The sequence below is a fragment of the uncultured Planococcus sp. genome (genome assembly GCF_947501725.1).
Taxonomy (GTDB): Bacteria; Bacillota; Bacilli; order Bacillales_A; family Planococcaceae; genus Planococcus; species Planococcus donghaensis_C.
On sequence record NZ_CANMXD010000002.1, the window covers coordinates 1 to 57,671 of the forward strand.

The 57,671-nt window shown below is 47.2% G+C and carries 52 protein-coding genes, 1 tRNA gene, 1 rRNA gene and 3 riboswitches (1 of these 57 running past the window's edge); of the genes, 44 read left to right on the forward strand and 10 right to left on the reverse strand.

Annotated elements, in window-relative coordinates:
• Positions 1 to 151: 151 nt before the first annotated feature.
• The 6 genes from rrf (at position 152) to tsaD (ending at position 3,108) form a co-directional block, all read left to right on the forward strand.
• A 5S ribosomal RNA gene (gene rrf, locus Q0785_RS02375) occupies positions 152 to 267 on the forward strand.
• Between the two features lie 18 nt (positions 268 to 285).
• Positions 286 to 358, forward strand: a tRNA-Asp gene (locus tag Q0785_RS02380).
• A gap of 141 nt (positions 359 to 499) precedes the next feature.
• Positions 500 to 952 (forward strand): tRNA (adenosine(37)-N6)-threonylcarbamoyltransferase complex ATPase subunit type 1 TsaE, encoded by a 453-nt coding sequence (gene tsaE / locus Q0785_RS02385; protein ID WP_298824815.1) that lies wholly within the window; start codon positions 500 to 502, stop codon positions 950 to 952.
• Positions 949 to 1,644, forward strand: coding sequence for a tRNA (adenosine(37)-N6)-threonylcarbamoyltransferase complex dimerization subunit type 1 TsaB (gene tsaB / locus Q0785_RS02390; RefSeq protein WP_298824818.1), 696 nt, complete (start codon positions 949 to 951; stop codon positions 1,642 to 1,644). Before tsaE ends, tsaB begins: the two co-directional genes overlap by 4 nt.
• Entirely contained in the window at positions 1,641 to 2,096 is a 456-nt protein-coding gene (rimI, locus tag Q0785_RS02395) for a ribosomal protein S18-alanine N-acetyltransferase (protein WP_298824821.1), read from the forward strand. Before tsaB ends, rimI begins: the two co-directional genes overlap by 4 nt.
• A complete protein-coding gene (tsaD, locus tag Q0785_RS02400) occupies positions 2,089 to 3,108 on the forward strand; it encodes a tRNA (adenosine(37)-N6)-threonylcarbamoyltransferase complex transferase subunit TsaD (RefSeq protein ID WP_298824824.1) in 1,020 nt (339 codons plus the stop codon). Before rimI ends, tsaD begins: the two co-directional genes overlap by 8 nt.
• 380 nt (positions 3,109 to 3,488) lie before the next feature.
• Here tsaD and Q0785_RS02405 read toward each other — a convergent pair whose 3' ends face one another.
• Positions 3,489 to 5,423 (reverse strand): ABC-F family ATP-binding cassette domain-containing protein, encoded by a 1,935-nt coding sequence (locus Q0785_RS02405; protein ID WP_298824826.1) that lies wholly within the window; start codon positions 5,421 to 5,423, stop codon positions 3,489 to 3,491.
• Between the two features lie 132 nt (positions 5,424 to 5,555).
• On the opposite strand from Q0785_RS02405, the gene Q0785_RS02410 reads away from it, so the two are divergent.
• The 3 genes from Q0785_RS02410 to tatC all read left to right on the forward strand — a co-directional run bounded on the left by Q0785_RS02410 (position 5,556) and on the right by tatC (position 7,271).
• Complete coding sequence (locus tag Q0785_RS02410) at positions 5,556 to 6,188, forward strand: redox-sensing transcriptional repressor Rex (protein ID WP_298824827.1); 633 nt, start codon at positions 5,556 to 5,558, stop codon at positions 6,186 to 6,188.
• Between the two features lie 90 nt (positions 6,189 to 6,278).
• Complete coding sequence (locus Q0785_RS02415; protein ID WP_146558198.1) at positions 6,279 to 6,473, forward strand: twin-arginine translocase TatA/TatE family subunit; 195 nt, start codon at positions 6,279 to 6,281, stop codon at positions 6,471 to 6,473.
• Positions 6,474 to 6,485: 12 nt separating this feature from the next.
• Positions 6,486 to 7,271 (forward strand): twin-arginine translocase subunit TatC, encoded by a 786-nt coding sequence (gene tatC / locus Q0785_RS02420; RefSeq protein ID WP_298824840.1) that lies wholly within the window; start codon positions 6,486 to 6,488, stop codon positions 7,269 to 7,271.
• 97 nt (positions 7,272 to 7,368) lie between these two features.
• Here tatC and Q0785_RS02425 read toward each other — a convergent pair whose 3' ends face one another.
• The gene (locus tag Q0785_RS02425) at positions 7,369 to 8,292 is read right to left on the reverse strand and encodes a type II CAAX endopeptidase family protein (protein ID WP_298824843.1); all 924 of its coding nucleotides are present in this window, start codon (positions 8,290 to 8,292) and stop codon (positions 7,369 to 7,371) included.
• A 115-nt stretch (positions 8,293 to 8,407) separates the two neighbouring features.
• Here Q0785_RS02425 and groES point away from each other — a divergent pair, with 115 nt between their 5' ends.
• Both groES and groL read left to right on the forward strand, forming a co-directional pair.
• Positions 8,408 to 8,692 carry a co-chaperone GroES gene (gene groES / locus Q0785_RS02430; protein WP_006831533.1) on the forward strand — a complete coding sequence of 95 codons (285 nt, stop codon included), beginning with the start codon at positions 8,408 to 8,410 and terminating at the stop codon, positions 8,690 to 8,692.
• 31 nt (positions 8,693 to 8,723) lie between these two features.
• Complete coding sequence (gene groL, locus Q0785_RS02435) at positions 8,724 to 10,358, forward strand: chaperonin GroEL (protein WP_298824882.1); 1,635 nt, start codon at positions 8,724 to 8,726, stop codon at positions 10,356 to 10,358.
• Positions 10,359 to 10,627: 269 nt separating this feature from the next.
• On the opposite strand, the gene Q0785_RS02440 is transcribed toward groL, so the two are convergent.
• Positions 10,628 to 11,392, reverse strand: coding sequence for an SDR family NAD(P)-dependent oxidoreductase (locus Q0785_RS02440; RefSeq protein WP_298824885.1), 765 nt, complete (start codon positions 11,390 to 11,392; stop codon positions 10,628 to 10,630).
• 280 nt (positions 11,393 to 11,672) lie between these two features.
• Here Q0785_RS02440 and Q0785_RS02445 point away from each other — a divergent pair, with 280 nt between their 5' ends.
• The 3 genes from Q0785_RS02445 to Q0785_RS02455 all read left to right on the forward strand — a co-directional run bounded on the left by Q0785_RS02445 (position 11,673) and on the right by Q0785_RS02455 (position 14,875).
• Positions 11,673 to 12,518 carry a DegV family protein gene (locus Q0785_RS02445; RefSeq protein WP_298824890.1) on the forward strand — a complete coding sequence of 282 codons (846 nt, stop codon included), beginning with the start codon at positions 11,673 to 11,675 and terminating at the stop codon, positions 12,516 to 12,518.
• A gap of 266 nt (positions 12,519 to 12,784) precedes the next feature.
• Positions 12,785 to 13,786, forward strand: a complete 1,002-nt coding sequence (locus Q0785_RS02450; protein ID WP_298824893.1) for a tRNA-dihydrouridine synthase — start codon at positions 12,785 to 12,787, stop codon at positions 13,784 to 13,786.
• Positions 13,787 to 14,128: 342 nt separating this feature from the next.
• Positions 14,129 to 14,875, forward strand: coding sequence for an aquaporin (locus tag Q0785_RS02455; RefSeq protein ID WP_298824896.1), 747 nt, complete (start codon positions 14,129 to 14,131; stop codon positions 14,873 to 14,875).
• A 66-nt stretch (positions 14,876 to 14,941) separates the two neighbouring features.
• Here Q0785_RS02455 and Q0785_RS02460 read toward each other — a convergent pair whose 3' ends face one another.
• On the reverse strand, positions 14,942 to 15,529 hold the full coding sequence (locus tag Q0785_RS02460; RefSeq protein ID WP_298824899.1) for a TetR/AcrR family transcriptional regulator: 588 nt from the start codon (positions 15,527 to 15,529) through the stop codon (positions 14,942 to 14,944).
• A 127-nt stretch (positions 15,530 to 15,656) separates the two neighbouring features.
• Here Q0785_RS02460 and Q0785_RS02465 point away from each other — a divergent pair, with 127 nt between their 5' ends.
• From Q0785_RS02465 to Q0785_RS02480, 4 genes are all read left to right on the forward strand, one after another.
• On the forward strand, positions 15,657 to 16,043 hold the full coding sequence (locus tag Q0785_RS02465) for an MFS transporter permease (protein ID WP_298824901.1): 387 nt from the start codon (positions 15,657 to 15,659) through the stop codon (positions 16,041 to 16,043).
• A gap of 269 nt (positions 16,044 to 16,312) precedes the next feature.
• Entirely contained in the window at positions 16,313 to 16,765 is a 453-nt protein-coding gene (locus Q0785_RS02470; RefSeq protein WP_298824904.1) for a PTS sugar transporter subunit IIA, read from the forward strand.
• A gap of 72 nt (positions 16,766 to 16,837) precedes the next feature.
• Entirely contained in the window at positions 16,838 to 18,202 is a 1,365-nt protein-coding gene (locus Q0785_RS02475) for a PTS transporter subunit IIC (protein WP_298824907.1), read from the forward strand.
• Positions 18,199 to 18,486 carry a PTS sugar transporter subunit IIB gene (locus Q0785_RS02480; protein WP_298824910.1) on the forward strand — a complete coding sequence of 96 codons (288 nt, stop codon included), beginning with the start codon at positions 18,199 to 18,201 and terminating at the stop codon, positions 18,484 to 18,486. The genes Q0785_RS02475 and Q0785_RS02480 overlap by 4 nt, the downstream gene beginning before the upstream one ends.
• Before the next feature lie 84 nt (positions 18,487 to 18,570).
• On the opposite strand, the gene Q0785_RS02485 is transcribed toward Q0785_RS02480, so the two are convergent.
• Entirely contained in the window at positions 18,571 to 19,980 is a 1,410-nt protein-coding gene (locus tag Q0785_RS02485; RefSeq protein WP_298826111.1) for a GH1 family beta-glucosidase, read from the reverse strand.
• A gap of 176 nt (positions 19,981 to 20,156) precedes the next feature.
• Between Q0785_RS02485 and Q0785_RS02490 the strand changes: the two genes are divergently transcribed.
• On the forward strand, positions 20,157 to 20,621 hold the full coding sequence (locus Q0785_RS02490) for a winged helix DNA-binding protein (protein ID WP_298824913.1): 465 nt from the start codon (positions 20,157 to 20,159) through the stop codon (positions 20,619 to 20,621).
• Between the two features lie 84 nt (positions 20,622 to 20,705).
• Here the strand turns inward: Q0785_RS02490 and Q0785_RS02495 are convergent, their stop codons facing one another.
• Positions 20,706 to 21,221: a CarD family transcriptional regulator gene (locus Q0785_RS02495; protein ID WP_223634957.1), complete on the reverse strand. Its 516-nt coding sequence runs from the start codon at positions 21,219 to 21,221 to the stop codon at positions 20,706 to 20,708.
• A gap of 196 nt (positions 21,222 to 21,417) precedes the next feature.
• Here Q0785_RS02495 and Q0785_RS02500 point away from each other — a divergent pair, with 196 nt between their 5' ends.
• Both Q0785_RS02500 and Q0785_RS02505 read left to right on the forward strand, forming a co-directional pair.
• Positions 21,418 to 21,630, forward strand: coding sequence for a hypothetical protein (locus tag Q0785_RS02500; RefSeq protein ID WP_298824923.1), 213 nt, complete (start codon positions 21,418 to 21,420; stop codon positions 21,628 to 21,630).
• A 118-nt stretch (positions 21,631 to 21,748) separates the two neighbouring features.
• Positions 21,749 to 22,267, forward strand: coding sequence for a DUF1456 family protein (locus tag Q0785_RS02505; RefSeq protein ID WP_298824925.1), 519 nt, complete (start codon positions 21,749 to 21,751; stop codon positions 22,265 to 22,267).
• Between the two features lie 49 nt (positions 22,268 to 22,316).
• Here Q0785_RS02505 and Q0785_RS02510 read toward each other — a convergent pair whose 3' ends face one another.
• Complete coding sequence (locus Q0785_RS02510; RefSeq protein WP_298824927.1) at positions 22,317 to 22,949, reverse strand: NAD(P)-binding protein; 633 nt, start codon at positions 22,947 to 22,949, stop codon at positions 22,317 to 22,319.
• A 233-nt stretch (positions 22,950 to 23,182) separates the two neighbouring features.
• A riboswitch (SAM riboswitch) is annotated at positions 23,183 to 23,288 on the forward strand.
• Positions 23,289 to 23,423: 135 nt separating this feature from the next.
• Between Q0785_RS02510 and sat the strand changes: the two genes are divergently transcribed.
• From sat to metH, 16 genes are all read left to right on the forward strand, one after another.
• Positions 23,424 to 24,587, forward strand: a complete 1,164-nt coding sequence (sat, locus tag Q0785_RS02515) for a sulfate adenylyltransferase (protein ID WP_298824930.1) — start codon at positions 23,424 to 23,426, stop codon at positions 24,585 to 24,587.
• 18 nt (positions 24,588 to 24,605) lie between these two features.
• Entirely contained in the window at positions 24,606 to 26,384 is a 1,779-nt protein-coding gene (locus tag Q0785_RS02520; RefSeq protein WP_298824933.1) for an SLC13 family permease, read from the forward strand.
• An 11-nt stretch (positions 26,385 to 26,395) separates the two neighbouring features.
• Entirely contained in the window at positions 26,396 to 26,998 is a 603-nt protein-coding gene (cysC, locus tag Q0785_RS02525) for an adenylyl-sulfate kinase (protein WP_298824935.1), read from the forward strand.
• Complete coding sequence (gene cysQ, locus Q0785_RS02530) at positions 26,998 to 27,813, forward strand: 3'(2'),5'-bisphosphate nucleotidase CysQ (RefSeq protein ID WP_298824938.1); 816 nt, start codon at positions 26,998 to 27,000, stop codon at positions 27,811 to 27,813. Before cysC ends, cysQ begins: the two co-directional genes overlap by 1 nt.
• Positions 27,814 to 27,948: 135 nt before the next feature.
• A riboswitch (SAM riboswitch) is annotated at positions 27,949 to 28,065 on the forward strand.
• Positions 28,066 to 28,263: 198 nt separating this feature from the next.
• Positions 28,264 to 28,977 carry a phosphoadenylyl-sulfate reductase gene (locus Q0785_RS02535; protein ID WP_298824943.1) on the forward strand — a complete coding sequence of 238 codons (714 nt, stop codon included), beginning with the start codon at positions 28,264 to 28,266 and terminating at the stop codon, positions 28,975 to 28,977.
• An 86-nt stretch (positions 28,978 to 29,063) separates the two neighbouring features.
• Positions 29,064 to 29,840: a uroporphyrinogen-III C-methyltransferase gene (cobA, locus tag Q0785_RS02540; protein ID WP_298824946.1), complete on the forward strand. Its 777-nt coding sequence runs from the start codon at positions 29,064 to 29,066 to the stop codon at positions 29,838 to 29,840.
• A 12-nt stretch (positions 29,841 to 29,852) separates the two neighbouring features.
• Positions 29,853 to 30,605 carry a sirohydrochlorin chelatase gene (locus Q0785_RS02545; protein WP_298824949.1) on the forward strand — a complete coding sequence of 251 codons (753 nt, stop codon included), beginning with the start codon at positions 29,853 to 29,855 and terminating at the stop codon, positions 30,603 to 30,605.
• Positions 30,606 to 30,627: 22 nt separating this feature from the next.
• Positions 30,628 to 31,437, forward strand: a complete 810-nt coding sequence (locus Q0785_RS02550; protein ID WP_298824952.1) for a uroporphyrinogen-III synthase — start codon at positions 30,628 to 30,630, stop codon at positions 31,435 to 31,437.
• A 279-nt stretch (positions 31,438 to 31,716) separates the two neighbouring features.
• Positions 31,717 to 33,558, forward strand: a complete 1,842-nt coding sequence (locus Q0785_RS02555) for an assimilatory sulfite reductase (NADPH) flavoprotein subunit (protein WP_298824955.1) — start codon at positions 31,717 to 31,719, stop codon at positions 33,556 to 33,558.
• Positions 33,559 to 33,590: 32 nt separating this feature from the next.
• Positions 33,591 to 35,306 (forward strand): assimilatory sulfite reductase (NADPH) hemoprotein subunit, encoded by a 1,716-nt coding sequence (gene cysI / locus Q0785_RS02560; RefSeq protein WP_298824958.1) that lies wholly within the window; start codon positions 33,591 to 33,593, stop codon positions 35,304 to 35,306.
• Between the two features lie 84 nt (positions 35,307 to 35,390).
• Entirely contained in the window at positions 35,391 to 36,620 is a 1,230-nt protein-coding gene (locus Q0785_RS02565) for a threonine synthase (RefSeq protein WP_298824961.1), read from the forward strand.
• A 205-nt stretch (positions 36,621 to 36,825) separates the two neighbouring features.
• The gene (locus Q0785_RS02570; RefSeq protein WP_298824964.1) at positions 36,826 to 38,028 is read left to right on the forward strand and encodes an MFS transporter; all 1,203 of its coding nucleotides are present in this window, start codon (positions 36,826 to 36,828) and stop codon (positions 38,026 to 38,028) included.
• An 89-nt stretch (positions 38,029 to 38,117) separates the two neighbouring features.
• Entirely contained in the window at positions 38,118 to 38,705 is a 588-nt protein-coding gene (locus tag Q0785_RS02575) for a hypothetical protein (RefSeq protein ID WP_298824968.1), read from the forward strand.
• A gap of 182 nt (positions 38,706 to 38,887) precedes the next feature.
• Complete coding sequence (locus Q0785_RS02580; protein ID WP_298824971.1) at positions 38,888 to 39,637, forward strand: DUF6544 family protein; 750 nt, start codon at positions 38,888 to 38,890, stop codon at positions 39,635 to 39,637.
• A gap of 266 nt (positions 39,638 to 39,903) precedes the next feature.
• Positions 39,904 to 40,008: riboswitch (SAM riboswitch) on the forward strand.
• 72 nt (positions 40,009 to 40,080) lie between these two features.
• On the forward strand, positions 40,081 to 41,940 hold the full coding sequence (locus Q0785_RS02585) for a bifunctional homocysteine S-methyltransferase/methylenetetrahydrofolate reductase (RefSeq protein ID WP_298824974.1): 1,860 nt from the start codon (positions 40,081 to 40,083) through the stop codon (positions 41,938 to 41,940).
• Positions 41,921 to 45,358 (forward strand): methionine synthase, encoded by a 3,438-nt coding sequence (metH, locus tag Q0785_RS02590; RefSeq protein WP_298824977.1) that lies wholly within the window; start codon positions 41,921 to 41,923, stop codon positions 45,356 to 45,358. The genes Q0785_RS02585 and metH overlap by 20 nt, the downstream gene beginning before the upstream one ends.
• Before the next feature lie 606 nt (positions 45,359 to 45,964).
• Here metH and msrB read toward each other — a convergent pair.
• Complete coding sequence (msrB, locus tag Q0785_RS02595) at positions 45,965 to 47,101, reverse strand: peptide-methionine (R)-S-oxide reductase MsrB (RefSeq protein ID WP_298824980.1); 1,137 nt, start codon at positions 47,099 to 47,101, stop codon at positions 45,965 to 45,967.
• Positions 47,102 to 47,614: 513 nt separating this feature from the next.
• Between msrB and katG the strand changes: the two genes are divergently transcribed.
• The 3 genes from katG to Q0785_RS02610 all read left to right on the forward strand — a co-directional run bounded on the left by katG (position 47,615) and on the right by Q0785_RS02610 (position 51,193).
• The gene (gene katG / locus Q0785_RS02600; RefSeq protein ID WP_298824983.1) at positions 47,615 to 49,864 is read left to right on the forward strand and encodes a catalase/peroxidase HPI; all 2,250 of its coding nucleotides are present in this window, start codon (positions 47,615 to 47,617) and stop codon (positions 49,862 to 49,864) included.
• Between the two features lie 128 nt (positions 49,865 to 49,992).
• A complete protein-coding gene (locus Q0785_RS02605) occupies positions 49,993 to 51,000 on the forward strand; it encodes an LLM class flavin-dependent oxidoreductase (RefSeq protein WP_298824987.1) in 1,008 nt (335 codons plus the stop codon).
• Between the two features lie 58 nt (positions 51,001 to 51,058).
• Positions 51,059 to 51,193, forward strand: coding sequence for a hypothetical protein (locus Q0785_RS02610; RefSeq protein WP_298824989.1), 135 nt, complete (start codon positions 51,059 to 51,061; stop codon positions 51,191 to 51,193).
• A 208-nt stretch (positions 51,194 to 51,401) separates the two neighbouring features.
• Here Q0785_RS02610 and Q0785_RS02615 read toward each other — a convergent pair whose 3' ends face one another.
• On the reverse strand, positions 51,402 to 52,430 hold the full coding sequence (locus Q0785_RS02615; protein WP_298824992.1) for an NADP-dependent oxidoreductase: 1,029 nt from the start codon (positions 52,428 to 52,430) through the stop codon (positions 51,402 to 51,404).
• A 181-nt stretch (positions 52,431 to 52,611) separates the two neighbouring features.
• On the opposite strand from Q0785_RS02615, the gene Q0785_RS02620 reads away from it, so the two are divergent.
• The 3 genes from Q0785_RS02620 to Q0785_RS02630 all read left to right on the forward strand — a co-directional run bounded on the left by Q0785_RS02620 (position 52,612) and on the right by Q0785_RS02630 (position 55,582).
• Positions 52,612 to 53,736 (forward strand): NADH-dependent flavin oxidoreductase, encoded by a 1,125-nt coding sequence (locus tag Q0785_RS02620; protein ID WP_298824996.1) that lies wholly within the window; start codon positions 52,612 to 52,614, stop codon positions 53,734 to 53,736.
• Between the two features lie 247 nt (positions 53,737 to 53,983).
• On the forward strand, positions 53,984 to 54,940 hold the full coding sequence (locus tag Q0785_RS02625) for a sugar kinase (protein WP_298824999.1): 957 nt from the start codon (positions 53,984 to 53,986) through the stop codon (positions 54,938 to 54,940).
• 21 nt (positions 54,941 to 54,961) lie between these two features.
• The gene (locus Q0785_RS02630) at positions 54,962 to 55,582 is read left to right on the forward strand and encodes a bifunctional 2-keto-4-hydroxyglutarate aldolase/2-keto-3-deoxy-6-phosphogluconate aldolase (RefSeq protein ID WP_298825001.1); all 621 of its coding nucleotides are present in this window, start codon (positions 54,962 to 54,964) and stop codon (positions 55,580 to 55,582) included.
• A gap of 49 nt (positions 55,583 to 55,631) precedes the next feature.
• Here the strand turns inward: Q0785_RS02630 and Q0785_RS02635 are convergent, their stop codons facing one another.
• Complete coding sequence (locus tag Q0785_RS02635; RefSeq protein WP_298825003.1) at positions 55,632 to 56,960, reverse strand: TrkH family potassium uptake protein; 1,329 nt, start codon at positions 56,958 to 56,960, stop codon at positions 55,632 to 55,634.
• Between the two features lie 231 nt (positions 56,961 to 57,191).
• Here Q0785_RS02635 and Q0785_RS02640 point away from each other — a divergent pair, with 231 nt between their 5' ends.
• Positions 57,192 to 57,671: the 5' end (the start) of a TAXI family TRAP transporter solute-binding subunit gene (locus Q0785_RS02640; RefSeq protein ID WP_298825005.1), read on the forward strand. It continues 510 nt past the right edge of the window; 480 of the gene's 990 nt are visible here — the first part of the coding sequence; the start codon lies at positions 57,192 to 57,194; its stop codon lies off the right edge, out of view.

Genomic DNA, 57,671 nt, shown 5'->3' on the forward strand with positions numbered 1-57,671 from the left:
AGGTAGATAGGTTCGAGGTGGAAGCGTGGCGACACGTGCAGCTGACGAATACTAATCGATCGAGGACTTAACCAAATTTAGTATACGGAATCCTTGCATGTTCCGGTGTCGTGTATCCAGTTTTGAGCGAACAAGCTCAAAGTAAAAACAGTCCAGTGATGATGGCAAAGAGGCCACACCCGTTCCCATCCCGAACACGGCAGTTAAGCTCTTTTGCGCTGATGGTAGTTGGGGGTCTCCCCCTGTGAGAGTAAGACGTCGCTGGTCTGTTTTTTTTTGTTTTTTGGTCCCGTGGTGTAGCGGTTAACATGCCTGCCTGTCACGCAGGAGATCGCCGGTTCGATCCCGGTCGGGACCGTAATTTTAATGATGAACACAGCGATCCTGCTGTGTTTATTTTTTTTGTTTTCATTAAAAAATACCGGCAAAACGATATATTTTGATTTACCGAAGTAATTTCGCTAAACTATGTAAAGACTCAATAGAGGTGACATGACAAATGACGTATACAATTATATTGAATTCGCCCGAAGAAACCGAGGCATTTGCCGCCACTTTGGCTGATTTATTGGAGCCCGGAGATCTGCTGACGCTGGAAGGCGATTTAGGCGCCGGAAAAACCACATTCACTAAAGGTTTGGCAAGGGGTCTTGAGATTCAACGGATGGTCAATAGTCCGACTTTCACCATCCTAAAGCAATATTCCGGCCGATTGGAACTGAATCATTTCGATGTTTATCGTCTTGAGAATAGTGACGAAGACATTGGATTTGATGAATTTTTCAGCAGTGAAGCGGTATCTGTGGTTGAATGGGCAAGATTTATAGAAGAATATTTACCAAAAGAACGTCTGGAAATAACCATTAATCGACAGTCAGAGCAAGGGCGCAAGCTGACCCTGCATCCGATTGGCAGACGGTATGAAAAAATTTGCAGGGAGCTAAACCTATGATCTATCTTGGAATCGATACCTCGAACTCACCATTGGCGATCGCGCTAATTGAGGATGGAACGGTCTTAATAGAAGAAATATCAAATTTAAAAATCAATCACTCGTTGACGGCAATGCCGGCAATTGAGGAAATGATGAAAAAAGCCAAGGTGCTACCTGCCGATCTGACTCATATTGCAGTAGCCGAAGGACCTGGTTCATACACTGGGGTCCGTATTGGATTAACCATTGCGAAAACCTTGGCATGGTCCTTAAAAATACCGCTGCTTACTGTTTCCAGCCTGAAGGTGCTTGCTGCAAACGGGATTGGATTTGATGGGCTCGTTTGCCCGGTAATGGATGCTCGCCGCGGAACGGCCTTTATTGGCTTGTATGAAGGTATAGGTTTGGAGCCGGTTTTGGCCGATCAGCATAGTGATGTGAAGGAATTTCTGACGAAGGTCAAAGAATTGGGCCGTCCTGTGCTGTTCACTGGGGTCGATGCGGTTCTCCATGAAGCAGTAATCATTGAAGTGCTTGGTGAAACAGCTCAGTTCAGTGGAGTTCAGAACCGTTTGCCGCGGGCATCAAATTTGATTATGCTGGCGCAGGAATCTGCAGAAATAGATGTTCATCATGCTGTTCCTGAATATCGCCGTATCACGGAAGCTGAAGCAAATTATAACAAAGCGCAAGAAGGACAAACCCTATGAACGATTCAGTCAGATTCAGAAAAATGACGATTGCAGACATCGAACAGGTCTATGAGATAGAAACGCTGTCTTTTACTTTGCCTTGGACCAAAGATGCTTTCTTTCATGAAATGATCGGCAATGAGCATGCCTATTACGTAATTGCTGAAACCGATGAAGGCATTGTCGGATACTGCGGAATGTGGCTGGTGATGGATGAAGCGCATGTCACGAACATCGCTATTCATCCCGACCAGCGCGGTAAAAAAATGGGTGAGGGTTTGATGCAGGCAGCCATTGATACAGCGAAAGCGCATGGCGCTGTCCTCATGACACTGGAAGCCCGGGTCAGCAATACAGTAGCACAAAATCTTTACCGGAAATTAGGCTTTAAAAATGGTGGCATCCGTAAGCGGTACTATACGGACAATTACGAAGATGCCATAGTGATGTGGGTGAATTTTGATGAATAAAGACATTTATATATTGGGAATTGAAACGAGCTGTGATGAAACGGCAGCTTCTGTTGTGAAAAATGGTACGGAAATCATCTCCAATATTGTGGCTTCACAAATTGAGAGCCATAAACGTTTTGGTGGTGTAGTGCCGGAAATCGCTTCGAGGCATCATGTGGAGCAAATCACTTTGGTTATTGAAGAAGCTTTGCAATTGGCAGGCATGGAACCGCATCAACTAGATGCAGTAGCGGTTACGGAAGGACCAGGACTGGTTGGTGCTTTATTGATTGGCGTCAATGCTGCGAAAGCTTTTGCTTTTGCCCACCAGTTGCCTCTTGTAGGAGTCCATCACATTGCTGGCCACATTTACGCAAACCGGTTAGAGCAGGAAATGGAATTTCCACTTCTTGCACTGGTCATTTCAGGCGGACATACGGAATTGATCTACATGAAGGAGCATGGAGATTTTACGGTAATCGGGGAAACGCGGGATGATGCAGCGGGGGAAGCCTACGACAAAGTCGCCCGGACCTTGAATTTGCCATATCCAGGCGGCCCGCATATTGACCGTTTGGCACATGCGGCTGATAAGGCGGTTACATTTCCGCGAATTTGGCTGGAGGAAGGCTCTTATGACTTCAGCTTCAGTGGATTAAAATCATCCGTATTGAATTATATGCACAATGCAGCGCAGCGCGGGGAAGAGGTTGCTCCAGAACATGTGGCGGCTGGATTCCAGAACAGTGTAGTGGAAGTAGTAACTGGAAAAACTATGCGTGCAGCTGAGGAATATAAGGTTCGTCAAGTGATTGCAGCAGGTGGAGTTGCAGCGAATAAAGGATTGCGGAATTCGCTGGAAGCGGCATTCAAAGAAAAAGGAGTTCCATTTTATATACCTTCTTTACCTTTGTGTACCGATAATGCAGCAATGATTGCAGCAGCAGGAACCATCATGTATGAAAAAGGACTTTATGGCACGATGGCTATGAACGGCCGGCCGGGCATGCCTTTAATATCATGGATTTAGTAAAAGCAAGTAATTTCATCATTTCAGCCGATCTGAAATGTGTGAAATTACTTGCTTTTTTTTACCATAAAATTCAGACTTTCACGTTGCAAATCATAATTGTTCTGTCAATAGAGAACATTTGTACTTATGCACAATTTGTGAATAAACTGTTACTAACTAGGGGGTAAAAGGTGGTTATCCTATATATTGTGTGCTTTGGAGTGGAAAACTATGTGTATAACATTTACATAACCTGTGGATAATGTGGAAAAGCCTGTTGACAGTTGATTAGACAAGCGAAGTATTGTGGAGAAATCTGTGGAAATAAATATTTCACGATATCCTATTGACCTATATATAGTAACAAAAAAACCGGCTAATTTAATAGCCGGTTAAAATTAAATATTTTCAATTTTTTCCTGAAGTTCAAGCCATTGGGTCATCGTTTCTTCGTGAGCTGCTTTCAGCTCTTCCAATTGATTTTGAAGGGGCAAAACCCGTTCATGGTCCTGGAAGATTTCAGGTTCGCACAATTGTTCTTCGATGTCCGTGATTTGCAGATCCAATTTTTCCATAGCCTGTTCGACTTCTTCGGATTGGCGGACCAGTTGGCGTTCCAGTTTTTTCGCTTCCTTATCGATTTGTGAAGTGGAAGCGGTAGCCGCAACTTTTACTTCGGTTACTGAACCGGCTTCATCAAGAGCCTTCAGTTCGGCAACTTCCAGTTTTTTCTCCACGTAATAATCGTAATCACCCAAGTATTCGGTTGTTCCGTCCTGTGTGAGTTCGATGACTTTTGTAGCGATCCGGTTCATGAAGTAGCGGTCATGCGATACAAAGAGCAAAGTGCCCGGATAATCCAATAAAGCATTCTCAAGCACTTCTTTGCTGTCGAGGTCTAAATGGTTGGTCGGCTCATCAAGCAGCAGGACATTGGCTTTTTGCATCATCAGTTTGGCAAGGGCCACTCGTGCCTTCTCGCCGCCGGATAGGGTGGAGACCGGTTTCAGTACATCGTCGCCTGTAAATAGGAAACGTCCTAGGATGCCGCGTATGTCTTTTTCGTTGATGAGGGGATAATCATCCCATAATTCATTAAGGACCAATTTATTGCCCTTTAAATTGGCCTGCTCCTGATCATAATACCCAAATTGAATGCCGGTGCCGTAATGGATGTCCCCATCGAGCGGCTTCAGTTCTTTCATGATGGTTTTCAGTAAAGTTGATTTACCGACACCGTTTGGACCGACCAGCGCTAGACTTTCCTGCCGGTAAAGCTTCAGTGAGATATTTTCGGAAACCGGCTTGCTGCTGTAGCCGATTTTCAGCGACTGGACATTCAAGACATCGTTGCCGCTTTGCTTGTCGATGGTGAAGCCGAAGCGGGCTGATTTTTCGTTGCCATCGGGTGCATCCATCCATTCGGTTTTCTGCAGGGTTTTCCTGCGGCTTTGCGCCATTTTGGTGGTTGAAGCCCTAGCCAGGTTGCGTTGGACATAATCCTCCAGCTTCGCTTTTTCGCCTTGCTGCTTCTCGAATTGCTTTTGGTCCAGTTCGTATTGCTTCGCTTTTTCGTCCAGGTACCGGCTGTAGTTGCCGGTATACTTTTTGACGCGGTGGCGGGATACTTCATAGACCAGCGTCACCACTTGATCAAGGAAATACCGGTCATGGGAAACAATCAGCAAAGCGCCCGGGTAATTCTTCAGGTAGTTCTCCAGCCAGCTCAAGGTCTCGATGTCCAGATGGTTGGTCGGCTCATCGAGAATAAGCAGCTGTGGCTTGCTGAGCAGGTGCTTCGCCAGCATTAAGCGCGTTTTCTGGCCGCCGGATAGCGACACCACTTTCTTGTCGTAATCCTCCGGATAGAATTTCATGCCATGCAGAATAGCCCGTGTATCTGATTCGTATTGATAGCCGCCTGCATCTTTGAAATCAGTTTGAAGCAGGTCATATTCCTTCATGACCTTGTCGTTTTCTTCCGGGTTATTGTATATGTCAGGCTCGGCCATCTGTGCTTCCAGTCGGCGAAGTTTTGCTTCCTGTTCACGGAAATGATGGAAAATCGTCATCATTTCATCCCAGACGGTAGCATCCGATTCGAGATTCGTCTGCTGTTCCAAATAGCCGATCGTCAAATCTTTCGGCATGCTGATATCACCGCTGTCGTGGGACATTTCACCGGCGATGATTTTCAGTAATGTGGACTTCCCCGCACCGTTGCGGCCTACCAATGCTACGCGGTCCCGGTGCTGTACTTCCAATTTGACGCCTGAAAGAATCTCCTCCGCGCCAAATGATTTATGGACTTGATTTACTTGCAAAACAATCATGTAGGTCACCTCTATTCTTCTTAAGTGTAGCTGATGGGGCGTTTGTTCGCAATTGCACAAGCCTTTACATATCAAGGTTCCTAATGTAAGATGAAAGCGATTTGACAACACCTCAGGAGGATGCGAAAGCGTATGTTACATGAGACATCTAAAATTCCGCAAGCCACGACCAAAAGGCTGCCGCTATACTACCGTTTCCTTCAAAACTTCGCGAATGCAGGACAAAAAAGGATTTCTTCACAGGAATTGAGCGAAGCGATGAAAATCGATTCTGCTACCATCCGACGTGATTTTTCACATCTGGGTGCGCTTGGCAAAAAAGGCTATGGTTACGACGTTCAGGAGCTGCTGCTCTTTTTCCGTAAGACACTGGATCAGGATGAAGCCACCAATGTAGCATTAATAGGAGTTGGGGGACTTGGCAGTGCATTTTTGAAATATAATTTCCATCGCAACCACAATACGAAGATCATTGTCGCATTCGATTCGAACAGCCCCCTCGAAGGCGAAAAGATCAGCGATATCGATACCTACCATCCCGATAAAATTGAAGAGAAAATCAAAGAATACGGGGTGGAACTGGTTATTTTGACTGTGCCGTCACGATCAGCACAGGAAGTGACAGACCGTTTGGCGAAGACCGATATCAAAGGGATTTTAAATTTTACGCCGGTGCGAATTTCGGTGCCCGACCATATCCGTGTACAGACCATCGATCTGTCAGTTGAACTGCAGTCATTGATTTACCAGATCAAGCAGCAATGACTTAAAACCTTCACATTTACTAGCCCTTTGCAAATAGCCAAAACGGCTCTAATGATGTAAAATAGAGCCATAATACAGGAGGTGCCACGTATGCCAGGTCCAATGAGTATCATTATTATCGGTGTTGTTGCCTTGCTAGTTTTCGGTCCCAAAAAGCTTCCGGAACTTGGAAAAGCATTCGGTTCGTCTTTGCGTGAATTCAAAAACGCTACAAAAGGACTTGTAGACGATGACGACGATAAAGTAGATTTGAAAAAGAAAGACGAGCAAAAGGAAATACGATAGGATGTTTGTCTGATGACAGAAAAAGATATGACGTTAGTTGAACATATAGTTGAACTCAGAAAACGGCTGACCATTGTAGTCGTTTTCTTTGTATTAGCGATTATTGTCAGCTTTTTTCTTGCGCAGCCGCTGATCCAGTATCTGCAGTATACGGAAGAAGCGAAAGACCTTACCCTGAATGCGTTCAAAATTACAGATCCGTTGAAGATCTTCATGCAGGTAACAATGATTTTAGCATTGATCATCACGTCTCCTTTGATCATGTATCAGTTTTGGGCATTTATCAGTCCGGGACTTCTCGATAAAGAGCGGAGAGCGACGTTAAGTTATATTCCGTTTTCCCTGCTGCTGTTTTTGGGAGGGATCGCGTTTTCCTATTTGATCCTGTTTCCTTACGTCATCGGATTTATGTTGAATATCTCCGACAATATGGATATACAGGAAACCATCGGCATCAATGAGTACTTCCAGTTCCTGTTCCAGATCACTTTGCCCTTCGGCTTGATCTTCCAGCTGCCGGTACTGATGCTGTTCCTGACAAGGCTCGGTATCATCACACCGATGCTGATGACGAAATACCGCAAGTATTCCTATCTTGGGTTGGTGGTCATCGCGGCGTTCATCACCCCGCCGGACATTGTCTCCCATATGATAGTGACTTTGCCGCTGATCATCCTATATGAGTTCAGTGTCATCATCGCCAAAATCGGTTACCGCAAGTTTTTGAAAGCCGAGCAGCAGCAAATCATCGAAGAACAGCAAGAAGCCATCAAACAACAAAGCCTTCCACCGAATTGAATCGGGGAAGGCTTTTTCTTATTGAGGACTTGTTCTTCAGGAGAAGAAAAACGGGCTATGCAGCATATAAGCCGCATAGCCCGTTCAATTTTAATGCTCATTGTAAGAAGAAGAAAAACCCTGCCGTTTGAAGCTCCTCCATCTGTTTTTGGAACTCGAGGATTTTATCCATATTAAGTTGAATCAGCATCACGTATCCGTTCAAACAGATATGGGCGATGATGGGCGTGATGATGCGCTTGGTTTTCTGGTACAGGAATGCCAGGATCAATCCGGTAGTGAAATACAACAGCAAGTGTGTGAAATCAAAATGGATCAAAGCGAACACCAACGCACTGATGGCTGTTGCGAAAAAGAAATTGGTCGTTTGATTGAGCGAACCGAAAAGGACGCGGCGGAAAACCAATTCCTCGAGAATCGGTCCGAACAGCACAATCGATATGATTGCGAGCGGTACTGCTTCAGCGATGTTGACCAGTGAAGCGGTATTCTCAGAACCTGGTTCAATGCCAAGAAGCTCCATTTCAATTAAAGCGGCAATCGATTGCCCAATCAGCAGCAGCAGGAAACCGAGAAGGCCCCAGACGACTGACATGAAGACACTGGACTTCGCGCCTCTCCAAATATCAAAAAAGCGCTTGTCCCGGAATATGACGAGCAAGGTAATAAGGAAGCCGATACCCATCGTCAGGAAGATCAGCCAGCCTGAAGTAGCGGCAGCCGCAGCTTCCCGGTCCATTCCTTGCCCTTGAAAGTAACTCAGGACAGGAGCGATGAACAGGATCGGTGAAAGCTGTGCAGCGATGAAAATCAGTAATACATACAGCGGAGTCTTTTTGCCCTGGGATTTCGGGCGGAGGCCGCCGTTCTTTTTGGTTGTTGGCCGAGGCGTATTGTTATTTTTAAAAAAATTGTCTATAAAGGTTTTTCTTTTGGTGGGCATGATGTAATTCCTTTCACTGATGGATGCTCTTTCTATTGTAGAGCTTTCAAAGAACAACCGCAAAGAAATCAAAATCATGATGGTTACTGCTTGCAAAAGACTGAAGATTTTATTAAACTTGGTAGTGGGTTAGCACTCAGAGGTTGAGAGTGCTAAGCGAGAACATTTAGATAATTTGAGGAGGGTGTTTCAATTGTTAAGACCACTAGGAGATCGTGTAATTATTGAGCTCATCGAAGCGGAAGAAAAAACGTCAAGCGGTATCGTCTTGCCGGGATCAGCACAGGAAAAACCGCAGGAGGGCCATGTGATCGCTGTAGGAAATGGACTTATCCGTGAAAACGGGCAGCGCACAGAATTGGACGTGCAAGCTGGCGACCGCGTCATCTTCTCGAAATATGCAGGATCTGAATTGAAATATGAAGGCAAAGAATATTTGATTTTACGTGAAAACGATATATTAGCAGTTTTAGGCTAAAATAAACCAACGACACAGGAGGAAGCTAAACATGGCAAAAGATATTAGATTCAGTGAAGATGCACGCAGTTTAATGCTGAAAGGCGTAGATAAATTAGCAGATGCAGTAAAAGTAACACTTGGGCCAAAAGGGCGCAACGTGGTTCTTGAAAAAAAATTCGGTTCGCCGCTCATCACCAATGATGGTGTGACGATCGCGAAAGAAATTGAACTTGAAAATGCTTTTGAAAACATGGGCGCTAAACTTGTTGCGGAAGTTGCTTCTAAAACAAACGACATCGCTGGTGATGGAACAACAACAGCCACGGTTCTTGCGCAGGCAATGATCCGTGAAGGCTTGAAGAACGTTACAGCGGGCGCGAATCCAGTCGGCATCCGCCGCGGAATCGAATTGGCTGTTGAGAACGCGCTTACGGAATTGAAAGCTATTTCCAAGCCGATCGAAGGCAAAGAATCGATTGCACAGGTTGCTGCTATTTCATCCGGTGATGAAGAAGTCGGCAAACTGATTGCTGAAGCAATGGAGCGCGTCGGCAACGATGGCGTCATCACATTGGAAGAGTCACGTGGCTTCACGACAGAACTTGATGTTGTTGAAGGTATGCAGTTTGACCGTGGATACCAGTCTCCGTACATGGTGACGGATTCAGATAAAATGGAAGCAGTTCTGGATAACCCGTTCATCTTGGTTACCGACAAGAAAATCGGCAACATCCAAGAGATCCTTCCAATCCTTGAGCAAGTCGTTCAGCAAAGCAAGCCGTTGTTGATCGTAGCTGAAGATGTTGAAGGCGAAGCGTTGGCGACATTGGTCGTCAATAAATTACGCGGCACATTCAATGCTGTAGCTGTTAAAGCTCCAGGCTTCGGCGACCGCCGTAAAGCAATGCTTGAAGACATCGCTGCCTTGACTGGCGCAGAAGTGATTACAGAGGATCTTGGACTTGAATTGAAAACAACGAATATCGCTCAGCTTGGGCGCGCATCAAAAGTGGTTGTTTCGAAAGAAAACACAACCATCGTGGAAGGCGCTGGCGACCAGGAGCAAATCGTCGCACGTGTTACACAGATCCGCAACCAGCTGGAAGAAACAACTTCTGAATTCGACAAAGAGAAATTGCAGGAGCGCTTAGCGAAATTGGCTGGCGGCGTTGCAGTCATCAAAGTCGGAGCGGCTACTGAAACTGAGTTGAAAGAACGTAAACTTCGCATTGAAGATGCATTGAACTCAACTCGTGCAGCAGTAGAAGAAGGAATTGTTGCCGGCGGTGGTACAGCGCTAGTCAACGTCTACAGCAAAGTTGCTGAACTTCTTGAAACGCAGGAAGGCGACGTAGCAACTGGCGTCAACATCGTGCTTCGTGCACTGGAAGAGCCAGTTCGCCAAATCGCAACAAACGCAGGCTTAGAAGGATCGATCATCGTTCACCGCTTGAAATCCGAAGAAATCGGTATCGGCTTCAACGCCGCTAACGGCCAATGGGTCAACATGGTGGAAGAAGGAATCGTCGATCCAACCAAAGTTACCCGTTCAGCATTACAGAACGCAGCATCTGTTGCAGCAATGTTCCTGACGACTGAAGCAGTCGTAGCGGACATCCCTGAACCAGCAGCACCTATGGGCGGCGGAATGCCTGACATGGGCGGCATGGGCGGCATGATGTAATACAGAAATGAATCGAGAAGGTGTAACCCGAATATAATCGGGTTACACCTTCTTTTTTTGTGAAAAAAACGGCTTTGACAATCGAATGTTAAGGTACTTCTGCATAGGCGGGATTGTCATCGGTTTAACACCGACGCTTGTGCATATTATCGGCGTTCCGTTAACCCTGCAAGAAACCAGGTTCCAGCGTTCTTCGCTGGCGAAGATAAAATAAAAGCCGTATTCCAAAAGATGGAATGCAGCTTTTATTATGGAAAGGTATAGTTAAATCATTTAGCTGTACGCTTCGAAGTATAAGGAAAAATAGGATCCATTAATTCGAATTCATAGCTCTCGCTATTTACTTTCCCGACAGTCTTCTCGCTGTCGTAAAGTTCCAGCATGAATTGGGCCATTTCTTTTGCGGTGTGATATTTTTGGACATTGTCGCTGTAGCTGAACTCATCCAGCTCGCGGGCTGTTTTCACAAACTCGGTTTCGGTCATAGCTGGCGCAATTATTTTTACTTTCATTGGGGAGTCCTGGTCGCGCAGTTCCTGGGCCAACCCTTCTGTAAATGCGCTCACGTAGAATTTGGTTGCAGCGTATGATACAGCATTTGGTACGATCCTGTAACCTAAGTCAGACGAGACATTGATTAATTGTGTGCCTTCTTTGCCGGAATAATCGTGTGTGTAAAGTGTGGAGAGAGTTGTAAGTGCTTCAACGTTTACACGAAGCATCTTTTCGATTTTCTTTACCGCCTGTTCAGCAACCGGCGCACTGTTTCCAAAGCCGGCATTGTTGATCCAGGTTTCAATCTCGTATTCTTTCAGGCTCTCGTATAAATCATGAACTTGTTCACTTTCAGAAAGATCTGAGGTTCTAATGACGACGTCCAGGTCGGCGTTCATGTTAAGGATTTCACTTTTTAACGCTTTAAGCTGAGCTTCCCGTCTTGCGACCAGAATGACGTTTTTGTTCCGTGATGCAAAAGCTAACGCGGTTTCGTATCCAATGCCTGAGCTGGAGCCTGTAATGACGGTGTATTTCATCCCAATTCCCCCACTGAAATTTATTATGATACACGGCTATCGTACTGTTAGTATTAACCGGAAAGCAAATGATGTGATGAGATTCTTCGGGTGGAGAACCCCGCTCCGAGATCCAAGGTTTTATTCGTTAAATGAAATATGTTTATATTATGTCGGCCGTTAGAAAATTTCTGCTTTTATGACAGCTGTCACTGGTTTCAAAGCGGCTCCGTAATGTAAGTTAGCAGGAGTCGAATGCGGATTCCTTTGAGGGATTTGCTTAAAAAGGAGAATTTTTTTAATGAAAAAAATTGCTTGGATCACGGATACAGCTGCACAGCTGGATGACGCATTCATTCAAAAACATGATGTACATGTCCTGCCCCTCAGTGTTGTATTTTCCGACGGAACCTATAGAGAATCCATAGACCTTACACAGGAAGAATTTTACGATAAACTGCGTGTAGCGAAAGTATCACCGAAAACGTCCCAGCCGGCAATTGGAGAGATGCTGGCCTTATACGAAAAATTGGAAGCCGAAGGATATGATTTGGCGATTGCACTGCATTTATCCAGCGGTCTTTCGGGTACCATTGAAAGCGCGCAGTCAGCCGCGAAAATGACGGACTTTAAAGTTTATCCCATCGATTCGAAAATCGGTTCATTCCCCATGGTCAAGATGATCGAAGCCGGAAATGAACTCCTGGCTAACGGGAAAGAAGTTGAAGAGGTGGTTGCAGCCCTGGAAGGAATGACAGCTAAAGCCCATTTATCTTTTATTCCTTCAAGCCTGAACCAATTGCATAAAAGTGGGCGTGTTTCCGGCACTCAGAATTTCCTGAGCAACTTACTGAATATTAAACTGGTCATTACTTTTGTGGATGGAGTAACCATCATGAAGGAAAAAGTCCGTTCCATTAAGCGGGCTAAAAATAATGTGACTGAAGCGCTTCGCGCGGATATGGCTGCAGGCACCGTAACCGAAGTGGCAGCTATTCACTGCAATAATGCCGCTGATGCTGAAACCTGGAAGAACGAGCTTCTTCAGGAGTTTCCGGATTTAAAGGTCGAAGTGGTGCAGCTCAGTGTATGTGTAGGTGTACATGCGGGTGAAGGCACAACGGGATTAAGCTGGCTGGCTAAATAACGCCTATCTCCCGGCAACCAGATGAGAATAAACTTAGTATAAAAAGAGGCGGCTCAACAATTTTGAATTGTCGAGCCGTCTTTTCTCATTTGTAAAACACGTCACTTTCCACAAAGGCGCGATTCGTGTAAACTATATAAGGTTAAGAAAAAGAGAAATGGCTTTATATATCTTTGATAGCTAATGTTCGTAAGAATAGATGAAGTAAGAACTTTTGGGTGAAGGGTCGATCCTCCATCCCGTAATGAAAGGATTGGAATGTAACTATGAAAGAAAATTTTTGGCGTGATTTGCCGAAACCGTTTTTTGTGTTGGCGCCGATGGAAGATGTGACGAATGTTGTGTTTCGCCATGTAGTGGCTGAAGCAGCGCGGCCTGATGTGTATTTTACCGAGTTTACGAATACCGAAAGTTACTGCCACCCGGAAGCGGTTTTCAGTGTGCGGGGACGTTTGACGTTCACGGAAGACGAACAGCCGATGGTAGCCCACATATGGGGCAATAAACCCGAGCATTTTCGGGAAATGAGCATCGGCATGGCGAAGCAGGGCTTTAAAGGCGTCGACATCAATATGGGATGCCCAGTGCCGAACGTAGCAGCCAAAGGAAAAGGCAGCGGGCTGATCAATTACCCGGATAACGCCGCTGAAATCATCGAGGCGGCCAAAGCCGGCGGACTGCCTGTCAGCGTCAAGACGCGTCTCGGCTATACCGATGTGGAGGAATGGAAAGGCTGGCTGGCCCATGTGTTGGAGCAGGACATCGCCAATCTATCCATCCATTTGCGGACGAAAAAAGAGATGAGTGCTGTACCAGCGCATTGGGAACTCATTCCGGAAATCAAGAAACTCCGCGACGAAATAGCGCCGGAGACACTTCTTACGATCAACGGAGATATTCCAGATCGCCAGGCTGGCCAGGAGCTCGCCGATAAATACGGCATCGATGGCGTCATGATCGGACGGGGGATTTTCCATAACCTATTTGCTTTCGAAAAAGAGCCGAGGGAACATGACAGCAAAGAATTATTTGATCTGTTGAGGCTGCACCTGGATCTGCATGATAAATATTCCACAGATATCGAGCCAATTGCATTTAAGCCGCTCCGCCGTTTCTTTAAGATCTATGTCCGCGGCGTCCGTGGAGTCGGTGAGTTAAGAAACCAATTGATGTACACGGAAACGACCGATGAAGTGCGTACCTTGCTCAATGACTTCGAGGCTGCGATAGAAGCAGAGCAACTGGCAGAGCCTGTAGAAAACAGCTGAATTTCGAATACCAGCTAATGTTATCAATAAAGACAAAGTTTAGTTGAATCTCTAGGCCTCGCATCCATTCAACAAATGGACGTGAGGCTTTTTTTGCTGAGAAACCCGATGGATTTCCTTCCATACAATGTGGAGGAGAAGAAAACCGTTGGAAATAAGAGGGTTAACTGTAAGTTGGATATGGTACAATCGATTTGAAAGATAGTGGAATTTTTTTATTGCATCTGTTTATTAAAATGGTAGTAGTGTATGAATCAGACACGAGTCCCAGGCACTTCAGCTTCAATGTAATGAAAGAAAGTAAAGTCTTTTAGAAATTCATTCAGAAGAAGGAGTTGTTTCGTGATGAAAAAGTATTTGGCTGAATTTATCGGTACGTTTATATTGGTATTCTTGGGTACAGGCACAGCAGTTGTATTGGGCGGTTACACAGGGGGGACGGACACAGGCTTTCTTGGGGTTCTAGCCATTGCACTTGCCTTTGGGCTTTCGATTGTTGCAGGCGCTTATGCCATCGGACATATTTCGGGATGCCATGTCAATCCGGCAGTTTCACTGGCCGTGCTGATATCAGGGAATATAACCGTTAAAGAGTTTGGTGGTTATGTCGTTGCACAGGTGTTGGGTGCATTTGCTGGGAGTTCGATCCTGGCCTTTGTCGCGGCAAGTTCGACAAGCTTAGAAGGATTTGGTGCAAACGGTTATGGCGAATTGAGTGCTGTGGGTTTAAATCTGCCAGGAGCTCTTGTCATTGAAGTCATCCTTACCTTCATCTTTGTCCTTGCCATTTTGGGCGTGACTTCTAGTAAGGCAACTTCCCACATGGGCGGAATTGTCATTGGTTTAACGCTGACCTTGGTGCATATCATCGGTATTCCGCTGACGGGTACTTCTGTAAACCCGGCAAGAAGCCTGGCTCCTGCGATTTTTGCGGGTGGAGATGCACTGGCTCAATTATGGGTATTCATTTTAGCTCCTCTTGTCGGAGCCGCGCTTGCAGCCATTGTCTTTAAGTCTTTCTTTGTGGTAAAAGAAGAGACTGGTATTGAAGTAGCTGGAGAGTCGGATATCGACTTAGCTAGAAAGTAAAAAAAGACTGCTTCCCATTTCGAATGGGGGAAGCAGTCTTTTTATGTCTGAGAGAACTTTTCCCATTCACAAATTCCTGATGAAAAAGATGATTTGAATATACATCTCAGCCATTTCGGTGGGAGTCTCAACCAATTCATTATCCAGCCATTGCTCGACCAAGCCTAAAAAAGCGGAGGTGGCAAATGAAGACAGGTAGTCATGTGGAACGGTAGCGCCTTTGAAGAAATTTTCGTTTTTCATCATTTTTTCCAGGAAATGCTCGACGAAAAAAAGCTTGAGCCGCTTGTGGAAGCCGACGTGGTTGTTGCTGCCTAAAAACACTTGGAAGGCGTCTGCATTCAATTGGATATAGCGGAATACCTCCACGGCATGGTTGGAAGTGTGTCCCTTTGCTGCTTCTGACAATAAAAAATCCGGTTGGAGCAGTTCCAAATGCATTTCCAGTCCGGCGAGCAAATTTTCCTCCATCTGGTCCAGCAGATCGTACTTATCCAGGTAATGGAGGTAAAAAGTACCTCTGTTTATATTCGCGGCCGTTGCAATATCCTGAACAGACACTTTCATGAAATTTTTGTCCTTAAGCAATTGAAGAAATTGCTGTTGGATTTTTTCTCTCGTCTTTGCATTCATTTCATCATAAACTGCTGTCATCCCATCACCTCCCAACCATTCAACAGGTGCACATCTTCTGTTTATTGCTTTCATTATATCAGGGACCTAAAATTAAGGTATACCACTGAACAGTGTGTTTAGTGGAATTTAGGGATAGGTGATGGAAATGAAGAAAGCGAATATCATTATGTGGCTTACAGTACTTATTGCGGCTGTCATGTTGGCGAAGGCGTTTATCTTAAATGAAGACATCAAACTTTTTTTACTAATCTTTTTTGGAATTGGATCGGGTCTGGCTTTCTTGCGTTTGTTTGTGAACAATTCAATCAAAAAGATGAAAGACAAGGATTGGAAAGTGAAGGTATTATTCTTCGCTGTACTGCTAGGGTTTGGCTTTCCGTTCCAATCCTGGTTTAGAAACGAAGTACTGTTTTCAATGGGTTCAGATTTTCTGGCAGGCAGCATCACCCTGCTGGTTGTTGGCCTGCTGTTTATGACAACTTTCTTTGGATATGCAGTGAATAAGTTTCATGTAGGAAATGCAGAGGAATAATGGAGAAGGCCGTTTGGAAGTTCAAGGAGTACTTCTAAACGGTCTTTTTAAAAAACAGAAGTCAGTTCTTTATTTAATTAACTGATTATTCTGTATTCTGTATTGATTTATTTTGAAAGCGCTTTTATAATAAGGGTGATATCAAATGTGCTGAGAAAGAACATTTGTAAAAGAGTTTTTAGGGTAGAAAATCGTGATCCGTACATCCTGTTTATACATATAGTGAGTTATCGTTTTCTGTTGATGCGAAAATCGGAGAAGGAGCGTGGATGATGAAAGTAGAAAAAGAGCTGGCGATTATTGAATTGGAGGCGACTTCAAAAGAAGAGGCATTGCAGTTATTGGGCAGCAAGCTGATCGAACAAGGCTATGTTAAAGAAAATTTCATCGAAAGCATACTCGAAAGAGAGAAAAACTATCCAACAGGGTTGCCGACAGAGCCTTTTGGCGTAGCGATTCCCCATACAGATGGCGATATGATCCATACATCAACAATCGCCTTTGCCAGTTTGAAGAACCCGGTCAAGTTCCTGATGATGGGAACAGACGATAAACTGGTCGAGGTGAAGCTGATTTTTATGCTCGCTTTAAAAAGTCCGGATGACCAATTGGAAATGCTGCAGAAGTTGATGGAATTGATACAAGACCCGGTAATGGTCTCAAAGCTGGTCCAGATCAAAAGCGTAGACGAACTCAATGGATTAGTAGAAGACAAGGTATAAAAATTACGGCATTTTCCCTTAGATATACTTTTTCATTCGATAGATGAAAATACAAGTCGAGGAGTGAAGTTGATGGGATTTTTACAATGGTTCGTGGATCTGGGCGCTTCTGTCTTACTGCCGATTTTGATTTTTATCTTTGCATTGGTGTTGGGAACCAAGCCCGGTAAAGCGCTGCGTGCCGGCATCATCGTCGGGATCGGGTTTGTGGGCATCAACCTGGTCATCGGATTGCTTGTTTCGAGTCTCGGGCCGGCCGCGCAATCAATGGTCGATAATTTTGGATTTCAATTAAACACCATCGATGTAGGATGGCCGGCAGCTTCTGCTATTTCCTATGGTACGTCTTTGGGGAGTCTCGCCATTCCATTGGGAGTCGGCGTCAATATTCTCCTCCTGACATTCGGTTTGACCAAAACGCTGAACGTTGATATTTGGAATTTTTGGCATGTGGCGTTCACTGGCTCGTTGGTCTATGCTTTGACCGGGGATTTTTGGCTGGGGCTTTTGACCATTATTGTTCACTTGATGCTTCTGTATTTGATGGCAGACGTCCTGGCGAAGCACATCGAGAAATTTTACGGTTTTCAGAACATCACGTTCCCGCATGGAACCTCAGCGCCGTCCGCTTTTGTCGCGATGCCGATGAACTGGGTTTTTGACCGGATCCCCGGCTTCAACAAGCTGGAGGCCGATCCGGAATCGATTCAAAAAAGACTCGGGATCCTCGGAGATTCCACCATCATCGGTGTATTGATCGGGATTCTGATCGGAATATTGGCTGGGTATGATGTTCCCAGCATCCTGCAATTGTCCATTCAGACTGGGGCCGTCATGGTCCTGCTTCCGAGAATGGTCGCTTTATTGATGGAAGGCTTGATACCGGTATCGGAGGCAGCCGGCGAATTTGTGAAAAAACGTTTCCCAGGAAGAGATCTCTACATCGGGATGGACAGTGCCTTAGCGATTGGCCATCCAGCAGTACTGTCCTCGGCTTTGTTGATTGTGCCGATCACCATTTTCATGGCCGTCTTGCTGCCGGGAAATTCCGTGCTGCCGTTTGCGGATCTGGCTTCCATTCCGTTCCTGATCTGTTTGATGGTTCCGATTTTCAGGGGGAACATCATCCGTACCGTAATCGGTGGATCGATATACATCGGAATTGGTTTTTACATTGCCACGTGGATTGCGCCGCTGTTCACAGAAGCTGCTATTGCTTCGAACTTTGAGATGGGCGAGAACACCAGCATTTCGTCATTGATCGACGGAGCGGTTTGGACAACCTTCGTTTTTGTCTGGATCCCAAGAATCCTCAGCTGGTATGGCATGATCGGATTGGGGCTATTGATCTTGTTCGGACTGATTTATCAAAACAAAATCAAGCCAAGACGACAGAAACAAACAGAAGCAACAGGAGAGGGAGAGGAACTTAAATGAAAAAGCTATTGATCATGTGCGGAACAGGAATCGCGACTTCGACGGTCGTGAAAGGAAAAGTGGAGCAATGGCTGAAGGACAATAACTTGAGCCAGGAAGTGAAGATTTATCAGTCGAAAGTCAGCGATGAAATCGGGCGGATTGATGAATACGATGTTGTGCTGTCGACTACCTTAGTGCCGGATAAGATAAAAGACAAAGTGATCGATGGGGTGCCGCTGTTGACCGGCATCGGCGTCGATAGCATGTACGATAAAGTACTGGCTGAGATCAAGCGCGAGTAATGCATACTGCTCAAAAGAAAAACCATCCCGTTGCGAAATCGATTCATTTCACAACGGGATGGTTTTATTTTGGGGTTAGAGGATTTAGAGCTCTTCCCCACGCGTCTCAATCACATGCTTATACCAATGGAACGAAAGCTTTTTCTTACGGTTCAGTCCGTCTTTATGATCGACGTAGATAAAACCGTATTGTTTTTTGAAGCCGTTCAGCCAGCTCAGCAGATCGATTGCCGACCAGGCATAATAACCTTTCAGGTTGATGCCCTGCTGGATGGCTCTTTTAATGACCTTCAAATGCTCTTCAATGTATTTGATGCGCGGGACATCGACGATTTCGCCATCGATGATCGGGTCTTCATCGCCCAGCCCGTTTTCTGTAACATACATTTTGACGTCGCCGTAGCGCGCTTTCAGCATATGGAGCCCGTCCAAAAATCCTTGTGGCGAGATTTCCCAACCCCATTTGGTATAGGTTTTATCATCCATTTTGACTGTCCGGTAATAGCCGTCGAAAGAAGGGCTGCCGGGAACCAAGGTGGAGGTTTCTCTTGAGTGTTCTATCGAAGAAACTGCTTCATGGATTTTCTCCACTCGGATGGGCTGGTAATAATTGAGTCCGATGAAATCGTTATTGTCGGCATTTCTCCGCAAGGTGTCCAGTTCTTCCTGTGTCCAGTCGGGGGTCCATCCTTTTTCATCCAGTTGCTTGACCACATAGGGAGGATACTCGCCTTTTAAGATGGGATCGTAATACCAGTTCGTCTCGTATTCATTGGCGTGCTGTGCAGCTTTCATGTTGTCTTCGCGATTGTCGACGCTATAGGCTGGAAGGAATACGTGGGTAATGCCGATTTCGCCGTATTGCCTCAGCTTTTTATAGGATTCCACTGCCATGGCATGGGCGTAGAAGACGTTATGGGTCGCCTGGAAATATTTCTTTTCGTCGTTTTGGATGCCTGGCGGATGGGCGCCTTTCAAATAGCCTAATCCGCAGAACATGACGGTTTCGTTGAAGGTGATCCAATGTTTGACCCGATCGCCGAAGGAACGGAAACAGGTTTCTGCATAGTTGACGAACGCTCTGGCTGTCCGTTTATTGGTCCACCCGCCATCTTCTTCAAGCGTCAGCGGCAGATCCCAATGATACAACGTAACGAAAGGGACAATGCCGTACTTCAGGCATTCGTCAATCAGGTTGTTGTAGAATTCCAGGCCTTTTTCATTCACTTCGCCATCACCGTCAGGGAAAATACGCGCCCACGAGACAGAAAAACGATACGATTCCAGGCCCATCTCCGCCATTAAACGGATGTCTTCTTTATACCGGTGGTAATGGTCGACGGCGATATCGCCGTTTGTTCCTTCATATGTTTTGCCGGGAATCTTGGAAAAAACGTCCCAGTTGGTCGGCCCTTTGCCGTCTTCATCAGAAGCGCCTTCCACCTGATAGGAAGCGGAAGCTGCGCCGAATAAAAAATCATGTGGAAACTTCAGTTGAACTTCATCATTTTTCATAGTAAAAGCCCTCCATCTGCATTTGTTAATTGAATTATAGCAGTAGAGAGCAGAGAGCGAGAAATAAAGGCGTGTGGAGGAACTTGAAGCAATTCTTTCCACCGTGCATAAGTATTTCTACAAATTGACTTCGCTTAACGGAATGGGTATATTAAATGGCGAAGAAGATGATAGGAGTGAACCGTTTGACCCCGGACGTGGAATTACAGAACTTGGATTTGATTGACTTATTGAGCGAGCGCCATATCGCAACACGGAGAATTTCGGAAAGCGCATGGAATGACGCAAGCGAAATCCATATTTCAAACTCTGAATGGTATATCATGGCCAAAATCTATAAAAAGCAGCCCACCATTGCATCTGTCACTAAAAATGTGGACATTTCCCGCCAAGCGATTCATAAATTCATTAAAAACCTGGCAGCCAAAGGTTTGGTGGAAGTGCAGAATGTGGAGAACAATAGAAAAGAAAAATGCATTCGCTTAACGGCTTTAGGAGAAGAATACTACGAGAAACACGAAGCGCTGAAAATTCAGCTGGAAAATAAAATTGCAGAAAAAATCGGCAAAGACCAAATGAAAGTCCTCAAAGATCTGTTAAGAGCCGATTGGGGAATCTAACCCGAACTGAAGAACGCCCTGCTTCATCAATCCATTGATGAAGCAGGGCGTTCTTTTTTATAAGGAATGTCCAATATGGACTTTTTATGAGGTAGGAAGCGGTTGATCATTCTTGATCAGGTCATTGATCTGCTTATTGATTTCTTCAAAGCTGGTGTCCAAAGCACGGGCAAGTTCTTTAAAGAGAATGATCTGCGTGTTATTCAGCAGTTTGTAGTCGCGTTCGTAAAGTGTCGTCTTCTCAAGCTGGGCATCGAATTTTTTGCGCATCAAGGTATTGACGACTTTTGCGATCTGCAGGCGATCTCCTGAATTGATGAGCTCAGAATATTGCTTCAGCCGTGAGTTTGGCTGTGTTTCCCATTCGGCCCCATCCTGTTTGAAGCTTTCGACGATAGCAAGGGCTTCTTCTTTCTGGAGGAGCTTCAGCATGACCACCTTTTCGTTATCGACAGGTGTGCTGATGGTCACTAAGGTATTCTCCAAAGGATGCAATTTATAATATTTTTTCGTGACACCTGAAACTGTTTCGTCACGAATATCGTCAATTCTACATAGGCCATGGGCGGAATAAATGATGTGGTCTCCAATAGTGAACATTTTTTTCCTCCTAAAATATATCTCAACTTCCTTTATTATAACACAAGTCCACCTAATTGTAAACTTAGTTGACAATTAAGCGGAGCGCTTTTGAAAAGACATACAAATGTCATGGAAAACTGGGTTAGAACAGGCAGAAGCAGGGAATTATAATACGAGGCGACTTACGGGCTGCCAAAGTGGAGGTATAAGAAAAATGAAGACGATAGAAGAAGCAAAGCGTTTGATCATCGCCGAAAAACTGAAGCATTATAATGAGCGCTTGGCTGACATGGAGCGGGATTTACAGTTTTTCTATGAAGAGTCAATAGACGATGAAGAGTCCCTTAAAATCATCATGGATCTGCAGGATAAAGTGAAGCAATTAAAAGCAGTGAAAAATAAAGAAAGCCATGAGGCAGTCACTTGAAACTGTCTTTTTTGCTGTCTTCAGGTAAGTCTGATTGATGCGCGATAATGTGCTATTATTAGTAGTGGATTTATTGTGGATATGGACTATCACCGGAACTTAACAGGAGGCAAATACAATGGATAACAATGATTTATTGATCAGACTGCGCTATGCGCTGGATATAAAAAACAATGACATGGTCGAAATCTTCAAATTGGGCGGCGTTGAACTGAGCAAGGAAGAAGTGCTGAAAGTGCTGACGAAAACGCCTGAAAGCGATGAGGAAGACAATGACAGCATCTGGGCCGAACAGGAAACCGACGATTACATCAAAGCGGACGATCATCTATTTGAGTCGTTCTTGAATGGTTTCATCATTTTCAAACGAGGACGTCAGGAGCCGAAACCGGGACAGCCTGAAATCCCAGCATTGACGAACGAGCGCTCCAACAACCTATTGCTGAAGAAAGTGAAAATCGCTTTGCAGCTCACGAGTGAAGATATGCTGGAGATTTGGGATTTGGCTGGTGTAACCGTATCAAGAGGTGAGCTGGGTGCACTGCTCCGGAAAGTGGGCCACAAAAACTATAAAGAATGCGGCGATCGCTACGCACGGAACTTCCTTAAGGGCTTGGCGATCAAGTATAGAAAATGAGCTGGTTAACAGATCTATAAGCGGTAGGGGTGAAAGGGTTCGGGAAGAGTTATTCCGAATCCTTTTTTTCAGTTGCGAGCAGCTGCAATTCATGGAGAGTTTCTTGCTGAGTCTCTTCCTGCATAAACGATTCAGCAAGAAAGCTGCGCAAGTATTCTTCTTTCCGGCTTTTAGAAAGCTGGGTTTGTTTCAGGAGTTGTCTGGCTTCAAAAAGAAATTCAAGATAGTGTTCGTAGCTTTCGTCAAACTGAGTCTGCAGATCCTGTTTGATTTTTTTCGCAAGCATAGGACTGGCGCCATTCGTTGAAACCGCGATGCTCAATTTGCCTCTTTTGAAATGAGCCGGAAAATGAATATTTCCAGACTCGGCGTCAGTGGAAGCATTGATCAGGCAGTGCGGAGGTGCAGCTTCTCTTGCGGCCGCGTTGACAACGGGGTCATCGGTGGCGATGATCATCATGAAAGCCTCTTCAGCCTCTTTTGGGTCGAAGTTTTTTGGTTTCCATTGGATTTTACCTTCTTCAGCCCACTGCTTTATTTCCGGTGTCACGGAGGGACTGATTACGGTCAGCACAGCTCCACTGTCCAGCAAAGCGTTCAGCTTCCGTTTGGCGATGCGTCCGCCGCCCACTACAATCACTTTTTTTTCTGCCAACTCAATCATGATGGGAAGTACCGTCATCTTCTCCGCCTCCTTACCTCTCCTAATACTATCAAAAATATTCCTCTCTGCGTTGAACAGAAACTATTCATCAGCTAATCAAAATAATTTTGCTTGCGCTAGCCTTTGGCAGGGCAGCTTTCCTGGAAAAAGTCTAAAAAAAAATTAAAACATAGTTTGACACTCGGAATAGTCTATTATATACTTTGTGAAATCAAACATTTCAAACAATTCTCATCAAAATTGAATATGCGTTCTTATCAAGAGAGACGGAGGGATTGGCCCTTTGATGTCTCAGCAACCCTCCTATAAGGAAACGGTGCTAACTCCAATAGGCTTCATCAGCCTAGAAGATAAGAAGATTGTTTTGTTTTTCCGGACCTTCTTCTTGTCGAAGAGGGTCCTTTTCTTTTTGTTCGAACGCTTTGGAAGTTTGGTTTCAGAATGGTTTCGAAATGAACAGCGCAATTCAAAACTAACCTTGGAGGTAATGAAATGACTAGTAGAGCACACGGTGGAGATTTGGTAAACAGACAGGTGACAGGCACGGAAAGAGAAAAGGCCTTGAAAAATGCAGAATCGCTTTCTTCATTATTCGTTTCGGATTGGGCGATCTCGGATCTCGAACTAATCGGCATCGGAGGCTTCAGCCCATTAACCGGTTTCCTTGGACAAAAAGATTATGAAAGTGTGGTACATACATCGCGCCTCAGCAATGGCACGGTTTGGAGCGTGCCAATTACACTGTCGGTCACCAAAGAAGAAGCGGACAGCTACCAAGTCGGCGACGAAATTGCGCTGAAAGGCGAAGACGGTGTGATTTACGGAACACTCGCACTGAAGGAGAAATACGCTTACGACAAACGGTTGGAAGCGGAAAAAATCTACGGAACGACCGAAGAAGCACATGCAGGTGTTAAGAAATTATACGAACGCGGCGATGTGTACCTGGCCGGACCGATCACTTTATTGAATCGTCCGGATCACAGCGAATTTGAAGAGTTCCATTTGGATCCGGTTGAAACGCGTCAGTTGTTCCAGGATTTGGGCTGGAAGACGATTGTCGGTTTCCAGACGCGCAACCCGGTGCACCGGGCACATGAGTACATCCAGAAAGCAGCATTGGAAGTGGTTGACGGATTGCTGTTGAACCCCCTCGTGGGCGAAACGAAATCCGATGATATTTCAGCAGCGGTACGGATGGAAAGCTACCAGGTCATCTTGAAGCATTACTATCCTGCAGATCGTGCGCGCCTGGCCATCTATCCTGCAGCAATGCGCTATGCGGGACCGAAAGAAGCGGTTCTTCACGCCATCGTCCGCAAGAACTACGGGTGTACACATTTCATCGTTGGCCGCGACCATGCCGGTGTCGGCGATTATTACGGCACATACGAAGCGCAGGAATTCATCAGCCAGTTCGAAGACGAACTGGGCATTCAAATCTTCAAATTCGAGCATTCATTCTACTGCAATACATGCGAAAACATGGCAACAGCGAAAACCTGCCCGCATACGGCAGAAAATCATGTCCATTTGAGCGGTACGAAAGTGCGTGAATTGCTTCGCAACGGGGAGAAGCCACCGAAACAATTTTCCCGTCCGGAAGTGGCGGATGTTCTTATCAAAGGCTTGCGGGAGACCGTAGTAAGTAACTAAGTTGAAGGATGGTTGCCCATGTCAGTCGAAATGATTTTTGTACTAATTGTCATCGTTGCTATGGTCAGTGCCTTGCTGTTTGAAGTCGCCCGTCCGGATATGATCGTGTTCTCTGCATTGGTGGTTTTGCTGCTGTCAGGGATTTTAACGACAGAAGAAGCATTGCGCGGCTTTTCCAATCCAGGAATGCTGACGATTGCATTATTGTTCATCGTTGTCGGTACCGTACAAAAGCATGGCCTGATTGACCAGATGATGATCGGCTGGCTGAACAAGGGCAAAAGCCTGAAAGGGTCATTGTTCCGTATTTTTCTTCCGCTCCCGCTATTTTCGGCTTTCTTGAATAATACGCCGATTGTTGTGACATTGACGCCATTATTGAAGAAATGGTGTGAAGAAAGGAATATTGCACCATCCAAGGTGTTGATTCCTTTATCGTATGTAACGATTTTAGGAGGCACCATCACCTTGATGGGAACCTCGACGAACCTAGTTATTCACGGCATGCTGATCGATTACGGACTGCCAGGATTTTCCCTGTTCCAATTGGCGATTGTCGGCATTCCGATCACCATTGTCGGCTTGATCTATTTATTTACCGTCGGCAATATGCTATTGCCTGAAAATAAGGGGTTCAGCAAGAAGGTCGCTGAAGACTCCCGGAAATACATCGCTGAAATGAGAGTGGAAGAGACGTTTCCATATACCGGTCAAACGGTTGAAGAAGCGAAGCTCCGTGATTTGAAGGGACTGTACCTGATTGAAATCATTCGGAATCATGCCCGGATTTCATCGGTCAGTTCCAAAACCGTTATCCAGGCTGGAGATCGCCTGATTTTTACAGGACTTATTTCCACCATTGCCGATTTGCAAAAAAGAAAAGGCCTGACATTGAAGACGGGAACCGATCTTCAGTTGGAAGATTTGAAAAATGGCAATACACAGCTTGCGGAAGCAGTGGTTTCCCATGAATCTTCGCTGCTGTCGAAGACCATCAAGCAATCCCAATTCCGTTCGCGCTATGATGCCGGTGTTATGGCCGTTCATCGCAATAATGAACGCATCAAAAGCAAAGTGGGCGATATCATTCTGCGGCCGGGCGATACGCTGCTGCTGCTCGCCGGAACGGGTTTTGTGGAAAAGTACCAGCAGTCCAATGACTTTTATGTCGTCTCTTCCATGAAGACACCGAAATCCCTGCAGGAAAGCCGATTCGTGGGTTGGTTTTCATTGCTGGTGCTACTGGGCGCCATTATCCTGGTTGTTGTCGGTTGGTTGAGCATGTTCAAAGCCATGGCATTGGCAGTGCTGATTTTGCTGGTGACTAAATCGATTTCAATGGAAGACGCTAAAAACGATGTGCAGTTCAATGTACTTCTGCTGATCGCCAGTGCATTCGGAGTTGGGGCAGCTATGACCAAAACGGGTTTGGCACAATGGGCGGCAGACGGGCTGTTGGCAATCGGCCAACCATTCGGCCTGCTGGCCATCCTGATTTTAGTTTATCTGCTGACCAGCATCTTTACAGAATTGATCACCAATAGTGCGGCGGCGGTCCTGATGATACCAATCGGCATTGAAATGGCCAGCAATCTGCAGCTTGACCCAATGGGCTTTGCCGTCATTATCGCTATTTCCGCATCCGCCAGTTTCATCACACCAATCGGCTATCAGACCAATTTGATCGTCTATGGACCGGGTGGCTATAAATTCACAGATTACGTCAAAGTAGGGACACCCCTTAGTATTCTAGTCATGTCGGTTACCATTGGAATCGTATACTATTACTGGTTTTAGGAGGAGAAAAAATGAGCAAATCAACGAATATCGTTTGGCATGAATCCAGTGTTACAAAAAAGGATAGACAGAAATTGAATAATCACAAAAGCGGGGTCTTGTGGTTTACGGGATTATCGGGCTCAGGGAAATCGACGGTATCCGTTGCTCTGGAAAAAGAGATCCACGCACTTGGAATCCGCACCTACCTGTTGGATGGAGACAATGTCCGCCACGGGTTGAATAAAAACCTGGGATTCAGTCCGGAAGACCGGACTGAAAACATACGCCGCATCGGTGAAGTCGGAAAATTGATGAGCGATGCCGGGGTATTGACTTTGACCGCTTTCATTTCTCCGTATCAGGAAGACCGCGATCAAGTCCGTGCGCTGCTTGAAGAAGATGAGTTTATCGAAATTTTTGTGAAGTGCAGTGTGGATGCTTGTGAAGCACGCGATCCGAAAGGCCTGTATAAAAAAGCCAGAGCCGGAGAAATCAAAGGGTTTACCGGCATCGATGCACCCTATGAAGAACCGGTGAAACCTGAAATCGTCATTGAAACCGATAAGCAGTCACTGGAAGAATCGGTTCAAGTGATTATCGATTATTTGAAGAAAACAGGCTACCTGGGCTAATGGCAAGTGGCATTGACCTGAATCGACTGCTCGAAATCAGCCTCTCAGCAGGCCGGGAAATCATGGCGGTTTATGGGCAGGAACTGACTATTGAGGCAAAAGCGGACGATTCGCCGCTGACGATCGCAGATCAGCGGTCTCACCGCGTAATTGATGCAGGGCTGAAGAACATCTATCCGGAAATACCGGTGCTGAGCGAAGAGGGCAGTGAAATTCCTTATGAAGAACGGAAAAACTGGAAGCGGTTTTGGCTTGTGGATCCACTTGACGGCACCAAGGAATTCATCAAACAGAACGGCGAGTTTACAGTTAACATCGCATTAATAGAAGGAAACTATCCAGTTCTCGGCGTTATTTACGTGCCGGCGACCGATGTATTCTATTTTGGTGAAGACAATAAGGGCGCCTATAAACTGGAAGATGCTTCTGCTGAAAGGTTTGAAAACGTTGATGTAATGCGTGAAAAAAGCATTTCCCTATCCGCTGAAAAAACGGGGGATAAAACCCGGATCGTCACGAGCCGCTCTCATATGTCGGCTGAAACACATGAATTTATTGAACGGCTGGCCAATGAAGGGCAATCGATTGAACGTGTATCGGCTGGCAGCTCTCTGAAATTTTGCCTGGTGGCCGAAGGGCAGGCGGATTATTACCCGCGCTTTGCGCCGACGATGGAATGGGACACAGCTGCTGGACAAGCGATTGTCGAAGCGGCAGGCGGACTCGTGCAATGCGCCAAAGATCAAAGCCGATTTTCCTATAACCAGGAAAGCCTGACAAATGGCTGGTTTTTGGCAGCAGGAAAGAACTCATGATTTTGAAGAGCCAAGAAAAGGAGAAAGAAAAATAACACGAGTAAATAAATGATATTTTCAGAGTTTTATTGACAGTTATCTTTTATTGCTTTAGTATTTAGACAAATCATAAAACCTAGTAAACTTATAAGGTATTTCTTATCACGAGAGGTGGAGGGACTGGCCCTTTGAAGCCTCGGCAACAGCTTCAGTCTTTGACTGGGGATAATGTGCCAATTCCAGCAGGTCCCGAACGGATCTGGAAGATAAGAAGACAGGCTTGCTGCAATTGCGCATTGGCTCCCTCTCTTCTTGTTCCATTGGAAGAGAGGGTTTTTATTTTATATTTTATGGCAGGAAATTTATTGTTTTGCTTTCGAAGAAATCGTTCTAGGCGGAATATCTAAAGCATAGTAGTAATTATTGAAAATGCTTAAATCAATTCATGAAAGTTTGAAGGAGGAAGTTAGGATGAGCCACGCTGTTTCGTACGAGCAATTTACTGGAGATCCATTTAAGGAACTGGCACCGACCGATACGCTGAAAGGTGCCGCTGATATTCTGGAATGGGCCTATGATTCCTATGGAGAGAATATTGTCTATGCCTGCAGCTTCGGAGCGGAGGGCATGGTATTGATCGATCTTATTTCCAAGGTGAAAAGCGATGCGGAAGTGGTGTTCCTGGACACCGACGTCCACTTCAACCAAACCTATGAATTGATTGAACGGGTTAAGAAGCGCTACCCGAAATTGAACATCCGCATGAAAAAACCGGAATTGACGCTGGAAGAGCAAGCCAGCCAGTTCGGCGATGAACTGTGGAACAGCCAGCCGGATAAATGCTGCGATATCCGTAAAGTCAAACCGCTTGAACAGACCCTCTCCGGTGCACAGGCATGGATTTCGGGCTTGAGAAGAGAACAGTCGGAAAGCCGCAGCAAAACGGATTTCATCAATAAAGACAACCGCTTCAAATCTGTTAAGGTTTGCCCGCTGATCCACTGGACATGGGACGATGTTTGGCAGTATATCCAACTGAACGGCCTTGAATATAATATTTTGCACGATGAAGGCTATCCGAGCATCGGCTGCAAACATTGTTCATTCGCCGTGACAACGGATGGCGACAGCCGCGACGGAAGATGGAAAGGTTTTGCGAAAACCGAATGTGGCCTGCATACATAATAAGGCCAGCAGGATGATGGAAATCAACGATCAGAAAATGGCGGAATCTTCGTTTCTCTGGTTAAAAAAAGGAGTCTAGGAAGCTTATGAAAAAAGTTTATTTAGTTGGTGCAGGTCCAGGCGACCTTGATTTGATTACAGTGAAAGGGTTGAAGGCCATCCAGAAGGCTGATGTCATCCTTTATGATCGCTTGATAAACCAGGAATTGCTGGACGAAGCGAAAGAACACGCGCAATTGATCTATTGCGGCAAAAAACCCGATAACCATTCATTGAAACAGGAAGAAATCAACGAGCTGCTTTGCCGGTTTGCGCTGCAGGGCAAAACCGTGACACGCCTGAAAGGCGGCGACCCATTTGTTTTTGGGAGAGGCGGAGAAGAAGCGGAAGCACTGGTGGACCATAATATTCCGTTTGAAATTGTTCCGGGAATCACAGCGGGGATCGCGGCGCCAGCCTATGCAGGAATCCCGGTCACCCACCGCGATTACAGTTCGTCCGTAGCTTTTATTTCAGGGGTCAGCAAAGTCGGCGTCGATCAGGATGAATATTGGGAGCATGTCGTTAAAAGTATGGATACATTGTGCATCTATATGGGCGTCAGCAAGCTTCCGGAAATCTGCGGCCGTTTGATGCGCCATGGGTTGAAACCGACGACACCGATTGCATTGATTGAATGGGGTACGACAGAACGGCAGCGGACAGTTACTGGAACGCTTGAGGACATTGTTCGAAACGCCAAGGATTTCGAGAACCCATCGATGATCGTGGTGGGGGAAGTGGTCCGCTTAAGAGACAAATTGCAATGGTATGAGCAGCTGCAGGACGAACAGCAATTCCAGCTTGCCGCCCATGTTGGATAAGGAGATGGTGATATGCAAGCTGTTTTATATGTAAGCCACGGAAGCCGTGTGAAGGAAACACGCCAGGAAGCGATGGCGTTTATGGAGCAGGTTCACTTAAAAGTTGATGTGGCTCTACATGAAACCTGCTTTTTGGAGTTGGCTAGTCCCGATATTGGCGAAGGGATCGACAGTCTAGTCGAACAGGGCGCTACAGCGATTGCCGTCGTTCCAGTTCTGCTTCTGAGTGCCGGACATTATTACGAAGACATTCCAGATGAAGTCAAAAAATCGACATCGCGCTATCCGGACATCCGCTTTACGTATGGAAAACCGCTGGGCGTGCAGGACCGGCTCGTAGAGATTTTAGCCGAACGTCTACAGGAAACGGGCGTGCAACGCTTGCCTGAAGCGAAGGTCCTATTGGTTGGAAGAGGCGGGAAAAGCTCGGAAATCACCCGTTCGGTTGAGGAGATTGCTGCGAAACTGGCAGTGAAAGCAAATGTGGCGAATGTGGACGTCTGCTATTTGGCTGCAGCTGACCCGTCGTTTGATGAAGGATTGCAAGCTTCCATCAATTCCGGCAGCAAACAGATTTTCGTTGTCCCTTATTTATGGTTCACCGGACTTCTGGTGAAATCGATGCAGAAGAAAATCAGCGGATTGTCGTCAGATGAACAGCAGATTATCTTATGTGGATATTTAGGCGATCATCCATCTATGGTGGATGCCCTCGCAGAACGCGTGCATGAAGCGCTGCAAAACGAGCAGCAGCCGGCATGGTGAACGGCGGAAGGAGAGATTGAATATGAATGGATTGGCCGGAAAGAAAATAGGTGTGGCAGCCGTACGTGCCGCAAAAGAAATCAGCCTGCTCATTGAAAAGCAGTCCGGCACTCCTGTCATTCTCCCGATTCAGGGAAGGCAGAGGCTAAACGAAGACATCAGCGCACAGAACATCACGGATTTTTTAGCCGAATCTTTTGACTGGGCCATCTTCACGACCGGCATCGGAGCAAGAACATTAACGGATTCAGCAGAAAGCATCGGCCTTCAATCACGTTATATCGATAAACTGAAAGAAACAAAATTGGCCGTTCGCGGCAGCAAAACGATGAAGTGGATCAAAGAATATGGTTTAGAGCCGATCCATGTTTCAGCAGATGGAACAATGGACAATCTATTAGCAGCGTTAGATGAAGAGTATAAAGGCAAAAGCCCACAGCGGATCTTCTTGCAGGCCTATGACCAGGACGACGATAAGCTGAAAAGCATATTGGAGGAAAATGGCCATACCGTCTACTTATCCCGCCCTTATTCCTACGAAAAACCAGACGCTCTCGTAGTGGAGCAGTTGAAGCAATCCATCATCGAACAGTCCTTGGACGCCATTGTCTTTACCAGTAAAACGCAGGTCCGGAATATATTCACTGATCCAGATCAAAGCAAGCAGCTGATCGAGGCTTTCAATGACCAGGTGCTGGCAGTAGCCGTCGGCAAAGTCACCGCCAAGGAGCTCGAAAGCAATGGCATCAAACAAGTGCTGCAGCCCGAACATCAAAAGATGGGGGCGATGATCGTAGCGATTGACCATCATTACCGCGAGCAGCCTGTGTGAAGATAGACACCATAGATTGATGATTGTTTGCTTCATATCTTAATTAAGTAAACAGCAATTTATCTTATATTTGTTTCTAACTGCACAACTCTTAGAAGAAAGAGCGGAGGGTGGTGACTCCTGGGGGAGCAGCGAAGCTCCGAAATCCACTCGGGCAGCAGCCCGAGTTAGTTCGGCGCAAGCCCCCCGGAAAGCATACACCCGTAGTGATTTCTTCAACCCAACGCTTCTTATTGTGAATTAATTACAAAAAATAAACTAATTTCGAGGTGAAACAATTTGCAATTGCAGACAATGAACAGTCCATTCGATCAGGAACAGGTAGAGCTTATCAATCGCTTATTGCCGATGCTGACCGACAATCAGAAAATTTGGCTGAACGGCTATCTGGCCGGGTCCCAGTCAGCTGCTACAGTGGCCGTACAGGAACAACCGGGATTGGAATGGTACGCCCAGCAAGGCGGCGCACCTGTCGCTACCCGTGAAATCACTATTTTAGTCGGATCCCACACAGGCAACTGCGAATCGGTCGCCAAAGAGGTTTCGAAAAAATTGCAGGACAAAGATTACCAGGTGAAGCTCACGCCGATGGATGAGTTTAAACCGAAGGACCTGAAGAAAGTCGAAGATTTGCTGGTCATCACCAGTACGCATGGAGACGGCCACCCGCCCGATAATGCCCTTGCCCTCTATGATTTCCTATATAGCAAGCGGGCGCCTAAGCTTGAAGATGTCCGTTTCTCGGTACTGGCTCTTGGTGACAGCTCTTATGAGTTTTTCTGCCAGACAGGCAAAGATTTCGATAAGCGCCTGGAGGAATTGGGTGCCAACCGGATCCACGCACGCGTGGATGCCGATCTGGACTTTGAAGAACCGGCAGAAGAATGGTTTGACGGTGTTTTCAGTGTCCTGAATAAAGACAGAGAAACAGATCGTCCGGGCGCTCCAGCAGCTGCTTCAGGTACGCAGCAAACTGCACCGGCTGAACAGCCGGCTTATTCCCGCAGCAATCCGTTCAACGCGGAAGTTTTGGAGAATATCAACTTGAATGGCCGTGGTTCGAATAAGGAAACGCGCCACCTGGAACTGGATCTGGAAGGCTCGGGCCTGCAATATGAGCCGGGCGACAGTTTGGGGATCGTTCCTGAAAACGAAGATCAACTGGTTGACCAATTGATCGCTGCAGCAGGATGGAATCCGGAAGACACGGTCTCCATCAATAAGCAGGGCGATACAAGCTCCCTGCGCGACGCTTTGATCACTACTTTTGAAATCACCAGCCTATCGAAGCCTTTGCTTGAAAAAGCTGCAGCTTTTGCAGAAGGCAATGCCTTGGCCGATCTATTGGAGCCCGAAAACAAAGAACAGCTGCAGGCTTATATCTATGGAAGAGACCTGATCGACTTAACGAAAGATTTCGGTCCGTGGCAAACGCCTGCTGCTGAATTCATTAAAATACTGCGCAAAATACCGGTTCGCCTGTATTCGATTGCCAGCAGTTCCAAAGCAAATCTGGATGAAGTGCATCTGACTGTAGGTGCTTTGCGCTATGAAGCGAATGGGCGGAAACGGACAGGCGTCTGCTCGACACAATGCGCAGAACGCTCAGAAGCCGGCGCAAGCTTGCCGGTGTTCATCCAAAGCAATAACAATTTCCGTTTGCCTGAAAATCCGGAAACGCCGATCATCATGATCGGTGCCGGAACAGGAGTCGCCCCTTACCGTGCCTTTATGGAAGAACGCGAAGAAACGGATGCTCAGGGAGACGCATGGCTGTTCTTCGGTGAACAGCATTTCGTCACCGATTTCCTTTACCAGACCGAATGGCAAAGATGGCTGAAGGATGGCGTTCTGACGAAAATGGATGTTGCCTTTTCCCGTGATACGGCTGAAAAGATTTATGTGCAGCACCGTTTGATGGAAAAAAGCCAGGAAGTGTATCAATGGCTGGAAGCCGGCGCGAATGTCTATATCTGCGGCGATGAAAAATACATGGCCAAAGATGTCCATGCTACGCTAGCGGCCATTTTGGAGCAGGAAGGCAATATGAGTGCGGAACAAGCGGAAGAATATCTGACTTCGATGCGCAGCGACAAACGTTATTTGCGCGATGTTTATTAAGCAGAACCGCTCAACATTGAAAGGGGCTTATCATGAAAATTAAAGAGTTGACTGACATAGAAGGCACTCCAAGTGAAATGGAGGTCATTAAAGATAGAACCAATTATTTACGGGGCAATATTGAACAAAGCTTTGCGGAGCGCCTGACGGCTTCGATTCCGGATGAAGACACCAAGCTGTTGAAATTCCATGGCAGCTATATGCAGGATGACCGGGATATCCGCAACGAACGTGCCCAGCAGAAGCTTGAGCCTGCCTACCAATTCATGATCCGTGTCCGGCTGCCGGCAGGTGTGGCAACGCCGCATCAATGGCTGACGATGGACAATCTGGCCAACACGCACGGCAACGGCACGTTGAAGCTGACGACGCGCCAAACCTTCCAAATGCATGGCATCCTGAAATGGAATATGAAGAGCACGATCCAGGAAATGAACAATGCCTTGATGGACACAATCGCCGCGTGCGGCGACGTCAACCGGAATGTCATGTCGACATCCAATCCATATCAGTCGGATGTGCACGGAGAAGTTTATGACATTTCCCGTGAATTAAGTGAACACCTGCTGCCGAAAACAAGAGCTTATCATGAAATTTGGCTGGACGAAGAAAAAGTTGTCGACAGCAATGAAGCAGAAGAAGTGGAGCCGATGTACGGGCGCTATTATTTGCCTAGGAAATTCAAGATCGGTTTTGCGATTCCACCTGCCAATGATGTCGATATCTATTCGCAGGATCTCGGATTTATCGCCATCTTGAAAGACGGCAAGCTGCAGGGCTTCAACGTGACAGTCGGAGGCGGAATGGGTATGACGCATGGTGATACCGCCACGTATCCGCAATTGGCGCGTGTCATTGGCTTCTGCCCGCCGGACAAAGTCAATGAAGTCGGTGAAAAAATTCTTACGATTCAGCGTGACTACGGCAACCGGACGGACCGGAAAAATGCCCGTTTCAAATACACTGTCGACAGACTGGGCCTTGATTGGATCAGAAATGAACTGAACACGCGCTTAGGCTGGGAGATTGAACAAGAGCGACCGTTCCAATTCGACCGAAACGGCGACCGGTATGGCTGGATTGAAAGCGATGGGAAATGGCATTTGACGTTATTCATCGAGAACGGCCGCGTCAAAGATTTTGATGGCTACCCATTGATGACAGGACTTCGCGAAATTGCCCATGTCCACACGGGGGAATTCCGCCTGACTGCCAACCAGAACTTGATCATCAGCAATGTTACGGCAACAAATAAAGAGAAAATCGATGCCTTGGTTGAGAAATACGGCTTGACCGACGGCAAAGAAAATTCAGCGCTGCGCCAGAACTCGATGGCGTGTGTGGCTTTGCCGACTTGTGGTTTGGCAATGGCTGAAGCCGAGCGGTACTTGCCGGTGCTGATCAGCAAGATCGAAGATACGCTGGACGAAGCTGGTCTGCGTGATGAAGAAATCATCATCCGCATGTCGGGCTGCCCGAATAGCTGCTCACGCCCTGCACTTGGGGAAATCGGTTTTATCGGCAAAGCGCCCGGCAAATACAATATGTATTTGGGTGCGGGCTTTGCAGGCGACCGCCTGAACAAGATGTACCGCGAGAATATCGGAGAAGAAGAAATTTTAGCGACACTCAAGCCGATTTTCTTCCAATTCGCCAAAGAGCGCGAGGAAAACGAACATTTTGGTGATTTCGTCATCCGTGCCGGTTATGTGGCGCCGGTCACATCAGGCCTCAATTTCCATAGCTGAAATCAAATAAGATCCATTCAATAGCCCGGGGGTGATTTCCGGGCTATTGTTGTCAGGAAAATCAAAGGGAGAGGAGTGCTCAATTTGAAATACAGTTATGTTTCCCATCTTTACTGCCCGAAATGCGAGGCTACATACGATACAGAACAGCAGCATCAATTATGTACATGCGGTTCACCGTTACTGGTGGATTACCATTGGGATGAATTGAAAGCCGCTTTGAATCCGGAAGAGTTATTGAAAAGGCAACCTACCTTATGGAGATATCATGAAATGCTGCCAGTCGAAGACGAAGCGAATGTAGTATCGCAAGGCGAAGGCATGACGCCTTTGATCGCGATGCCGACCCTTGGCAAGGATATGGACGTAGAAAACCTCTATATGAAAGACGAAGGGCTGATTCCAACCGGCACATTCAAAGCCAGGGGAGCGGCAGTGGGGATTTCGAAAGCTAAAGAAGTCGGCGTCAAGGAGTTCGCGATGCCGACAAACGGCAACGCGGGTGCTGCCTGGGCGCTTTACGGCGCGAAAGCTGGCATCCGATCGACCATCGTCATGCCGCAGGATGCACCGAAAATCACCCGCAATGAAGTGGCATTGTCGGGTGCTAATCTCTATCTGGTTAACGGCTTGATCAGCGATGCCGGGAAAATCGTCGGGCAGGCTGTAAAGGATTTTGGCCTATACGATGCCTCGACTTTAAAAGAGCCTTACCGGATTGAAGGCAAAAAAACGATGGGATTGGAAATCGCTGAGCAGATGGACTGGGAAATGCCGGACGTCATCCTTTATCCGACAGGGGGTGGTGTCGGCTTGATCGGCATCTATAAAGCACTCAATGAACTTAAGAAACTAGGATGGACCAAAGGTGATTTGCCGCGCCTTGTAGCCGTTCAAGCAACAGGTTGTGCGCCGATTGTGAAAGCCTGGGAAGAAAAGAAGAACGAGTCCGAATTCTGGACAAATTCCAGCACGCAGGCTTTTGGAATCAACGTGCCAAAAGCGCTGGGCGATTTTCTGGTATTGGATGCCATCTATAAGACCGCAGGCTGTGCCATTGCAGTAGATGATCAAGCCATGCTTGCCGAACAGGCAAAAATTGCTCGCCTGGAAGGGTCTTTCATTTGTCCGGAAGGTGCAGCGGTCTTTGTGGCAATCCGTGAGTTGCGTAAACAGGGCTGGATCAAAGACGGTGAAACGGTCGTCGCGTTGAATACCGGAGCAGGCATCAAATACCCAGATACGGTGAACATCGATGTGCCGACTTTGGAAATAGGAGAATCGATTACAAAAGAGGCGATAGCTAAAAGCTGAGGTCTAGTCGGTATAGCATACAATAGAGCGAAAATCATAATTTCCAAGCCTTTCATCAGAACATTCAACTGATGAAAGGCTTTTTTTGTAGGAGGCGATTTAAGTAGGGGGATGCCGTTTTCTTTAACAGCTATCATATTTTCTTTTACTATTCTATGATTAGGAGAAAAGAAGGAATGTTTTATTTCGCGGAAGGAGAATGATGATGGGCAAGGGGAAATGGACGGCTTTAATGTGGATTGCCATAGCAGAACTTTTCGCATTGAGTCTATGGTTCAGTGCGAGCGTCACTGGGGCGGAGTTGAGGGAGCTTTGGAATCTCACCGTACTGACAGAGGCGTGGTTATCGGCATCTGTTCCGGCCGGCTTTATCATCGGTACATTGATCAGTGTTTCCTTCGGTATAGCAGATCGCTTTAATGCCCGGAGAGTGTTTGCGCTTTCCGCATTGGCGGGTGCACTGATCAATGGCCTGTTGATCGTTGCAGACAGTGCCATGATCGGAATTGCCTTGAGGATCATGACCGGAGTGACCCTTGCTGGGGTTTATCCGACAGCAGTCAAATTACTTTCTCAATGGTTCCCCTCAAAAAGAGGGTTGGCGCTTGGGATTTTGATTGCGGCGCTGACTTTGGGCTCATCCTTGCCCCATTTCATCAGTCTCCTTTTTTCCTCTGTGGACTGGAAGTTGGTTATCATTATCAGCTCCTTGTTGGCATTGGCTGCAGCAGGCATTATGAACTGGGTGGTGAAAGGCGCACCAACTTCATCACAAAAGACAATTTTTTCTTTTAAACTAATAAAACAAGTGCTGCACAATAAACCGGTTATGCTGGCGAATTACGGGTATTTCGGCCATATGTGGGAATTGTATGCGATGTGGACATGGCTCCCTGTATTTCTTGCGGCCAGTTTCGCCAGCAGCTCTTCCCAGATCAGTCCGGAAATTATTTCTTTAGCCTCGTTTGTGTCCATTGGAATTGCCGGAGCAGTCGGCTGTGTTTTGGGAGGGATGGCCGCAGACAGCTTAGGAAGGTCGCGGCTGACCATTCTTTCTCTGCTGGTCAGTGGCGGCTGTTCCATCATTATCGGCTTTACGTTCGGGCAGTCCTTCTGGTTGACGCTTCTCGTGGCAGTCATTTGGGGAATGTTTGTGATTTCCGATTCAGCCCAGTTTTCAGCAGCGGTGACGGAATTTGCGGAGGCTCCTTACCTGGGGACAGCTTTGACGTTTCAGATGTGCATCGGATTTTTGGTCACAATTTTTTCGATCAACTTGATTCCTGTTGTGCAAAGCTTGATCGGGTGGGAATGGGTGTTTATTTTGCTGAGTATCGGTCCTGCATTAGGCATAGTCTCCATGGTGAAATTCAGCCTATACGAAACAGCGGGAAGAAGCGAAAAGTAGGTTTTTGTGGATAAAAAGAACTATCATTTTTCGATAATTATGATTATGATAGAAATAATATAATTGCTGGATGCAAAGGGGATAGCGGAATGAATTGGTTGCCGAAGAGAAAAAATAAGGTAGCAGCTTTCTGGGAATGGTTTGCAGACAATAAAGAAGCATTCTTTGAATTGGACGATTCTGGCCGAGGGAAACTTTTCAGCCAATTGGAAAAGAAGTTGCAGAAGGTTAACCGGCATCTGGCATTTGAACTCAGTGAGATTCTGGTGGATGGGAAGCGGGAATTCATCATCAGTGCGGATGGCATGGTGGAGGCTTTTGACGATGTCATCGAGTTGGTCGGCCAGGCACCTGAGCTCGATTCTTTTGCCATCATCGCCTTTCGGCAAAAGCAGGACGAAGAGGTTTCCATTGAATATGGCGATATTGAATTGGCATGGGATGATATCTTCTGCACATTTGAAAAAGAAAGCAATAGCGATGAAGTCAACTTGATCCTGTACATAAAAGGCTTTACCGAAGAAAATGAAGATGAATTCATCTCCGCTTCTTTTATTCTGCTGGATACCATCATCGGAGAATACAATGCAGGAATGCGCATCGGGGAAATCGAATTCGTCAGCTATAATGGCCAGCCTGATTTGCTGCCAGTAAAGGAATTGCAGAGCCTTTTTTGATTTGAATGAACTTCATGAATTCCGAAGTTCGGCTGCTGCATTCGAATTGAAAACCAGTCAGGAAGAATTCTTCCTGACTGGTTTTTTGCTTTAACATGACTGAAATTTCTTTGTCCATAATTTATCATCATTGCGCTTTATTTATTAAGATAAAAGGTATAGTGAGTAAAGGGGTGGTCGTAATGGAGGGAAAAGGAACACAGAAAATAGAATCCGGCTTTGCGGCTCGGAACATACTTACAGCGGAAATGACTGGATCACTTCCATCGCCTGTCCAGAATTGGCTTAAAGCAATTGGGGCGGTCGGCCATGAAAAAATCGATTCCGTGAAGCTCAAACAATCGGGAATGATGAAATTGAAACCCGAACAGAAAACGTGGACCGCTTCCGAAGCGGAACAAATCAGCTTCACGGATCCGCCTGCTTTTCATTGGTCAGTGAAGATGAAAATGAGGAAAGGCCTGACGGTGACGGGTAAAGACAGCTTTCAGGAAGGCAAGGCGGATATGCGCATCAAACTTGCCGGCATTCTGCCGATTTCCAGATCAGACGACAATGAAAAGACGAATGAGTCGGCTCTGCAGCGCTACTTGATGGAGCTGGCCTGGTATCCGTCGGCGGCGCTCAGTCTGTTCATTTCCTGGCAGGAAGTGGATGCATATTCCGCAACGGCGACCATGAATTATGGCGTTCTGACCGGTTCCGCGACTTACTTCTTTGATGAGCATTACGAGCTGCTGAAAGTGGAGGCCTGGCGCTATAAAGAAAGTGGAGAAGATGCGCGTCCGCTGCTATGCACAGGGAGCATCAACGAGCACAAACAGGTGGATGGATTGAAGGTGCCGGTGGACATGGAGATCAGCTGGGAGTTGGAAGAAGGAACGTTCGCCTGGTATAAATTTCAGGCGCATGATTTTCAGTTCAATACTTGAAACCGTGAGTGAGGAATCCGAAATGAAAATGCAAACATATTCTAGATCAATGCGAAGAACACGGAAATTCCCCTTCTTTATACAGATCCTAGCCCGGAATTTCGAAGCCTTTTTTTAGGAGAAAATGGTACAGGGAGCTGTTTTTTTCGTTTTATTTAGGGATTGTGAAAAAAATCACAGAAATTTCATTGTTTTTTGACAGATCGCCTTGACCTGCCCATCAGATACAGGTACCATATTTAGAATACTTAAAACAGAATAGTGAATTCTTATCAAGAGAAGTTGAGGGACTGGCCCTATGAAACTTCAGCAACCAGCCGAAAGGTCAGGTGCTAAATCCAGCAGGCAAGTCATTGTCTGGCAGATGAAAAGGAACGAGTTTGATATCGTAAAGCCTTCTTTTTCATGAAGGCTTTTTTTGTATATATGGGAGGTTGAAGAGGATGGGTTTATTAGACGAGTTGAAGACCAGGATTTTGACGGCAGATGGGGCCATGGGAACCTTGCTGTATTCGTACGGCATCGAGTATTGCAACGAGGAACTGAATTTGCAGCGGCCGGAAGTGATTGAGAAGATCCACCTGGATTACATTAAAGCCGGAGCGGATATCATCCAGACCAATACGTACGGAGCGAACGCAGCCAAGCTTGCGCGCTACGGTCTGGAAGAACAGGTCGCGGATATCAATAGAGCCGCAATCGACATCGCCAAACGTGCGGCAGCGCCCGGTGGCCAATTTGTATTCGGGACTATCGGAGGCATCCGTGGAATCCGCAAAAGCGATGCCACATTGCAGGAAATCATTGCGATGGTCGATCAACAGGCCAGCCATTTGCTTGCCGGAAATCCTGATGGCCTATTGCTGGAAACTTATTACGATTTCGAAGAACTCGCGGAAACGGTCAAGCACCTGAAAGGAATCACTGATACACCACTGATTGCCCAAGTTTCCATGCACGACCCGGGGATTCTGCAAAACGGTATGTCTTTGAATGACGCGCTGCATCAACTGGAGGCGCTTGGAGCCGATATTGTCGGCGTCAACTGCCGTCTTGGGCCGCACCATACCATTCAGGCTTTTGATGAAGTCACCTTGCCTGAAAAAGCGTTTCTGTCTGCTTATCCGAATGCCAGCCTGCTGGATGTGGAAGATGGACGGATCGTCTATGAATCGGAAGCGGATTATTTCGGACGGGCTGCTTTGTTATTGAGGGAAGAAGGTGTCCGATTGATCGGCGGCTGCTGCGGCACGACGCCGAAGCATATTGAAGCGGTGAAAAAACACCTAGGCCAATTGCCTCCGATCGTCCATAAGGAAGTCACCGAAAGGAAACCGATTGTCATCCGTGAAGCGGAAGCGTTGGAAGTTAAGCCGCTCCATGAAAAAGCCAAAACGGAACGGACCATCATCGTGGAGTTGGATACACCGCGCCATTTGGATACCACCAAATTCCTGGAGGGCTCTGCCGCTTTGAATGATGCTGGAGTGGACGCCATAACGATGGCGGACAATTCACTGGCATCGCCGCGCATCAGCAATATGGCGATGGGATCGATCCTCAAGCATAAGCAGGATATTCGGGCGCTTGCCCATATCACCTGCCGCGACCGAAACCTGATCGGACTGCAATCGCATTTGATGGGGCTCGATGCGCTCGGAATCCATGATATACTCGCCGTGACGGGCGATCCGACCAAAGTCGGTGATTTCCCGGGAGCGACCAGCGTCTATGACGTGTCGAGCATGGAATTGATCCAGCTGATCAAAAAGCTCAATGAAGGCATTTCATTTTCCGGCAAGCCGTTGCGGAAAAAAGCCAACTTCTCGGTAGCGGCGGCATTCAATCCGAATGTCCGTGTACTGGACCGGGCAGTGGCAAGACTTGATAAGAAAATTGAAAGCGGTGCGGATTATTTCATTTCGCAGCCGGTATATACAAAAGAGAAAATCGTTGAGATCCACGAAGCGACCAAACATCTGGATACGCCGATTTTTATCGGGGTAATGCCGTTGACCAGCATCCGCAGTGCGGAATTCCTGCACAATGAAGTGCCGGGCATCAAACTGTCGGAAGATGCCCTGGAGCGCATGCGCGCATGCGGGGAAGACAAAGAACGTGCTACTGCGGAAGGCATCCAGATTGCGAAGGAATTGATCGATACGGCGGCGGAGCTATTCCATGGCATCTACCTGATTACGCCGTTTGTCCGTTACGACATGACCGTAGAATTGATTCGTTATATCAGACAACTAGATCAACAGAAAGAGAGCGATGCCAGCCATGCCCAAACATCTTATTGAACAACAACTGGAAAAGAGAATATTGATCATCGACGGAGCTATGGGAACGATGATCCAAAACGCCGATCTTTCCGCTGAAGATTTTGGTGGAGATGAATTCGACGGCTGCAACGAATATTTGAATATTGTCCGTCCGGAGGTTATTGAAGACATTCATACAGCTTATCTGGAAGCGGGAGCTGATATTCTTTGCACCAATACGTTCGGTGGAACGCCGATCGTGTTGGATGAGTATGGAATCGGGAACCAGGCAGCAGAAATCAACCGGCTCGGGGTGGAAATCGCCAAAAAAGCGGCTGCTGCTTTTTCAACGCCGGAATGGCCGCGTTTTGTGGCGGGTGCTATCGGGCCGACGACGAAAACATTGTCGGTTACTGGCGGTGCCACATTCGATGAAATGCTGGAAAACTTTTATGTGCAAGCCAAGGCATTGATTGAAGGCGGAGCGGACTTGATCCTTTTAGAGACGAGCCAGGACATGTTGAATGTCAAAGCAGCGACGATCGGCATCAAACAAGCCTTTGAAGAAACCGGAATCGAATTGCCGATCATGGTGTCCGGAACCATCGAACCGATGGGTACTACGCTTGCGGGCCAAAGCATCGAGGCGTTTTATATCTCGATCGAACACGTTAAACCGTTATCGGTCGGCTTGAATTGTGCCACCGGACCTGAATTCATGACGGACCATATCCGTTCGCTGTCTGAGCTGTCGGACGGCTACGTCAGTTGTTACCCGAACGCGGGTCTGCCGGACGAAGACGGGCATTACCACGAAACGCCGGAATCCCTTGCGAAAAAACTGCGGGGCTTTGCCGATAAAGGATGGTTGAATGTAGTGGGCGGCTGTTGCGGAACAACACCTGCACATATCAAGGCAGTCCGTGAAGCCATGGAAGGCCTGGCGCCAAGAAAACCGGATCCTGTCGATCATGGCCATGTCGTGTCAGGCATTGAAGCCCTGCAATACGATGAAACCATGCGTCCCCTTTTCATCGGAGAGCGGACCAATGTCATCGGTTCCCGTAAATTCAAACGGCTGATCATTGATGGCCAATTTGAAGAGGCATCTGAAATTGCCCGTGCACAAGTAAAGAATGGTGCGCATGTCATCGACATCTGTCTGGCAAACCCGGACCGTGACGAAGTGGAAGACATGACCAATTTCATGAAAGAAGTCGTCAAAAAAGTCAAAGTGCCGCTCGTCATCGACTCCACTGATGAAGAAGTCATCGAAGTGGCGCTGAAATATTCGCAAGGGAAAGCCATCATCAACTCGATCAACCTCGAAGACGGGGAAGAGCGTTTTGATGCGGTGATGCCGCTCGTGAAAAAATACGGCGCAGCAGTTGTCGTCGGAACAATCGATGAGCCAGGCATGGCGGTTACGCGTGAGCGGAAACTGGAAATTGCCCAACGTTCGTATGATCTACTGGTCAATAAATGGGGGCTGGCACCGGAAGATATCATTTTCGATCCGCTGGTATTCCCGGTCGGTACAGGAGATCAGCAGTATATCGGATCGGCTGTGGAAACCATCGAAGGAATCCGCCTGATCAAAGAAAAAATGCCGCGCGCTTTGACCATCCTGGGCGTCAGCAACGTGTCATTCGGCTTGCCGCCGGTGGGCCGTGAAGTGTTGAATGCGGTCTATCTATACCATTGCACACAGGCAGGCTTGGATTATGCGATCGTCAACACGGAAAAACTGGAGCGTTATGCATCGATTCCAAAACAGGAAATCGATATGGCCAATGAATTGCTGTTTACGACGACAGATAAAACCTTGGCTGATTTTACGGCTTTCTATCGCGACAAGAAAAAAGAGAAGACTGAAGACGACATCCCGAAAACGGTGCCTGACCGTTTGGCTTATTACATTATAGAAGGAACTAAAGAAGGCCTGATTCCGGATCTGGAAAAGGCGCTGGAAATGTACGATGAACCGCTGGATGTCATCAATGGACCTTTAATGAAAGGGATGGCCGAAGTTGGCCGGTTGTTCAACGACAACCAATTGATTGTCGCCGAAGTGCTGCAAAGTGCCGGCGTCATGAAAGCGGCGGTTTCATTCCTTGAACAATTCATGGAGAAGAAAGAAGACGACTCCGGAAAAGGTAAAATCGTACTGGCTACGGTGAAAGGCGATGTCCATGACATCGGCAAAAACCTGGTTGAGATCATCTTGAGCAATAACGGCTTTAAAGTAATCGATGTCGGCATAAAAGTGTCGCCGGCGACATTGATCGAAGTCATCCGGAAAGAAAAGCCGGATATGATCGGCCTATCAGGTTTGCTGGTCAAGTCAGCGAAGCAAATGGTCATCACCGCGCAGGATTTCAAGGAAGCGGGCATTGATGTGCCGATTTTGGTTGGCGGCGCGGCGTTATCACGACGCTTTACGGAAACCAAGATTTCAGCGGAATACGACGGACCGGTCATCTACGCGAAAGACGCCATGCAAGGGCTGGACCTGGCCAACCGCCTGCAAAGCGGGGCTGGCAAAGCCGAGCTCTTGCTGGAACTGGATGCCCAGCAGGAAAAACGCCAGGCTTCCGAAGCGGTGCGCGCAGCCAAACCGGCTGTCGCAGTTGCCGAGAAGCCGGTCAAGACGGTCCGTGAAGATGTACCTGTCTTTGTACCGAACGACTTGCGGCGCCATGTGCTGAAGGATTATTCGGTGGCGCATCTGTATCCATACGTCAATATGCGCACCTTGATCGGCCATCACCTTGGGCTGAAAGGCTATAGTGATAAAACCTTGGCGCAGGGCGATCCGCGTGCTGTGCAACTGCATGAAATGGCAACTGATTTCCTGGGTTCCGGGTTGTTGAAGCCATCCGGCCTTTATCAGTTTTTCCCAGCTCAAAGCGACGGCGATGATGTCATCATCTACGATCCGAAAGACGCTAAAACGGAAATCGAACGTTTCACGTTCCCACGCCAATCGGCTCCGCCATTCCTGTGCCTGTCTGATTACCTAAAGTCGGTGGACAGCGGCGAAATGGATTATGTAGCCTTTATGCAGGTGACAGCAGGATTCGGAGTACGGGACGAAGCGACGCGTTTGAAAGAGCAGGGCAAATTCCTGGAAAGCCATGCCCTCCAAGCGACAGCACTGGAATTGGCTGAAGGCTTTGCCGAACGCATCCATCAGGAAATCCGCGACCAATGGGGTTTCCCGGACGCAACGGACTTCTCGATGCGTGATCGTTTTGCAGCAAAATACCAAGGACAGCGTTTCTCCTTCGGCTATCCGGCTTGTCCGAACCTAGAGGACCAGGCAAAACTATTCAATCTCATCAAGCCTGAAGACATCGGCGTCCATCTGACAGAAGAATACATGATGGATCCGGAAGCATCGGTATCGGCAATGGTTTTCGCCCATCCGGATGCACGGTATTTTATTGTGGATTAATGAGGAAAAGCGGAAACGGCCGTTTAGCTCTGCTGGGCATAAGACAGACCAGCAGAGTGGCGCTCTTTGCCACGGCGCTGGGTTGGCTTATGACCCGAGGAGCTGGCCGTTGGAGTCTGGACAATAGGAAAAGCGGAGGCTGCCGCTTAGCCGCGACAATAAGAAAACAAAAAAATAAGCAAAAGCGGAAAATCGTTGATTTTCCGCTTTTGCTTATTGTGAAGAAACTTCTCCCAAGCATTGATTTCGAGAAGCTCGCCGCTCGCTTTTGGATTCATGTCCATTTGCATTCTTTTTCATGAGAGTTTAGGCTGAACGACCATAAATCCATTTGAACGACCACAAATCTCTCTGAACGACCATAAATTCATTTGAACGCCCATAAATAAAAAATCCGGGTATCTGCAGCATAAAAAAGCCCTCTGCCGACCCGGCAAAGAGCTCTTTTATGCAATTTTATCCAAAGCACCTCGAAAAACCGGTGCGTCACTAGCTGCTCAACAACAAAAACAGCGGGAAATCAATGATTTCCCGCTGTTACTTTTAATGGTGTGAAAAAAGAAGAGGCAGTCAGCAAACCGCTGACTGCCTTTTCGGCAAGATAGTTCAATTCACTTTATCCAGCAAAAAGCCATAACCTTCTGCTTCCATTTCCGCTTCCGGGATAAACAGCAGGGCTGCACTGTTCATGCAATAACGCAGTCCGCCTTTATCCTCGGGACCGTCGTTGAAGACATGTCCGAGGTGGCTGTCGCCGGCACGGCTGCGGATTTCAGTCCGTTTCATGAACAGCATGCCGTCATCGTGCTCGGTCACGACAGCCGGGTCGATCGGCTTGGTGAAGCTTGGCCATCCTGTTTCGGAATCATATTTATCCGCAGAAGAGAAAAGCGGTTCTCCGGTTGTGATGTCCACGTAGATGCCGGGCTCATAAAAACCGTCGTATTCATTGGAGAAAGCGGGTTCGGTCGCATCTTCCTGCGTCACTTCATATTGAAGGTCCGTCAACTTCGCTTTCAGTTCTTCGTCGCTTGGTTTCGGGTAAAGTGCCGGGTCGATCAGTTGGGCGCCTTCCTCTATATCTTGGCCTTCCAGAGTGTCAAACTCGACATGGCAATAGCCGTCCGGATTTTTTTCGAGGTAATCCTGGTGATATTCTTCTGCCAGGTAATAATGCTCAAGCACTTCGACTTCAGTGACGATCGGATCGTCGTAGCGCTCTTTTTCGGAGGCAACAACTTTGTCGATGATAGCCCGGTCGGCTTCATTTTCATAATAGATGCCGGTGCGGTATTGTTCGCCGCGGTCATTGCCTTGTTGGTTCAGGAGCGTTGGGTCGATGATCATGAAGTAATGGCCGAGCAGCTTCTCCAGATCTACGCGTTCCGGATCGTAGCGGACATGGACGGTTTCGGCGTGTCCGGTATTTTCACGGATGACTTCTTCATAGGTTGGATTTTCGGTATTGCCGTTGGCGTAGCCCGATGTTACATCATAGACACCGAAAACCCGTGCCATATAGGCTTCGACTCCCCAAAAGCAGCCGCCCGCCAACCAGATATCCTCCAGCTGGTCTGTATCGAACTCGAGATCGGTGTTCGGGTTATCCGGAAACTTGGAAGTGCTTGTATCCGCTGCCTGTCCGGTTGCGGCACTGCCGGAATTATACCCGTTCCCGGATGAACAGCCCGTAAGCACCAGCAGCAATAAAATCACAAAGCTTAAAAACGAGATTTTTTTCATAAGGAAGCTCCTGCCTTTCGTAATTGAGTAGGTTCACAATGCTGATGGATCTGATCTCTCGGCGGCAAGGGCAGCTTAAGTTTTGCGTGAAATTGGTGTATAGGTTTGCAGAAAAACATTCGGTGGAAGCGTTGTCTTTCCATTTATATCTACAGTTTAATCGAATGGCTGAAAAAGAGGAACTGAAGTGGTTTGGAATAAAGGGCTATTTCAAATCAACTGTCACAAAATGGATTTATGGTTCGCCAAAACGAGTCATGAGTATATTTGTTCTTCGCCAAACTGACGGTGAACTTGTAAAAGGACAAACTCTCTTCGGGAATAAAGGGAGCATATCCATATACAAGGTAAACTTTACAAGTATTTTTCATTTCTCATGTCATCTCGCATTTCGCTGTTCAATTCAGCTCTTCTTTAGTACAATTCTAATGTAAGAATTACTATCCTTCAGAGGCAACGCTCGCAATAATGGTTAAAGAAAAAATTTCATTATTAATTAGGAGGATTTAGAAAATGGAAAACAATGTACATGACAACAATGATAAAAAGCGCCACACAGCGGCGACAGGGGATTCACAATGTCCAGTAACAGGCGGCAGCCAAACAGGTGGGCACAAGGACAGCGCGATTACGACATCGAACAAACCAGGGAAAACGCAAAATAAAGACTGGTGGCCGAATATGCTGAATGTGAATATTCTCCATCAGCATGATAAGAAATCGAATCCTCTCGGGGAAGAGTTCGATTACAAAGCAGAGTTTGAGAAATTGGATTATGCTGCATTAAAGCAGGATCTTCGCGAATTGATGACCAACAGCCAGGAATGGTGGCCGGCTGACTATGGCCATTACGGTGGGTTATTCATCCGTATGTCATGGCATGCTGCAGGGACTTACCGGACGACAGATGGCCGCGGAGGCGGATCTACTGGAAACCAGCGATTTGCGCCGCTTAACAGCTGGCCGGATAACGTCAACTTGGACAAGGCCCGCCGTTTGCTGTGGCCGATCAAGAAAAAATACGGGAACAAAATTTCCTGGGCCGATTTGCTGGTATTAACGGGCAATGTGGCACTTGAATCAATGGGTTTCAAAACTTTTGGATTCGGCGCAGGCCGCGAAGACATTTGGGCACCGGAAGAAGATGTTTATTGGGGCAATGAAAAAGAATGGTTAGCGGATAACCGTTATTCAGGAGACCGCGAATTAGAAGAACCTCTTGCCGCAGTTGTAATGGGCTTGATCTATGTGGATCCGCAAGGACCAAATGGCAAACCCGATCCTCTTGCAAGTGCTTTCGATATTCGTGAAACCTTTGGCCGTATGGGAATGAACGATGAAGAGACCGTTGCGTTGATCGCAGGTGGACATACATTCGGTAAAGCTCACGGAGCTGGAGATGCTTCCAATGTAGGGGACGACCCGGAAGCGGCTGTAATGGAAAATCTTGGACTTGGCTGGAAGAGCTCGTACGGTTCCGGAAAAGGCCGCGATACGATTTCAAGTGGTATCGAAGGCGCTTGGACTGCCAACCCGACAAAATGGGATAATGGCTATTACGAGCAATTGTTTGGATACGAGTGGGAGTTAACGAAATCTCCTGCCGGTGCATACCAGTGGACGGCAAAAGATCTGTCGGAACACCAGATGGCACCAGATGCAGAAGATCCGTCGATCAAAGTGAAAACGATGATGACAACAGCCGACATGGCACTTCGCATGGATCCGGCATATGAAAAGATTTCCCGTCGCTATTATGAGAACATGGACGAGTTCCAAGATGCTTTTGCTCGTGCATGGTTCAAACTTCTTCACCGTGATATGGGACCAATAGAGCGCTACTGGGGACCAGAAGTTCCAGAAGAAATATTAATCTGGCAAGATCCGGTACCCGAAGCACCAGGCACATTGAAAGACAAAGAATTGGATGAGCTAAAAGTGAAAATTTTGGAAAGCGGATTGAATCCTCAGCAGCTGGTGAAAACAGCTTGGGCATCTGCCAGCACATACCGTGATTCAGACAAGCGCGGCGGCGCAAACGGAGCACGCATCCGATTCGCTCCTCAACGTGAGTGGGAAGCAAATGAGCCGGAAGAACTGGAAAAAGTTCTTTATTTCTACGAGCACTTGAAAGCAAGCACTGACAATCAAATCAGCATCGCCGACTTGATTGTGCTTGGAGGAAATGCAGCTATCGAACAAGCGATAAAAGCAGCTGGATTTGACATTCCTGTACCATTTACTCAAGGCCGTGGAGATGCACTCGAAGCACAAACTGATGCAGAAAGCTTTAAGGTATTGGAGCCGATTTCAGACGGTTTCAGAAATTACCAGAAGAAAGAATATGCTACAAGCCCAGAAGAAATGCTGCTTGATAAAGCGAATCTCCTAGGCCTGACTGCACCAGAAATGACTGTGTTAGTCGGCGGTATGCGCGCATTCGGTGCAAATCACCAAGGAGCGACAGAGGGAATCTTCACTGACAAAGTTGGTGTACTGACAAACGATTTCTTCGTTAACTTATTGGATATGAACATCGAATGGACACCAGTGGAGTTCAATAAATACGAAGGCAAAGATCGTGCGACAGGCGAAGTTGTCCACACAGCAACACGTTTTGACTTAGTATTCGGCTCGAATGCGATTCTTCGTGCAGTTGCCGAAGTTTACGCACAAGACGACAACCAAGAAAAATTCGTCCGCGATTTCATCAAAGCATGGAACAAAGTGATGAATGCCGATCTTTTCAACGTAGAAAAATAAGTAGAGGAAATCTGGTCAGCGCATGCCGCTGACCAGATTTTTTTGGTGAAATGATTATCAGCTATCATTAGTGGAATGCATTTGGGCTGGCATGCTACTATTCAAAGACCAGCAAAGGAGGCAGGCAAATGATTTCATTGAACATCCTGGATTATTCCCCGATTGATGAAGGAGAAACGGCAGCATCTGCCCTGAAGCAGACGACGGAACTTGCGCAGCTGGCAGAAGGGCTCGGCTTTAAGCGTTTTTGGGTAGCCGAGCATCATCAGGTCGAGTCGGTTGCCGGCACCACGCCTGAAATGCTGATGATGCATTTGGCCGCCTCTACCAAAACCATCCGCATCGGTTCGGGAGGTGTCATGCTGCCGCATTACAGCGCCTACAAAGTGGCGGAAAACTTCCGTATGCTCGAAGCGCTCTATCCCGGCCGCATCGATCTTGGCATCGGCCGTTCGCGCAGCTATCGCATCGTCAATGAAGCATTGAATGAAAGCAAAACGAAACGGCTTCCTTACGACCAGCAATTGGCTGACCTGCAGAAATACTTCGCTGATGACATAGAAAGCGAGCATCGCTTCAAGCCGCTGCTTGCCATGCCGATCATCGAGACAGCGCCAGAATTGTGGCTGCTGGGCACAGGTCCGGGCAGTGCGCGGCTCGCGGCTGAAAAAGGGATGGGGTATGCTTTTGCACATTTTGCCAAGCCATCGCAGCAAGGAGTAGAAGTGGTGGAGGCGTATCGCTCAAAATTCAAGCCGTCGGCATTCTTGAAAGAGCCGAAAGTGATCATCGCCGTCTTCGCGGTCGTCGCTGAAACGGCTGAAAAAGCCGAGGAGTTGGCGACGGCGTTTGATCTGTGGCTGCTGTTTGTCGAGTCCGATTCGCAGCCGCCTTATTATCCGTCTATCGATACGGCGAAAAAAAGGGGCTTCAGTGCCAGTGAACAGGAAAAAGTGGCGCGCAACCGGCAACGCATGCTGATTGGTACCGCAGGGGAAGTGAAAGTTCAGATTGAATCCCTTGCAGAACGCTACAATACAGATGAAATCACCATCATCCCAAATATTTCCGGAGCGGATAACCGCATGAATGAGCTGCATTTATTGGCAGCTGAATTTAATCTTTCTGGGAAATGAAACCATTTCCGCTATTGCTGCGTATACAGTTAAAAAGCAGAAGAGGCGGAGATGGAAGATGGCAATCAAAACGAAAACGAAAGAGAAGAAAGACCGCTGGTGGATTTTTGATGTAATCGACTTTTTTGTCGGAATCCTGGAGATTTTATTTTATCTTCCGCGCATGGTTTTCCGTTTTCTGAAGGAATTGTGAAGGATGGAAAGTATTTCAGTGGATTTGGAAAGTATTTTCATGGAAGTGGAAAGTATTTCCCTCTAAACAAAAAGTATATCCAAATAAATGGAAGCAGCCACATGCTCGTTGCGGCTGCTTTTTGGGTTTGGACAGTATTTCGCCGAATTCGGACAGTATCGCCGATTAAATGGAAAAAAGCCGCCCAGACAGGCGGCTTTTCACAGTTTTATAGTTTCGCAAACTCAGGATCAGCGACTTTCACCAATTGCTTGCCGAGGTTAGTGCCTTTGAATAGGCCGAAGAAAGCTTCCGGCGTGTTTTCAAAGCCTTCGACAATCGTTTCATCGTATTTCAATTTGCCTTCCTGGAGCCACTCGGTAAGTGCTGCGGCTCCTGTCGGCAGGTCTTTCGCGTAATCGCCGAGCGTGAAGCCTTTCATCATCGAGCTGGTCTTGATGAATTTCCATTGCATGCGGGGACCGACATCTTCGCCTGGTGAATTGTAGGAAGAAATCGAGCCGCATAATGAAACGCGGGCATTTCGGTTCAGCTGATTGATGACCGCATCGGAAACGTCTCCACCGACGTTGTCGAAATACACATCGACACCATCGGGCAATGCTGCAATCAGATCTTCCTCAAAGCTGTCTTTCTTGTAGTTGACCGCTGCGTCAAAGCCGAGCTCATTGATCAGGTAATCGACTTTTTCATCAGAGCCTGCAATGCCGACAGCACGCGCTCCTTTGATTTTGGCAATTTGGCCGACAATCGAACCGACAGCGCCCGCTGCACCTGAAACGACAACCGTTTCGCCAGCCTGCGGTTTACCGATATCCAGCAATCCGAAATAAGCAGTGAGCCCGGTCAAGCCGAGGACGCTAAGCCGTGTAGTGATCGGAGCAACAGTTGGATCCACTTGTTGCAGCTTTTGGGGATCTGCCACCGTATACTCAGCCCAGCTGAGGTTGCCGTTGACGATATCGCCTTTTTTCAATAAATCCGAATTGGACTCGACCACTTCGGCAAGAACACCGCCGACCAGCACTTTATTCAATTCGAATGGGGGAATATACGATTCTACATCTCTCATCCGTCCGCGCATATATGGATCGACCGACAAGTAAAGTGTCTTCAATAAGACTTCATTATCGCCAGGTGTCGGAATTTCTTTCTCAACAAATTTAAAATCATCGTTGCTTGGCATGCCTTCGGGGCGATTGACCAAATGGATTTCTCTATGTGTTTGGTTTGTCATGGAAAATTCCTCCTATTATACGAATTCGTTGAAAAGCGTACCACTCGAAATGGAGGTGGTCAAAAATAATGTACCGGAAAACGGCGGCGAGCGTGTATTCTTGATTCCTTAAAATGCCTATGCTATTTTGAAATACCGAAGCCTTTCGGAAGAGAACCTATTTCAGAAAAGAGGAAGTTCCATGAATCCACATTATAAAGATCTATTTAACGAAATTACGTTGCCGAATGGCGTCGTCTTGAACGATCGCTTGGGTGTTGCACCCATGACGACGTATTCAGGAAATGAAGACGGCACGGTTTCGGACGAAGAGTTGACATATTACAACCGCCGCGCCGGTCTCGGGAGCCTGTACATTTCGGCATGCATCGCGGTTTCAGAAAACGGCATCGCTTTCCCGAACCAGTTTATCGGTTTTGACGATAATGCTATTCCGCGCCTGACCCAAATGGCAAAAGAAATGAAATCAAAAGGCAGCAAAGCTATCCTGCAGATTCAGCATGGCGGCCGCCAGGGACAGGCTGCGTTGATCAAAGCCAATGAAACCGTTGCACCAAGCGCTGTGCCGAATGCAGCAGGCAAGCCGGCACCGCGTGAATTGACCGGGAAGGAAATCGAAGCGATTATTGAAGACTTCGGCGAAACCACAAGAAGAGCGATTGAGGCAGGATTTGACGGCGTGGAAATCCACGGGGCCAATACTTACTTGCTTCAGCAATTCGTTTCTTCGGCTACGAACCTGCGCCAGGATCAATGGGGAGGAAGCCTTGAAAACCGATTGAAGTTCCCGCTGGCTGTCCAGAAAAAAGTTCAGGACACCGTCGCAAAATATGCGGATGAGCAGTTTATCGTCGGCTACCGCCTGTCACCGGAAGAAAACAACGAAACAGGAGCCGGTTATACAATAGAAGAAACCAAAGTATTGGTGGAAGAATTGATCCAGCGCGGCATCCACTACATCCACGTATCATTGATGGAAGTTAAGAAAACGCCAAAAGGCGCGGAACAAGGCGACAGCATCGTCCGCATATTGGCAGATCAGATCAATGGCCGTGTTGCTTTTGTGGCAGTCGGCAGCGTGAAAACACCGGAAGATGCATTGACGGCATTGGAAGAAGGTGCGGACATCGTCGTAATCGGACGCCAGGCGCTGATTGATCCGGAATGGACTGAAAAAGTGAAGCAAGGCAAGGAACAGGAAATCCATCCTGTCATCACACAAAAAATGGTCGGCAACTTAGACATCCCGCAGAATATGTGGCACCTCATCACTTCATATGGCATGGTCAAAGTAGCGGACAATTAATAGTGAAACGAGCGTTCAACCAAAGTTGAACGCTTTTTTTAATGGGAATCCTGCGTTAAGCGGCCGAAGGATAAGTGAAATGATGATCCTTAAGTTTCATTTATCCGACTACTTCTTTCTAGAAGGTTGATTTTGTAAGCCCTGTCATCTATAATTTACTAAACCGGTTTAGTAAATATTTGAAGCAATTTCAACTTAGAGGATCCACCTATAGATTTCTATCATAAAAAAAGAAGGAGTGACCATTTTGACTGAAAGTTATGGTGTTTTTACATTGGGAGATGCGTTGATTACGTTTAATCCGTCGGAAACGGGTCCATTGCGTTACGTCCCTGCTTTTACACGGAAAGTCGGCGGGGCAGAATTGAATTTTGCGATCGGCTGCGCACGTTTGGGGCTGCATTCCAAATGGGCGAGCCGTCTTGGCTGTGACGAGTTCGGCCGTGTCATTTATAATTTTGCGCGTGGTGAAGGCGTCGACATGGCAGATGTCGAGTTTGTGGAAGGCTATCCGACTTCATTGAACTTCAAGGAGATCCGGGAAGATGGCTCAGGCAAGACTTTCTATTATCGGTACCAGTCGCCGATCCTGACGATGGAACCGGCTGACATTACCGAGGAAATGTTTGAAGGCATCGACATCATTCATTTAACCGGTGTGTTCCTGGCCATTGATCCAAAAAATCTGGCTATCACTAAGCGAGTGCTGGAAATTGCAGAACAGCTGGAAATCCGGATTTCATTTGACCCCAATATCCGCCTCAAGCTATGGACCATCGAACAGGCGAGAGCCGCTTATATGGAAATCCTGCCGTCAGTGGATATCCTGTTGACTGGTTTGGATGAAATTGAATTGATCATCGGTGATGCTTCAATTGAAGCGCTGGAAAAATGCGCGGCGGATTTCTCGATCGGCCAATTGGTCATCAAAGACGGCGGCAACGGAGCACGCGTCTTTACAGGCAGTGAATGGCACCACAAGGAAGCGTTCAAGGTCAATCCGATCGACACTGTAGGAGCCGGCGACGGTTTTGATGCCGGCTATATCTATTCGGTATTGCATGGCTATTCTCCGGAAGCGTCATTGGAATTCGCTAATGGCGTCGGTGCATTGGTGACGACCGTGTCAGGAGACAACGAGGGGCTCCCTTACCTGAAGGAAGTGCAGGCATTGATCAGCAAGGAAACGATCATCGAACGTTAATCCGAAGGAGGAAGCCAATTGATGTTAAAGCACGCTATTCTATCCCGATTATCTGAGACGAAAGTGGTCGCGGTAATCCGCGGCAATAGTGCAGAAGAAGCGGTTGAATTATCGAAAGCAGCAGTACAGGGCGGTATTCGTGCAATTGAACTGACGTATACGACGCCGCACGTCCAGCGGATATTCGAAGCGCTTGAAGAAGAAGATGTGCTGCTCGGTGCAGGTTCGGTACTGGATCCGGAAACAGCACGCCATGCCATTTTGGCGGGAGCGAAATTCATTGTCAGCCCACATTTCAACGAAGAGATTGCGCCCGTCTGCAATCGTTACGGCATCCCGTATCTCCCTGGCTGCATGACAATCCGTGAAATGGTCAAAGCATTGGAATCAGGTAGTGACATCCTTAAATTGTTCCCGGCGAATAATTTCGAGCCTTCCTTCATCAAATCGGTCAACGGACCGCTGCCGCATGTCCGCATCATGCCGACTGGCGGCATCAACTTGAACAATATCCAGGACTGGCTGGCAGCCGGTGCAGTGGCTGTCGGGATTGGCAGTGATTTGAACAAGGCCTATGCAGCAGGCGGTTTCGATGCAGCGGTGGAACTCAGCCGACAATACATGCAGAAAAGCAAAGAGTAAAGAAATGAAAAATGCAGCTCCGGATTTTCGGGAGCTGCATTTTTTGTATTCAACCGGTAAACACCGCATCATACGGATAACGGTAATTTTCCTTGCGCGGCTTCATTAAGATAAAGAACAAAGTCAGCGGTCCGATGCGGCCGGTGAACATCACCAGGCTCAACAGGATTTCGCCAAGATCGCTCAAGTCGGCAGTAATGCCCATGGACAAGCCGACGGTGCCGAACGCTGAGACCACTTCGAATGCCAGTGGCAGGAACGGGATTTTTTCGGTTACGGTCAATAGGAACAGAAAGAAGACAACCAGCAAGACGCTGATGGTTGTGATCGCAAGGGAGCGGATCACTGTTTCGATCCGGATGGAACGTCCGAAAAGTTCGGGTTCGCGCCGTGACCGCAAAAAAGAAATCGTCGCAAGGATGACGACGATAAAAGTCGTCAACTTAATGCCGGATGCGGTCGAAGCACTGCCGCCTCCGATGAACATCAACAGCATCGTGAACAGCAGGGTCGGATCTTCGAGCTCCCCGTAGTTCAGTGTATTGAATCCCGCAGTACGCGGTGTGACGGCACTGAAATAGGAAGCCAGCAATTTATCGTGCAGAGACAGATTGCCGAGAGTTCCGGGATTGCCGTATTCCAAAGCGAAAATCACGATCATGGCCACCACATTTAAAATCAGGGTGCCGCCGATCATCAGCTTGGTATGCAATGCCCACCGGTGAAAGGATTTTTTCTGTGTGATATCCATGACGACGGTGAATCCGATGCCGCCGATGATGAACAGGAAGGAAATCAGCACATTGACCAACGGATCTCCGGCAAAGCTCATCAAGTTATCGGGAAACAAAGAAAACCCGGCGTTGTTGAAAGCGGAAATGACGTGGAAGACACTGTAGTTGAGTGCATCCTTAAAGCCGAACTCCGGGATCCAGTAGATGGTCAATAGAACAGCGGCCACTGCTTCCACCGTCAAAGCGAATGTCAGGATCAATTTGACGAGCTTGACGATGCCGCCGATCGTATTTTGAGTCAGCGATTCCTGCAGGTAAATCCGGTTTTGAAGGCCGACCTTCTTGCGGAACAGGATGAGGATGGCGACAGCGAACGTCATCAACCCGATACCCCCGCATTGAATCAGCACCAGCAGGACCAATTCACCAAATCCGGTCAGAACGGTCCCAGGATCAAAAACGCTGAGCCCTGTCACTGTTGTTGCGGAAGTGGCGGTGAACAAGGCGTCGGTCCAGGAAATCGGACGCGTGGTTGCGAACGGCAGCTTCAACAATAAGGTGCCGGCCAAAATTAAAAATAGAAAACTACCGGAAATAACCAACGGCGGCGAAATGGTTATCCGCTTTTTTTTCCAAGAGCGCATCAAGGCACTTCCTTATCCATTGAACTGAAATTATGAGCCTACTCTATTCCTGTTTCGGCAGCCTGTCAACAAAATTATGCACGGTGAAAAGGGCAGTTTTTCAGCAGGTTACGGAAAGGTCATTTCTCTATAACGAAGCGCAAATGCTTATTTAATCAGAAAAAAATGAATATTTCCTATTAATCACTTCTTAATTTCGGTATAATGAGAAAAAACCTAGGGGGTAGAGAGATGAAGAATATGAAGGTAAGCGCTTTCTCTTTTATTGTTGCCGGAAGCATTGTTCTAGCAGCGTGTGGAGATGACAATGTCACTACGGACCCAGAAGAAGGCGGGGGCGGGGAAGCCGCTGGACTAGAGACGAATATTGTCACCATCGCTACGGGTGGAGCGTCCGGTCCTTATAACATCATCGGCTCGACATTGGCTGAAACGTACAGTTCGCAATATGGCGTCAATTCAAGAACACAGACGACCGGCGCTTCGGTTGAGAACGTCAACTTGATCAAGGAAGACAAGATTGAAATGGCATTCACCATGAGCGATGTGGTCAGCCAGGCGGTTGAAGGAACTGAAGGCTTTACAGAGCCGACAGACAAAATCAGCCAAATCGCTGCCTTGTATCCAAACTACGTCCAAATCGTCACCACTGCGGATTCAGGCATTGAAACGTTTGAAGACCTGCGCGGCAAGCGGATCGCGGTAGGCGAC

Coding starts and splice junctions, on each gene's coding strand:
- tsaE (WP_298824815.1), top strand. CDS start 500: ATGACGTATACAATTATATTGAATTCGCCCGAAGAAACCGAGGCATTT.
- tsaB (WP_298824818.1), top strand. CDS start 949: ATGATCTATCTTGGAATCGATACCTCGAACTCACCATTGGCGATCGCG.
- rimI (WP_298824821.1), top strand. CDS start 1,641: ATGAACGATTCAGTCAGATTCAGAAAAATGACGATTGCAGACATCGAA.
- tsaD (WP_298824824.1), top strand. CDS start 2,089: ATGAATAAAGACATTTATATATTGGGAATTGAAACGAGCTGTGATGAA.
- Q0785_RS02405 (WP_298824826.1), bottom strand. CDS start 5,423: ATGATTGTTTTGCAAGTAAATCAAGTCCATAAATCATTTGGCGCGGAG.
- Q0785_RS02410 (WP_298824827.1), top strand. CDS start 5,556: ATGTTACATGAGACATCTAAAATTCCGCAAGCCACGACCAAAAGGCTG.
- Q0785_RS02415 (WP_146558198.1), top strand. CDS start 6,279: ATGCCAGGTCCAATGAGTATCATTATTATCGGTGTTGTTGCCTTGCTA.
- tatC (WP_298824840.1), top strand. CDS start 6,486: ATGACAGAAAAAGATATGACGTTAGTTGAACATATAGTTGAACTCAGA.
- Q0785_RS02425 (WP_298824843.1), bottom strand. CDS start 8,292: ATGATTTTGATTTCTTTGCGGTTGTTCTTTGAAAGCTCTACAATAGAA.
- groL (WP_298824882.1), top strand. CDS start 8,724: ATGGCAAAAGATATTAGATTCAGTGAAGATGCACGCAGTTTAATGCTG.
- Q0785_RS02440 (WP_298824885.1), bottom strand. CDS start 11,392: ATGAAATACACCGTCATTACAGGCTCCAGCTCAGGCATTGGATACGAA.
- Q0785_RS02445 (WP_298824890.1), top strand. CDS start 11,673: ATGAAAAAAATTGCTTGGATCACGGATACAGCTGCACAGCTGGATGAC.
- Q0785_RS02450 (WP_298824893.1), top strand. CDS start 12,785: ATGAAAGAAAATTTTTGGCGTGATTTGCCGAAACCGTTTTTTGTGTTG.
- Q0785_RS02460 (WP_298824899.1), bottom strand. CDS start 15,529: ATGACAGCAGTTTATGATGAAATGAATGCAAAGACGAGAGAAAAAATC.
- Q0785_RS02465 (WP_298824901.1), top strand. CDS start 15,657: ATGAAGAAAGCGAATATCATTATGTGGCTTACAGTACTTATTGCGGCT.
- Q0785_RS02470 (WP_298824904.1), top strand. CDS start 16,313: ATGATGAAAGTAGAAAAAGAGCTGGCGATTATTGAATTGGAGGCGACT.
- Q0785_RS02475 (WP_298824907.1), top strand. CDS start 16,838: ATGGGATTTTTACAATGGTTCGTGGATCTGGGCGCTTCTGTCTTACTG.
- Q0785_RS02480 (WP_298824910.1), top strand. CDS start 18,199: ATGAAAAAGCTATTGATCATGTGCGGAACAGGAATCGCGACTTCGACG.
- Q0785_RS02490 (WP_298824913.1), top strand. CDS start 20,157: ATGGCGAAGAAGATGATAGGAGTGAACCGTTTGACCCCGGACGTGGAA.
- Q0785_RS02495 (WP_223634957.1), bottom strand. CDS start 21,221: ATGTTCACTATTGGAGACCACATCATTTATTCCGCCCATGGCCTATGT.
- Q0785_RS02500 (WP_298824923.1), top strand. CDS start 21,418: ATGAAGACGATAGAAGAAGCAAAGCGTTTGATCATCGCCGAAAAACTG.
- Q0785_RS02505 (WP_298824925.1), top strand. CDS start 21,749: ATGGATAACAATGATTTATTGATCAGACTGCGCTATGCGCTGGATATA.
- Q0785_RS02510 (WP_298824927.1), bottom strand. CDS start 22,949: ATGACGGTACTTCCCATCATGATTGAGTTGGCAGAAAAAAAAGTGATT.
- sat (WP_298824930.1), top strand. CDS start 23,424: ATGACTAGTAGAGCACACGGTGGAGATTTGGTAAACAGACAGGTGACA.
- Q0785_RS02520 (WP_298824933.1), top strand. CDS start 24,606: ATGTCAGTCGAAATGATTTTTGTACTAATTGTCATCGTTGCTATGGTC.
- cysC (WP_298824935.1), top strand. CDS start 26,396: ATGAGCAAATCAACGAATATCGTTTGGCATGAATCCAGTGTTACAAAA.
- cysQ (WP_298824938.1), top strand. CDS start 26,998: ATGGCAAGTGGCATTGACCTGAATCGACTGCTCGAAATCAGCCTCTCA.
- Q0785_RS02535 (WP_298824943.1), top strand. CDS start 28,264: ATGAGCCACGCTGTTTCGTACGAGCAATTTACTGGAGATCCATTTAAG.
- cobA (WP_298824946.1), top strand. CDS start 29,064: ATGAAAAAAGTTTATTTAGTTGGTGCAGGTCCAGGCGACCTTGATTTG.
- Q0785_RS02545 (WP_298824949.1), top strand. CDS start 29,853: ATGCAAGCTGTTTTATATGTAAGCCACGGAAGCCGTGTGAAGGAAACA.
- Q0785_RS02550 (WP_298824952.1), top strand. CDS start 30,628: ATGAATGGATTGGCCGGAAAGAAAATAGGTGTGGCAGCCGTACGTGCC.
- cysI (WP_298824958.1), top strand. CDS start 33,591: ATGAAAATTAAAGAGTTGACTGACATAGAAGGCACTCCAAGTGAAATG.
- Q0785_RS02570 (WP_298824964.1), top strand. CDS start 36,826: ATGGGCAAGGGGAAATGGACGGCTTTAATGTGGATTGCCATAGCAGAA.
- Q0785_RS02575 (WP_298824968.1), top strand. CDS start 38,118: ATGAATTGGTTGCCGAAGAGAAAAAATAAGGTAGCAGCTTTCTGGGAA.
- Q0785_RS02580 (WP_298824971.1), top strand. CDS start 38,888: ATGGAGGGAAAAGGAACACAGAAAATAGAATCCGGCTTTGCGGCTCGG.
- Q0785_RS02585 (WP_298824974.1), top strand. CDS start 40,081: ATGGGTTTATTAGACGAGTTGAAGACCAGGATTTTGACGGCAGATGGG.
- metH (WP_298824977.1), top strand. CDS start 41,921: ATGCCCAAACATCTTATTGAACAACAACTGGAAAAGAGAATATTGATC.
- msrB (WP_298824980.1), bottom strand. CDS start 47,101: ATGAAAAAAATCTCGTTTTTAAGCTTTGTGATTTTATTGCTGCTGGTG.
- katG (WP_298824983.1), top strand. CDS start 47,615: ATGGAAAACAATGTACATGACAACAATGATAAAAAGCGCCACACAGCG.
- Q0785_RS02605 (WP_298824987.1), top strand. CDS start 49,993: ATGATTTCATTGAACATCCTGGATTATTCCCCGATTGATGAAGGAGAA.
- Q0785_RS02610 (WP_298824989.1), top strand. CDS start 51,059: ATGGCAATCAAAACGAAAACGAAAGAGAAGAAAGACCGCTGGTGGATT.
- Q0785_RS02615 (WP_298824992.1), bottom strand. CDS start 52,430: ATGACAAACCAAACACATAGAGAAATCCATTTGGTCAATCGCCCCGAA.
- Q0785_RS02620 (WP_298824996.1), top strand. CDS start 52,612: ATGAATCCACATTATAAAGATCTATTTAACGAAATTACGTTGCCGAAT.
- Q0785_RS02630 (WP_298825001.1), top strand. CDS start 54,962: ATGTTAAAGCACGCTATTCTATCCCGATTATCTGAGACGAAAGTGGTC.
- Q0785_RS02635 (WP_298825003.1), bottom strand. CDS start 56,960: ATGCGCTCTTGGAAAAAAAAGCGGATAACCATTTCGCCGCCGTTGGTT.